The organism is Scandinavium sp. (assembly GCF_036271055.1).
GTDB lineage: Bacteria > Pseudomonadota > Gammaproteobacteria > Enterobacterales > Enterobacteriaceae > Scandinavium.
In genome coordinates, this window is the sequence record NZ_DATBBJ010000074.1 from 1 (window position 1) to 57671 (window position 57671).

Annotated in this window: 56 protein-coding genes and 1 pseudogene (1 of these 57 running past the window's edge); 28 read left to right on the plus strand and 29 right to left on the minus strand. The window is 51.9% G+C overall.

From position 1 onward, the window contains the following. The 3 genes from VH187_RS16185 to cheZ form a co-directional block, all read left to right on the plus strand. The coding region (locus tag VH187_RS16185) for a chemotaxis protein CheB (RefSeq protein ID WP_329702487.1) at window positions 1–337 on the plus strand (337 nt) is incomplete at its 5' end. Between the two features lie 15 nt (window positions 338–352). Then, window positions 353–742 carry a chemotaxis response regulator CheY gene (gene cheY, locus VH187_RS16190; protein ID WP_329702488.1) on the plus strand — a complete coding sequence of 130 codons (390 nt, stop codon included), beginning with the start codon at window positions 353–355 and terminating at the stop codon, window positions 740–742. A gap of 10 nt (window positions 743–752) precedes the next feature. Further along, a complete protein-coding gene (gene cheZ / locus VH187_RS16195) occupies window positions 753–1397 on the plus strand; it encodes a protein phosphatase CheZ (protein WP_329702489.1) in 645 nt (214 codons plus the stop codon). 60 nt (window positions 1398–1457) lie between these two features. Here cheZ and VH187_RS16200 read toward each other — a convergent pair whose 3' ends face one another. From VH187_RS16200 to VH187_RS16215, 4 genes are all read right to left on the minus strand, one after another. Continuing rightward, entirely contained in the window at window positions 1458–2609 is a 1152-nt protein-coding gene (locus VH187_RS16200; protein ID WP_329702490.1) for a fimbrial protein, read from the minus strand. Continuing rightward, window positions 2599–5070, minus strand: coding sequence for a fimbria/pilus outer membrane usher protein (locus tag VH187_RS16205; RefSeq protein ID WP_329702491.1), 2472 nt, complete (start codon window positions 5068–5070; stop codon window positions 2599–2601). Before VH187_RS16205 ends, VH187_RS16200 begins: the two co-directional genes overlap by 11 nt. Window positions 5071–5170: 100 nt before the next feature. Further along, the gene (locus tag VH187_RS16210) at window positions 5171–5863 is read right to left on the minus strand and encodes a fimbrial biogenesis chaperone (RefSeq protein ID WP_329702492.1); all 693 of its coding nucleotides are present in this window, start codon (window positions 5861–5863) and stop codon (window positions 5171–5173) included. 127 nt (window positions 5864–5990) lie between these two features. Continuing rightward, the gene (locus VH187_RS16215; protein ID WP_329702493.1) at window positions 5991–6572 is read right to left on the minus strand and encodes a fimbrial protein; all 582 of its coding nucleotides are present in this window, start codon (window positions 6570–6572) and stop codon (window positions 5991–5993) included. Between the two features lie 461 nt (window positions 6573–7033). On the opposite strand from VH187_RS16215, the gene flhB reads away from it, so the two are divergent. The 3 genes from flhB to flhE are packed head-to-tail and all read left to right on the plus strand — an operon-like array spanning window position 7034 to window position 10651. Beyond that, window positions 7034–8188, plus strand: a complete 1155-nt coding sequence (gene flhB, locus VH187_RS16220; RefSeq protein ID WP_329702494.1) for a flagellar biosynthesis protein FlhB — start codon at window positions 7034–7036, stop codon at window positions 8186–8188. Next, window positions 8181–10259, plus strand: coding sequence for a flagellar biosynthesis protein FlhA (gene flhA, locus VH187_RS16225; protein WP_329702495.1), 2079 nt, complete (start codon window positions 8181–8183; stop codon window positions 10257–10259). Before flhB ends, flhA begins: the two co-directional genes overlap by 8 nt. Then, window positions 10259–10651 (plus strand): flagellar protein FlhE, encoded by a 393-nt coding sequence (flhE, locus tag VH187_RS16230; protein WP_329702496.1) that lies wholly within the window; start codon window positions 10259–10261, stop codon window positions 10649–10651. Before flhA ends, flhE begins: the two co-directional genes overlap by 1 nt. Here flhE and VH187_RS16235 read toward each other — a convergent pair. The 5 genes and pseudogenes from VH187_RS16235 to VH187_RS16255 all read right to left on the minus strand — a co-directional run. Next, window positions 10638–11207 (minus strand): TetR/AcrR family transcriptional regulator, encoded by a 570-nt coding sequence (locus tag VH187_RS16235; RefSeq protein WP_329702497.1) that lies wholly within the window; start codon window positions 11205–11207, stop codon window positions 10638–10640. The two genes, flhE and VH187_RS16235, sit on opposite strands and share 14 nt — an antisense overlap. A gap of 102 nt (window positions 11208–11309) precedes the next feature. Then, window positions 11310–12251, minus strand: a complete 942-nt coding sequence (locus VH187_RS16240; protein WP_329702498.1) for a glycyl-radical enzyme activating protein — start codon at window positions 12249–12251, stop codon at window positions 11310–11312. A gap of 49 nt (window positions 12252–12300) precedes the next feature. Further along, window positions 12301–12546: a hypothetical protein gene (locus tag VH187_RS16245; protein ID WP_329702499.1), complete on the minus strand. Its 246-nt coding sequence runs from the start codon at window positions 12544–12546 to the stop codon at window positions 12301–12303. Continuing rightward, window positions 12547–12999, minus strand: a complete 453-nt coding sequence (locus tag VH187_RS16250; protein WP_329702551.1) for a glycine radical domain-containing protein — start codon at window positions 12997–12999, stop codon at window positions 12547–12549. Next, a pseudogene (locus tag VH187_RS16255) lies at window positions 12979–15195 on the minus strand (pyruvate formate lyase family protein); the annotation flags it as partial. The pseudogene VH187_RS16255 and the gene VH187_RS16250, both read right to left, overlap by 21 nt. Window positions 15196–15672: 477 nt before the next feature. On the opposite strand from VH187_RS16255, the gene VH187_RS16260 reads away from it, so the two are divergent. Further along, a complete protein-coding gene (locus tag VH187_RS16260) occupies window positions 15673–17256 on the plus strand; it encodes an MFS transporter (RefSeq protein WP_329702500.1) in 1584 nt (527 codons plus the stop codon). 4 nt (window positions 17257–17260) lie between these two features. Then, complete coding sequence (gene bglB / locus VH187_RS16265) at window positions 17261–18400, plus strand: beta-galactosidase BglB (protein WP_329702501.1); 1140 nt, start codon at window positions 17261–17263, stop codon at window positions 18398–18400. A gap of 88 nt (window positions 18401–18488) precedes the next feature. On the opposite strand, the gene argS is transcribed toward bglB, so the two are convergent. Next, complete coding sequence (argS, locus tag VH187_RS16270; protein ID WP_329702502.1) at window positions 18489–20222, minus strand: arginine--tRNA ligase; 1734 nt, start codon at window positions 20220–20222, stop codon at window positions 18489–18491. A gap of 189 nt (window positions 20223–20411) precedes the next feature. On the opposite strand from argS, the gene VH187_RS16275 reads away from it, so the two are divergent. Further along, entirely contained in the window at window positions 20412–20984 is a 573-nt protein-coding gene (locus VH187_RS16275) for a VOC family protein (RefSeq protein ID WP_329702503.1), read from the plus strand. A gap of 66 nt (window positions 20985–21050) precedes the next feature. Next, a complete protein-coding gene (gene cutC / locus VH187_RS16280) occupies window positions 21051–21791 on the plus strand; it encodes a copper homeostasis protein CutC (protein WP_329702504.1) in 741 nt (246 codons plus the stop codon). Window positions 21792–22079: 288 nt separating this feature from the next. On the opposite strand, the gene cmoB is transcribed toward cutC, so the two are convergent. From cmoB to VH187_RS16305, 5 genes are read right to left on the minus strand one after another with little or no spacing between them, the layout of a single operon-like run. After that, entirely contained in the window at window positions 22080–23054 is a 975-nt protein-coding gene (gene cmoB, locus VH187_RS16285) for a tRNA 5-methoxyuridine(34)/uridine 5-oxyacetic acid(34) synthase CmoB (protein WP_329702505.1), read from the minus strand. Beyond that, the gene (gene cmoA / locus VH187_RS16290; protein WP_329702506.1) at window positions 23051–23794 is read right to left on the minus strand and encodes a carboxy-S-adenosyl-L-methionine synthase CmoA; all 744 of its coding nucleotides are present in this window, start codon (window positions 23792–23794) and stop codon (window positions 23051–23053) included. Before cmoA ends, cmoB begins: the two co-directional genes overlap by 4 nt. A gap of 38 nt (window positions 23795–23832) precedes the next feature. Then, on the minus strand, window positions 23833–24228 hold the full coding sequence (locus VH187_RS16295) for an MAPEG family protein (RefSeq protein ID WP_329702507.1): 396 nt from the start codon (window positions 24226–24228) through the stop codon (window positions 23833–23835). 53 nt (window positions 24229–24281) lie between these two features. After that, a complete protein-coding gene (locus VH187_RS16300; protein ID WP_329702508.1) occupies window positions 24282–25100 on the minus strand; it encodes a DUF72 domain-containing protein in 819 nt (272 codons plus the stop codon). After that, window positions 25097–25663: a hydrolase gene (locus VH187_RS16305; RefSeq protein ID WP_329702509.1), complete on the minus strand. Its 567-nt coding sequence runs from the start codon at window positions 25661–25663 to the stop codon at window positions 25097–25099. The genes VH187_RS16300 and VH187_RS16305 overlap by 4 nt, the downstream gene beginning before the upstream one ends. 236 nt (window positions 25664–25899) lie before the next feature. On the opposite strand from VH187_RS16305, the gene aspS reads away from it, so the two are divergent. The 6 genes from aspS (at window position 25900) to ruvB (ending at window position 31161) form a co-directional block, all read left to right on the plus strand. Then, window positions 25900–27687 (plus strand): aspartate--tRNA ligase, encoded by a 1788-nt coding sequence (gene aspS / locus VH187_RS16310; protein WP_329702510.1) that lies wholly within the window; start codon window positions 25900–25902, stop codon window positions 27685–27687. Window position 27688: 1 nt separating this feature from the next. Beyond that, a complete protein-coding gene (gene nudB, locus VH187_RS16315) occupies window positions 27689–28132 on the plus strand; it encodes a dihydroneopterin triphosphate diphosphatase (protein WP_329702511.1) in 444 nt (147 codons plus the stop codon). Window positions 28133–28159: 27 nt separating this feature from the next. Continuing rightward, window positions 28160–28900 (plus strand): YebC/PmpR family DNA-binding transcriptional regulator, encoded by a 741-nt coding sequence (locus VH187_RS16320; RefSeq protein WP_329702512.1) that lies wholly within the window; start codon window positions 28160–28162, stop codon window positions 28898–28900. A 34-nt stretch (window positions 28901–28934) separates the two neighbouring features. Beyond that, window positions 28935–29456 carry a crossover junction endodeoxyribonuclease RuvC gene (gene ruvC, locus VH187_RS16325; protein WP_329702513.1) on the plus strand — a complete coding sequence of 174 codons (522 nt, stop codon included), beginning with the start codon at window positions 28935–28937 and terminating at the stop codon, window positions 29454–29456. A 74-nt stretch (window positions 29457–29530) separates the two neighbouring features. Further along, complete coding sequence (gene ruvA, locus VH187_RS16330) at window positions 29531–30142, plus strand: Holliday junction branch migration protein RuvA (protein WP_329702514.1); 612 nt, start codon at window positions 29531–29533, stop codon at window positions 30140–30142. An 8-nt stretch (window positions 30143–30150) separates the two neighbouring features. Beyond that, window positions 30151–31161, plus strand: a complete 1011-nt coding sequence (gene ruvB / locus VH187_RS16335; RefSeq protein ID WP_329702515.1) for a Holliday junction branch migration DNA helicase RuvB — start codon at window positions 30151–30153, stop codon at window positions 31159–31161. 73 nt (window positions 31162–31234) lie between these two features. On the opposite strand, the gene znuB is transcribed toward ruvB, so the two are convergent. Continuing rightward, window positions 31235–32020, minus strand: coding sequence for a zinc ABC transporter permease subunit ZnuB (gene znuB, locus VH187_RS16340; protein ID WP_329702516.1), 786 nt, complete (start codon window positions 32018–32020; stop codon window positions 31235–31237). After that, window positions 32017–32772, minus strand: coding sequence for a zinc ABC transporter ATP-binding protein ZnuC (gene znuC, locus VH187_RS16345; protein ID WP_329702517.1), 756 nt, complete (start codon window positions 32770–32772; stop codon window positions 32017–32019). The genes znuB and znuC overlap by 4 nt, the downstream gene beginning before the upstream one ends. Before the next feature lie 77 nt (window positions 32773–32849). On the opposite strand from znuC, the gene znuA reads away from it, so the two are divergent. The 3 genes from znuA (at window position 32850) to lpxM (ending at window position 36220) form a co-directional block, all read left to right on the plus strand. After that, window positions 32850–33794, plus strand: coding sequence for a zinc ABC transporter substrate-binding protein ZnuA (gene znuA, locus VH187_RS16350; protein ID WP_329702518.1), 945 nt, complete (start codon window positions 32850–32852; stop codon window positions 33792–33794). Between the two features lie 15 nt (window positions 33795–33809). After that, entirely contained in the window at window positions 33810–35129 is a 1320-nt protein-coding gene (gene mepM / locus VH187_RS16355) for a murein DD-endopeptidase MepM (protein ID WP_329702519.1), read from the plus strand. Between the two features lie 119 nt (window positions 35130–35248). Next, a complete protein-coding gene (lpxM, locus tag VH187_RS16360) occupies window positions 35249–36220 on the plus strand; it encodes a lauroyl-Kdo(2)-lipid IV(A) myristoyltransferase (protein WP_329702520.1) in 972 nt (323 codons plus the stop codon). Window positions 36221–36329: 109 nt separating this feature from the next. Here lpxM and VH187_RS16365 read toward each other — a convergent pair whose 3' ends face one another. The 6 genes from VH187_RS16365 to VH187_RS16390 all read right to left on the minus strand — a co-directional run bounded on the left by VH187_RS16365 (window position 36330) and on the right by VH187_RS16390 (window position 43073). Beyond that, window positions 36330–36962, minus strand: coding sequence for a DUF2931 family protein (locus tag VH187_RS16365; RefSeq protein ID WP_329702552.1), 633 nt, complete (start codon window positions 36960–36962; stop codon window positions 36330–36332). Window positions 36963–37026: 64 nt separating this feature from the next. Then, entirely contained in the window at window positions 37027–37686 is a 660-nt protein-coding gene (locus VH187_RS16370; RefSeq protein ID WP_329702521.1) for a DUF2931 family protein, read from the minus strand. 40 nt (window positions 37687–37726) lie between these two features. Next, window positions 37727–38392 carry a DUF2931 family protein gene (locus VH187_RS16375; protein ID WP_329702522.1) on the minus strand — a complete coding sequence of 222 codons (666 nt, stop codon included), beginning with the start codon at window positions 38390–38392 and terminating at the stop codon, window positions 37727–37729. 2 nt (window positions 38393–38394) lie between these two features. After that, window positions 38395–40386 (minus strand): type VI secretion system tube protein TssD, encoded by a 1992-nt coding sequence (tssD, locus tag VH187_RS16380; protein ID WP_329702523.1) that lies wholly within the window; start codon window positions 40384–40386, stop codon window positions 38395–38397. 248 nt (window positions 40387–40634) lie between these two features. Then, window positions 40635–42077, minus strand: a complete 1443-nt coding sequence (gene pyk, locus VH187_RS16385; RefSeq protein ID WP_329702524.1) for a pyruvate kinase — start codon at window positions 42075–42077, stop codon at window positions 40635–40637. 126 nt (window positions 42078–42203) lie between these two features. Next, on the minus strand, window positions 42204–43073 hold the full coding sequence (locus tag VH187_RS16390) for a MurR/RpiR family transcriptional regulator (RefSeq protein WP_329702525.1): 870 nt from the start codon (window positions 43071–43073) through the stop codon (window positions 42204–42206). 356 nt (window positions 43074–43429) lie between these two features. On the opposite strand from VH187_RS16390, the gene zwf reads away from it, so the two are divergent. From zwf to VH187_RS16410, 3 genes are all read left to right on the plus strand, one after another. After that, window positions 43430–44905 (plus strand): glucose-6-phosphate dehydrogenase, encoded by a 1476-nt coding sequence (zwf, locus tag VH187_RS16400; protein WP_329702526.1) that lies wholly within the window; start codon window positions 43430–43432, stop codon window positions 44903–44905. A 236-nt stretch (window positions 44906–45141) separates the two neighbouring features. Beyond that, entirely contained in the window at window positions 45142–46953 is a 1812-nt protein-coding gene (gene edd, locus VH187_RS16405) for a phosphogluconate dehydratase (RefSeq protein WP_329702527.1), read from the plus strand. 40 nt (window positions 46954–46993) lie between these two features. Further along, complete coding sequence (locus VH187_RS16410; RefSeq protein ID WP_329702528.1) at window positions 46994–47632, plus strand: bifunctional 4-hydroxy-2-oxoglutarate aldolase/2-dehydro-3-deoxy-phosphogluconate aldolase; 639 nt, start codon at window positions 46994–46996, stop codon at window positions 47630–47632. 87 nt (window positions 47633–47719) lie between these two features. Here VH187_RS16410 and purT read toward each other — a convergent pair whose 3' ends face one another. Then, window positions 47720–48898 (minus strand): formate-dependent phosphoribosylglycinamide formyltransferase, encoded by a 1179-nt coding sequence (purT, locus tag VH187_RS16415; protein ID WP_329702529.1) that lies wholly within the window; start codon window positions 48896–48898, stop codon window positions 47720–47722. A gap of 175 nt (window positions 48899–49073) precedes the next feature. On the opposite strand from purT, the gene VH187_RS16420 reads away from it, so the two are divergent. Both VH187_RS16420 and ptrB read left to right on the plus strand, forming a co-directional pair. Continuing rightward, window positions 49074–49727 carry a tellurite resistance TerB family protein gene (locus tag VH187_RS16420; protein ID WP_329702530.1) on the plus strand — a complete coding sequence of 218 codons (654 nt, stop codon included), beginning with the start codon at window positions 49074–49076 and terminating at the stop codon, window positions 49725–49727. Window positions 49728–49807: 80 nt separating this feature from the next. Then, window positions 49808–51868 carry an oligopeptidase B gene (gene ptrB / locus VH187_RS16425; RefSeq protein WP_329702553.1) on the plus strand — a complete coding sequence of 687 codons (2061 nt, stop codon included), beginning with the start codon at window positions 49808–49810 and terminating at the stop codon, window positions 51866–51868. On the opposite strand, the gene exoX is transcribed toward ptrB, so the two are convergent. The 3 genes from exoX to VH187_RS16440 form a co-directional block, all read right to left on the minus strand. Then, window positions 51869–52528: an exodeoxyribonuclease X gene (gene exoX, locus VH187_RS16430; protein ID WP_329702531.1), complete on the minus strand. Its 660-nt coding sequence runs from the start codon at window positions 52526–52528 to the stop codon at window positions 51869–51871. It abuts the gene before it with no gap. Between the two features lie 28 nt (window positions 52529–52556). Further along, window positions 52557–53249, minus strand: a complete 693-nt coding sequence (locus VH187_RS16435; RefSeq protein ID WP_329702532.1) for a carbon-nitrogen hydrolase family protein — start codon at window positions 53247–53249, stop codon at window positions 52557–52559. Between the two features lie 108 nt (window positions 53250–53357). After that, on the minus strand, window positions 53358–53588 hold the full coding sequence (locus VH187_RS16440) for a DNA polymerase III subunit theta (protein ID WP_329702533.1): 231 nt from the start codon (window positions 53586–53588) through the stop codon (window positions 53358–53360). A 139-nt stretch (window positions 53589–53727) separates the two neighbouring features. Here VH187_RS16440 and yobA point away from each other — a divergent pair, with 139 nt between their 5' ends. Genes yobA through VH187_RS16455 form a run of 3 tightly spaced genes read left to right on the plus strand, consistent with a single transcriptional unit; the run spans window position 53728 to window position 55329 of the window. Beyond that, window positions 53728–54102 carry a CopC domain-containing protein YobA gene (gene yobA / locus VH187_RS16445; protein WP_329702554.1) on the plus strand — a complete coding sequence of 125 codons (375 nt, stop codon included), beginning with the start codon at window positions 53728–53730 and terminating at the stop codon, window positions 54100–54102. Window positions 54103–54104: 2 nt separating this feature from the next. Then, window positions 54105–54974, plus strand: coding sequence for a copper homeostasis membrane protein CopD (gene copD, locus VH187_RS16450; protein ID WP_329702534.1), 870 nt, complete (start codon window positions 54105–54107; stop codon window positions 54972–54974). A gap of 16 nt (window positions 54975–54990) precedes the next feature. After that, entirely contained in the window at window positions 54991–55329 is a 339-nt protein-coding gene (locus VH187_RS16455) for a YebY family protein (RefSeq protein WP_329702535.1), read from the plus strand. Between the two features lie 736 nt (window positions 55330–56065). Here the strand turns inward: VH187_RS16455 and VH187_RS16460 are convergent. Next, window positions 56066–56209, minus strand: coding sequence for an Ecr family regulatory small membrane protein (locus tag VH187_RS16460; RefSeq protein WP_329702536.1), 144 nt, complete (start codon window positions 56207–56209; stop codon window positions 56066–56068). A 127-nt stretch (window positions 56210–56336) separates the two neighbouring features. After that, window positions 56337–57287: a VirK/YbjX family protein gene (locus tag VH187_RS16465; RefSeq protein WP_329702537.1), complete on the minus strand. Its 951-nt coding sequence runs from the start codon at window positions 57285–57287 to the stop codon at window positions 56337–56339. Between the two features lie 164 nt (window positions 57288–57451). Here VH187_RS16465 and pphA point away from each other — a divergent pair, with 164 nt between their 5' ends. Further along, on the plus strand, window positions 57452–57671 hold the 5' end (the start) of the coding sequence (gene pphA, locus VH187_RS16470) for a protein-serine/threonine phosphatase (protein WP_329702538.1). 425 nt of this gene lie beyond the right edge of the window; the window shows 220 of its 645 coding nt (coding positions 1–220); it begins with the start codon at window positions 57452–57454; its stop codon lies off the right edge, out of view.

A 57671-nucleotide genomic window follows, 5' to 3' on the forward strand; every position in this document is an offset into this window, starting at 1 on the left:
CCAGGCGCCAGCCTGGTGCATCAAGATTCATGACGGTCCGCCGGTTAACCGGCACCGTCCGTCTGTGGATGTGCTGTTTCATTCGGTGGCGAAACATGCGGGGCGCAACGCCGTTGGGGTGATCCTGACGGGGATGGGCAACGACGGTGCCGCCGGAATGCTCGCCATGCACCAGGCCGGAGCCTGGACCATTGCGCAGAATGAAGCAAGTTGTGTGGTGTTCGGCATGCCGCGTGAGGCCATCAATATGGGTGGCGTCAGCGAAGTGGTCGATCTCAGCCAGGTAAGCCAGCAAATGCTGGCGAAAATCAGTGCCGGACAGGCAATACGTATTTAAGAGGAGTGAAGGTAAATGGCGGATAAAGAGCTTAAGTTTCTGGTTGTGGATGACTTTTCCACCATGCGTCGCATTGTGCGTAACCTGTTAAAAGAGCTGGGATTCAACAACGTTGAAGAAGCGGAAGACGGCGTGGATGCGCTGAACAAGTTACAGGCGGGCGGTTATGGTTTCGTGATTTCAGACTGGAACATGCCGAACATGGATGGGCTGGACCTGCTGAAAACCATCCGTGCCGATGGCGCGATGGCGGCGATGCCCGTGCTGATGGTGACGGCGGAAGCCAAGAAAGAGAACATTATTGCCGCTGCACAGGCCGGGGCGAGTGGGTATGTCGTAAAACCATTTACGGCAGCGATCCTCGAGGAGAAGTTGAACAAAATCTTCGAAAAGCTCGGCATGTGAGGCAAATAAAATGACTCAACTCCCTGTAAAACCGACTGACGAGCACTCAGCGGGCGATATCATCGCCCGGATTGGCAGCCTGACGCGGATGCTGCGCGATAGCCTGCGTGAACTCGGCCTGGATCAAGCCATTGCCGAGGCTGCGGAAGCAATTCCGGATGCCCGTGATCGCCTTGACTATGTGGTGCAGATGACCGCGCAGGCGGCAGAACGTGCGCTGAACTGCGTCGAATTGTCACAACCGCATCAAAATCAGATGGAAAAAGAAGCGAAAGCGCTTTCTGGCCGCTGGGATGAATGGTTTGAAAATCCTATCGAACTGAGTGATGCGCGTGAACTGGTCAATGACACTCGCGGTTATCTGGCGGATGTGCCTAAACACACCAGTTTCACCAATGCCCAGTTGCTGGAAATCATGATGGCTCAGGATTTCCAGGATCTGACCGGGCAGGTGATTAAGCGGATGATGGACGTGGTTCAGGAAATCGAACGCCAACTGTTGATGGTGCTGCTGGAGAATATTCCGGATCCGTCCACGCGGCAGAAGCGTGAAACCGAAAGTCTGCTTAATGGCCCACAGATGGATACCAACAAAGCGGGTGTTGTTGCAAGCCAGGATCAGGTTGATGACCTGCTGGATAGCTTAGGTTTCTGACTTTCTCTACGATTTCTCAGGTCGCTATGCCTGAGAAATCGCTTTCCTTTCATAAGCGCATTAGCGCAAATCCATTTTGACGGTTACGTTGCCTTCAAACTTACCAGGTTCGGGCTTGCTGGTGGTGGTGCTAACAGGGGCCGCTTTCAGACGGATGCTGCCGTTGCCGTCATCGTCCAATGGCACGGAGAAGTCAGCCGTTCCATCCAATACCACACTGTTGTGATTTTCATCAAACAGCCGCACGCCAATATCGTCCCTGTCGAGCATTTTGGCGATATAACGATTGTCGGCATCGCTGATGCCCTGATCTGCGCTGAGTGATAGCCTGATTTTACTGCTGTTGGGTACGGCAGGATCGGTGCAATGGTAGCTGATATCAACGTTCTTTAGGGTATAGCCGCTTGGCGGTAAACCTTTAGCCAAAAACTGAGAACTGACGATATTTCCTAATTCGACTTCAATGGTACTTCCTGCATTTATGACGCAACTGAGTGGCGCTGTGAGGGAACCAGACAGCGAAATCGTGGAAACAGGGGAAGCATTCGTAGCGTCACAGCCAGCGCCTGACCCAAATGAAAGACAGGCAAAGTTCTGGACGACAGGGGTTAAGGGGATGATCTCTTCACCGAGAATCGGCTTTTTGATGTACATCTTCATTACGATGACGTTCCAGCGAAACTGACGTTTTGTTGAGACCCCACCGGTAGGGCGAGTGCTATCGCTACATACGCTGGTTGAGTCCTCAGTAGATTTAATAGATTCTGTCGTACTGGCTCTGTTTGAGGGGCTGGTAGGGTATTGATTAATTTTAAGTTCAGACAGGCCACTCCCATCTGGGGAATTGATGGCATCAGAATAACCGGAAACATCAATATCAATTCTGTCAGTTAAATAACCATAACCATTCACGCCCGCCGAAAGTGGGCTACCAGCGGCGGAGAGTTCAAGGATTGGCGTATTCGACTTCAGACTCTCAGGACACTGGCAGTTTGCTTCTATTGTCGTTAGCTCTCCGACCAGATGCTCATGATGATCGACGGTGCCAGCAACGATATTTTCACTAGCAGGGAGCTCATAGTTATAGTTGATGCTGTAAGGCATTGGGCCCGCAAAGCAATTTTGCAGAACCGTTGCGGCAGCCATTGCTTGTGTTCCCGATAAAAAAAGGGCAGCCGTAATAATGAGGGGGAGAACGAACTTATTTTGCATGAGCATTCACCTGTTGGCAGAGCGCATTGACTGTACGGATGCCGGTTGGATTGGCTGGATTTTGTGTGCTATCAATAGTGATCTGTGTCGCGCATTGCTGATCGGGCATTTTTCCCCACGTGACTGTGACCACGGTATTTTCACTGATGCCTGACAGGTAAAGCGTGCTGGTGTCATCGACTATCCCGCTTACACCCTGTTCGTCAGCAGAGGCAATGGCACCAAAGGGCACGGTGCGGCCTCCTGGACGGGAAAGTTTTACTAAGGCGCGATAGCCAACGTGTGCCTCAAGGCTGGCAGCAACCGCAGCGCTGCGGCTGGGAATCGTCGTGATGGTGGTGGCTGCAGTATCGACATCGTCCGGCAGGCTGGTGGTGTCGACACGGATATTGTTAATCTGATACGGACTGAGCGAGGGAATAATCGCGTTGCCGAATGTGTCAGTTGTGATACCCCTCTCATTCTGGAAACGGATACCCGAAGCATTCCCGGTACTAACGATCGCAAAGGTATCACCCAGAGGTTGCGAGAGTGTTACACCATGCGGATGAGCGACAATAGCGCCGTTTGCCCCATAGCTTAATTGTTGCGAGTTATCCGAGGAGTAGTAATAACCTGCGTTCAGATTGGCGTATTGAGAACGGTAGGTGCTGTATACGCTGCTATTACTTTCACCATCATGATTACTACGGCTTTGTTGTAATGAATAGCTGAGCCTCTGATCGTCGAGAAGGGTTCCGCTGAAGCCGACATTTTGATGCGTATCGCCTTGCTTACTGCTGCTGATATTGTAGCTGGCCCAGCTATTGGGGAGCCATCGACTCAGTGGGACGCTAAAGCCGAAGGAGAGCATCTGATCGGTGGCGCTATCATCCATTTTGTTATATGTGTACGTCAGATGAAAACTCATACCGTAAAACATTCGATTGATGCCTGCCGACAGGCTGCGTTCTTTTTGGTTTGTATCCCAGTAATCTTGCTGATAACCATTCAGGTAAAGGCTGCTGTCGAGTACGTTCTGACTGATGCTGACCTGAATGCGGTTGTGCTTGTTGTAACGGAACTGCCAGTCATTTTCTTCGGCATCATATTTTTGGTTGGCATCCGCGAAGCTGTAATACCCCTGGGTCGAATAGCGGTAGCCTGCGAGCGTAAAGTTGGTATCGGTTGTATCGATTTTACCCGTATACAGTAAGCGCAAGGATTGCCCGGTACTGCTTTCATCGTTATCGAGATGCGTCTGTGCAAGGGTAATGTCGGTGGACAGGGAGCCTAACGATCCAAGTGCTACACCAGTACCTGCATTCGCCGCAAGATAATCTTCCGAGGCTGTGATGCCACCATACAGTGTCGAGGTATTATTCAGTCCATAGATGACACTGCCCTGAGCAAACAGAGGTTCATTGGCATCTGTTCCTCCTTCAGCACGATAGCGGGCAACCGTGGCTTCGTATTTTGTGTGCCCGGGGCGCTGCATGACGGCAAGGCTAGAGTAAGGTTGGACAAACTGATGTTCAGTTCCATCGGCTTCTTTTACTGTTATCGTTAAATCGCCACTGTTAGTGGTCGAATAGAGATCTTTAATTTCAAAAGCCCCCGGCGCGACGTTGGCTTGATAAATAAGGTACCCGTTTTGTCGGACTGATACTTCGGCGTTACTTGCGGCAATACCTCGGATAACAGGAGCAAAGCCACGTTGGCTATAGGGCAGCATATCCTCGTCAGTGGCGATATCGATTCCCTTGTACTGAACGCTGTCAAAAACATCCCCCCGGGTACTGCTTTCGCCAGCCACAAACTGCGCTCGCAGGTCGTCGATGTCATGTTCAACAGAAGTATTAATGGTTTGCCAGGTATTCGTCTCTTGGGAGTGACTCCATGTTGAGTAATTACGTAAACGCCAGCCTCCCAGGTTTACGCCGCTGCGCAGGTTAAGATATTGATTATTTTGCGTACTGTCATCGCCGCCCGTTTGCTGTGAAGCGGAAAAGGAATAATCGGCGAAGGCAGTGGTAACACCATCGTCCCAACGTGAAGGATCGATATAGTCGCGACCTTCATTGCTGAGAGCCGCCTGCGGCATGCTGATGTGCAGCGTCATGCTGTTAAAATCAAAACTGGCTGAAGCGGCAGGAATAAAGTCCCCTAACGGTGCTGCTAAGGGTTTATTACCGGGCTGTTGGGACAGTTCAGGAAACGCTTCAACACGGATCCCCCATTTTCTTAACTGGTCTGGTGTCAGTTGCGGGGTTAAGGCTCCATCTTTGCTATTGATATAGGTGATGGATGTCTCTTCAAGCCGCTCCTCATTCAACATAATGACCGAAGCGTAAGCACCGGGTAGCTGTGCATTGTTTTTTGAAAACAACGACAGATCGACATCTGGCTGCGATTGGGCTTCACCTTCAAGTGAAGAAGGGGAAAAATAATAATCGCGCGCACGCGCATCGGCTGCGGTCATGAGTAATATTACGCCGACAGAATAGGCGAGAGGACAAAGTCGTTTATGCGCGCGGACCAAAAGGTAGAGGTGTGTGTACGTCGTCATACTGTTCATCACGTTAGTTCAACGCTGCGGTAAATTTATCACTAGCGTTACCGTAATCGGTGATACAGCGCCAATTCACGTTTCGTCCACTGGCAGCGGGTGGCAACACCGCATTGACACTGCTTTTTGGGGCGACCAAATCAGCCTCTTTTACTACAATACCGTCCAGTTGCAATCTATCAAAGACGCTGTAGTACTCTCCGTCATTGATAATTTTCAACGTCGGACCCTGGCGGCTAAAGCGCAGGTTTTTGCAATTCTCAATAGACGTTCCTTTCAGGCCTTTTGGGCGCCAGAAAAGCTTCATACGAGTTTTATAGATTAAGCGCAGTACATTTTTGTTATCGTCGTCTTTAGCGACAGCTGGAATAGTGCGCACGTTAATCCAGAACAGCGACTCTCTGTCGTTGGGAATTGAGGCGCCGGACCAGGTAATGCGAAGGCTTTGTTCTTTCTGCGGGTCGAGGCGAAAAAGAGGGGGCGTAACGACAAACGGTCCACGGGTTTTACCATCGCCAGTATCTGTCCACGACTGAATCAACCATGGTAGCTCTTTTTCCTTGTTGATAAGAGGGAGAGCCACTTCTTTTTTGCTGGCTTCGTATATAATGCGTGTCCTGCCTACCTGAATACCTGCAGCATGACTGGCTGAAATAAAAAGCAGCACAACAGAGAGTGTCGCTGGCATAAAAATACGCATTGTCATTTTCTCCCTTTATGAATAAATTCTGAAATATTCGTAAGCGCAATATCCCAGGTGATTTTCTGAGGTACTGCGCTTAAATAATCGCTGCCATATAGCGATAATATATACATGACAGTGATGTGAAGGGTTAGCGATAGAGGATATTCACCGTCATATCGGCATCAGCCGGGCCTGCTTTGACATCGGTGGCAAAAGACTTATATCGGGCATTGAAAGAGGTCTCAATAATATCGTCAGCGACGCTCGGGAGATCGATATGAACCTGACCATCTGCACCGTCAAAGGTCAGTAGGCTCTTGCTATCGTCCTTCGGACTCACTGCAATGCCAACGCCGGTAGCAGCAGGATCACCTTCAGTGGTTATCTGGCTGACGTCAAGAAGGGTGTTAGAACCCGTCAGCGACGTTGCCCCTGTAAAAGTCAACTGCACTTGAGCCAGACCGTCACTGGCAACCGGGCAACTGGCGAGTTTGATTGTAAAGGGAACGAGGTCAGATTCGTCACCTACTTTGGCGAAAAGGGAGGTTGGATATGTCCCCAGAGGTACGGTACTGTCAGTCCCATCATCACCTTCAATCACGCAGCTAGGCTCAATAATTTCGCCCGTAAAATGAATCACCCCGGCATTTTCTTCTGCGGCATAACTATAAATAGAGGTAACGGTTAAGAGAGTCGCTAATATTAGCGATGGTTTGAATTTTACGTTCATAGAGATTCCTTCTTCTAAGAAGATTTGAAATGGTTAACCCAGCGATAGCTGCGCCTACTATAACATTAATAATTCTGATGCCATAAGTAGGATAATATCAAAATGATATTTTAGGAATGTTTTTAGAGTATGCCTTTAGATTGGGTGTAATTGATCAAAAAAAGATCTAAATAATATCATTAACGAATGATAGTGATTTGAAGTATATATTTTACATGCGAATTTAGGGCTAAAATAGCTGGCTTATCACGTTGCAAAATAAATGTAACATCCCTTTTTATTTGGTAAGGACTGTTTTTTTAATTTCGAATTTATGACAAGTGCGGAATCGGAGCTTCTGCTGCAAGTTTCAGTCAGGCGCAAACAGCCTAAAAAGCTACATTTCACTGGGCTTTTCCACCCATTGCCACAGATAGGCTCTGGCAAAATAGTCATCATTAGAAGTGACGCGAGCATGTAACGTGGCAGACGAGAGCGAAAGCGACGACAAAACAGAAGCCCCCACACCCCAAAAACTTGAAAAAGCACGTGAAGAAGGCCAGATCCCGCGATCGCGCGAACTGACATCATTGCTGATTTTACTGGTAGGGGTTTGCGTCATTTGGCTAGGTGGTGAATCGCTGGCGCGTCGACTGGCGGGCCTGTTGTCGTCCGGATTACATTTCGACCACAGTATCGTCAACGATCCCAATCTTATTCTCGGGCAAATCATTTTACTGCTAAAGCAAGCGATGCTGGCATTGATGCCGCTGATTGTTGGCGTGGTGGTGATGGCGATCCTGGGCCCTGTGATGCTGGGCGGTCTTGTGTTTAGCCCGAAATCGCTGGCGTTCAAATTCGATAAGCTCAACCCGCTACCGGGCATTGCAAAAATGTTTTCTGCGCAATCCGCCGCGGAATTGCTGAAAGCTATCCTGAAATCGGTGCTGGTGGGGTGTGTCGCCGGATTTTTTGTCTGGATGCATTGGCCGGACATGATGCGCCTTATCAGCGAATCGCCCATGACCGCAATGGGTAACGCCCTCAATATGGTGGGGCTATGTGCTTTGCTGGTAGCGCTGGGCGTAATCCCAATGGTCGGTTTCGACGTCTTCTTCCAGATTTACAGTCATATCAAAAAATTGCGTATGTCCCGCCAGGATATCCGTGATGAGTTCAAACAGAGCGAAGGCGACCCGCACGTGAAAGGGCGCATTCGCCAAATGCAGCGTGCAGCGGCGCGTCGTCGCATGATGGGCGATGTGCCGAAAGCAGACGTCATTGTGACGAACCCGACTCACTATGCGGTCGCGCTGAAGTATGAAGAAGACAAAATGAGCGCGCCAAAAGTGGTGGCGAAAGGTGCGGGTCTGATTGCACTGAAAATCCGTGAGCTGGGTGAGGAAAACCGCATTCCTGTCTTACAGGCTCCGCCACTGGCCCGTGCGCTCTATCGCCATGCCGAAATTGGTCAACAAATCCCTGGCACGCTCTACGCCGCCGTGGCTGAAGTGTTGGCCTGGGTCTGGCAGCTTAAACGCTGGCGTCTGGCAGGCGGCACACCGCCGAAAAAACCTGATAATTTACCGGTGCCTGAAGCACTGGATTTTCTGAACGAGAATGACACTGATGGCTAATTTGGTCGCAATGCTGCGTCTGCCCACGAACTGGAAATCAACCCAATGGCAAATTCTTGCCGGGCCAGTGCTGATCCTGCTGATTTTGTCGATGATGGTGCTGCCGCTACCGGCGTTCGTCCTCGATCTGCTGTTTACCTTTAATATCGCACTGTCGATCATGGTATTGCTGGTGGCGATGTTCACTCAGCGTACGCTTGAGTTTGCGGCTTTCCCGACCATTTTGCTGTTTACCACACTCCTGCGCCTGGCGCTGAACGTGGCCTCAACGCGTATCATTCTGATGGATGGGCACACGGGCGGCGCGGCGGCGGGGAAAGTGGTTGAGGCATTCGGTCACTTCCTGGTTGGCGGTAATTTTGCCATCGGTATCGTGGTCTTCATTATCCTTGTCATTATCAACTTTATGGTTATTACCAAAGGTGCGGGGCGTATCGCCGAAGTTGGTGCGCGTTTTGTGCTGGACGGGATGCCGGGTAAACAGATGGCGATCGACGCCGACCTGAACGCCGGATTGATCGGCGAAGATGAGGCCAAACGCCGCCGTTCAGATGTGACTCAGGAAGCGGATTTTTACGGTTCGATGGATGGTGCGAGTAAGTTTGTTCGCGGGGATGCCATCGCCGGTATTTTGATTATGGTTATCAACGTGATCGGCGGCTTGCTGGTCGGCGTTCTGCAACACGATTTGTCGCTGGGTCAGGCGGCGGAATCTTACACTTTGCTGACGATCGGTGATGGTCTTGTCGCTCAGATCCCGGCGCTGGTGATTTCAACCGCAGCAGGTGTCATCGTGACCCGCGTTGCCACCGATCAGGACGTCGGCGAACAGATGGTGGGCCAACTGTTCAGTAACCCACGCGTTATGATGTTGAGTGCCGCCGTATTGGGTTTGCTGGGCATGGTGCCGGGCATGCCGAACTTTGTGTTCCTGCTTTTTACTGCCGCACTGCTGGGCCTCGCCTGGTGGTTACGTGGACGCGAGCAACAAGCGCCAGCAGAAGCGGTTCCGGTGCGTACTCAGGAAAATCCGCAGGCCATTGAAGCGACGTGGAGCGATGTCCAACTGGAAGACACATTGGGGATGGAAGTCGGTTATCGCCTCATCCCAATGGTGGATTCGCAGCAGGATGGCGAGTTGCTGGGGCGTATCCGTTCGATTCGTAAGAAATTCGCGCAGGAAATGGGCTTTCTGCCGCCAGTGGTGCACATTCGCGACAACATGGATCTTCCTCCGGCGCGTTATCGTATTCTGCTCAAAGGGGTTGATATCGGCAGCGGTGACGCCTATCCAGGCCGCTGGCTGGCGATTAACCCCGGCACGGCGGCGGGGACATTACCGGGTGAGCCGACGGTTGATCCGGCATTTGGTCTGGCAGCCATCTGGATTGAAAGCGCCCTAAAAGAACAGGCACAGATCCAGGGCTTCACCGTCGTAGAAGCCAGTACCGTGGTCGCGACACACTTGAATCACCTGATCAGTTTGCATTCCGCCGAGTTGTTTGGTCGTCAGGAAGCGCAGCAACTGCTTGACCGCGTCACCCAGGAAATGCCGAAGCTCACCGAAGATCTGGTTCCAGGCATAGTGAATCTGACCACGTTGCATAAAGTGTTGCAGAATCTGCTGGATGAAAAAGTGCCGATTCGTGACATGCGCACCATTCTGGAAACGCTAGCGGAACATGCACCAGTGCAGACCGACCCGCATGAACTTACCAACGTGGTGCGTGTGGCATTGGGCCGCGCCATCACTCAGCAATGGTTCCCGGGGAATGGCGAAGTACAAGTGATTGGTCTGGATACGCCGCTGGAACGTTTGCTGCTGCAGGCACTGCAAAACGGCGGCGGGCTGGAGCCGGGGCTTGCTGACCGACTCCTGGCTCAGACTCAGGAAGCGCTGTCACGGCAGGAAATGCTCGGCTCGCCACCGGTACTGCTGGTGAACCATGCGCTTCGTCCTTTATTGTCTCGTTTCCTGCGGCGTAATCTGCCGCAACTGGTAGTGTTGTCAAATCTGGAACTGTCGGATAACCGTCAGATCCGTATGACGGCCACTATCGGGGGCAAATAATGCGTCATTTATTCTGGCTATTACTCCTCCCGCTTTGCGTTCAAGCTGCAGGTGAGGGCGCCTGGCAGTCCAGTAGCCGAGGCATCATTCTGAGTCATCGCGGGGAGTCGATGTCATCACCGCCGTTGGTGCCTTCTCAACCGTCAAGCGGGCTGGTCACGATGATTGCCTGGCGCTACACGCTGATTGGCCCGACGCCTGCCGGGCTGCGCGTACGCTTATGTTCACCAACGCGCTGCGTTGAACTGGACGGTCAAAGCGGGAATACGTGGGGATTGCAGAACATTCCCGCTTCCGAACCGCTGCGTTTTGTCTGGGAAGTCCCTGGCGGTGGACGACTCATTCCAGCGCTCAATGTTTTGAGTAATCAGGTTATCGTTAATTATCGTTGACCTGCCGTAGCGTCACCTGAGGGAAGATAAGGTGGAAGACTCGGGTTATCTCTTCACACAAATGCGCGTCGGTTTGTGCAATGTTGGGAGAGGAGAAGTTGTAGATAAGGGAAAATGTGAGGTCAAGAAACAAGCTGATATCTTCACGTTTAGCCTCTGTTCCTAGCCACTCTTGCAGACTACGTTGCATCGCCTGATAACGCGGCAACTGATAGTTTTGCTGAAATTGTTGGGCGATAGCGTCATGTTCAAGCGTTAAACCCAGCATCGTGCGGGCAATCGCGCCGCGATGAAACTGGCGAATCTCAGTGGCTCGCAACAAAAATTGCTGGAAAAAGGTTTCTGCACCGTGATCGGCGAAGGCCAGTGTGGGCAGATGATTATCGGTCCAGTGAAAAAACGCCTCACAGAAAATGTCCTCTTTACCCGGCCACCATTTATAGATGGTCGTTTTACTGACACCCGCGTGCTTCGCCAGCCGCTCGATGGGAATATGCGCCAACCCACAACCCTCGGTAATCATTGCGGTCAGGCTATCCAAAATCGCCGTACGCACGTTGTTATCCCTTTTTCTGCCTTTCGTTGTCATCCTGGTCTCTATGAATCTACGCGGGGAAGTGATTATAGATTCCCCGTCGCCCTCACAAAAGGCCTCAATTCAAAATGGGGTATCGCTACCGCAATAGCAGGTGATCCCGTGATGGATAAAACGCCATTGAATCTGTTCTAAGGCGTCCTCGGTCAGCGATGGGGTATCCGCCCATGGCCACTGACACCCAAGTTGGCTGTATTTAGAATCTCCCAGACGATGAAAGGGCAGAAGATTGACTTCATGTAAGCCACAAGAGAGCAAGAACTGTGCGCTGGCGTCTATGTTTGATGGGTCGTCATTGATCCCCGGGATAACCGGTATACGTGGCATCAGTCGGTAGTGATTATATTCTGTGGCCATGCGCCGGATGTTTTCCAGAATCAGCCGGTTTGATACCCCGGTCGCTGCGCGATGGCACCGATCGTCCATATGCTTTAAATCAACAAAAACCCAATCCGTGTGCGGCAGAACGTCCTGATAGTGTGCCCATGAGGCGTAACCGCAGGTCTCGATTGCGGTGTGGATATAGCTTTTTTGACAGGCTTCGAGGAAACGTGCCGCAAACTTGTATTGCCCCATCATTTCGCCTCCGCCAAGAGTGACGCCGCCACCGCTGCCCCAAAAGCGACGGTCGCGTTCGATTTTGCGCATCAATTCTTGTTGGCTGATAAAGCGTCCGGCCACGCCGAGAGCTGAATGCCAGCAGTGCTCAACGCAGGATGGTGTGTCACAGTCCTTGCAGAGGCTTCTGTCAAACAGTGGTAAGGTATTCGGCGCATGTTGCGTCACCGCGGCTGAAGGACAGGCTGTAATACAGTCGGTACAGCGGATGCAGCTGTCTGAACGAAACATCACTTCGCGGCGAGGCGAAATGCCCTCGGGATTGCTACACCAGCTACAGTGCAGTGGGCAGCCTTTAAAAAAAACTAAACTTCGGCCACCCGGACCGTCGTGTACCGAAAATCCCTGAATATCAAAAATAAGGGCCAGATCTTCATTCGTTTGCATATCGGTTTGCTCATAAAGAACGGGGCCGCATAACGGCCCCGAATGTGGATCATTTACTGATGAAGCGCTCGCAGGCTTTCATATCTGGATAGACATCCCATTCACCGCAGACGCCGATGAATTCATGGCCTGGTTTGACTTGGTACTTCGCACAGAATTTGCACTTATCGTAACGAACAAACTGATGACAGGCTTCACTGTCTACCAGAACGCGGGCCTGAGTGGTTTCGCAGGTGCCTTTGAACACGTCAAATGGGGCGCAACGTTGGCAATCGTTGCAAGTCATCGTAGTCATTTAAATTTCCTCGTATTCCGTTCTGGAAATAATTTCATCCTGGATAGGTTTGGACAGTTCAACCCAGTACTGCGTGAACCCGGCAACGCGTACCATCAGGTCCCGATAGCTGGCGGGATTCTGTTGGGCGTCACGCAACATGCGAGAGTCAACGATATTGAACTGGATGTGGTATCCACCTTTATCCATATACGCGCGGATAAGTTCATGCAGCTTGCGGGAACCCTGCACACCACGAATGGCTGAAGGATGGATTTTTGTGTTGAGCTGCGTATTGAGGAAGTCTGAGTGATCGATACAGGTAGCAGAGTTAAAGACGGCGTAAGGTCCGCTGGTGTCCGTACCTGGATACGGTGATTGTGCACCGTCGGCGAGCGTCAAGCCTGCCAGTCGTCCGTCCGCAGATGCGACGCAGGCCTGACCGAGTGGACCGTGCGTGGTCACGGAGAGCATGCAAGGCACCCATGGACGACCAAATACGTCATTGACCTGTGGCACGATATCGCGGAAGTATTCGACTATCTCTTTATAGATACCATCTGCTTGTGGATTATCATTGCCGAACTTTGGCGCAGACATACACAAGGAATGAATTCTCGCCCACTTCTGGTCGATACGCTGTTGGTCAAACATTGAGTAGCTGCCGGTAACTTCGGTGCTTTGATAGCCGAAATTGCTATCCAGGGCCTCTTTCAGCTCACTTAGAGTAAATGCGCTATCCTCGTAGATATTTTTGCGAATCGACGCCAGCGAATTGGTGAGATTGACCTAGCCTGAAATCCAGGTCGTAAAGCAGCGGTTGTAACGACTGCCTCCTCGATCGATATCGGTGCCAGAATCAATGCAGTCAGCCATCAATGCTGAATAGAAAATGGGGTTATCAACATCAATAGTAGAGTCCGATTTGATGTTGAACATTTCCTGAAACAGCACGACCACTTCACGGAACCACGTTTTGAAGATACTTAGCAATTCTGGGTAGCTTTTCAGTTTACTGCCATGCGAGGCAAAGACTCGCGTACCGGTGCGTGGGTCGATACCGTCCCAAAGCACCAATTCGAGGATCTTCGGCATGTTAATAAAACCGACGCCGGTAGAACTGTAGGAGCCCGCGCCCAGCGCACCGTTTACCAGCGCACCGGGTTGGATCTCCAGGCAACCACCAATCGTCCAGCTTCGGGCATCTTCGAGAGAGATTTTTTCCTCGGCGAAGGTCTTCATCTGGTATTCGATGGAAACCCGATTGTTGACCCATGCCGGGAAGCCGGAGCCGGTTTTGTTGCACTCGACGGCCTTGAGGATAAATTTCTCACTGAGCTTATTGTCATACAGCATCGAGAGCGTTGGTTGAGGTGTGGAGCAGCGGATGGCGGCTTCCATGATCAGCTCTTCCAGTTCGTTTTCAGCCGAGGAGCCATCGGGTTTCAGGCCGCCAATGCCGACGTTATTGAACGTACTGCCAGCCAGTAAACCGATAGTTCCAACGGCCATCGCCAGATCGATACCGGTAAATTTGACACGCATACATTCGAGGATCTCAAGCGTTTCCTCGTGGGTGAGCGTGCCCGTGTCGGTTTCTTTTTTCCACCATGGATAGAGGATCTGTCCGATGCGTCCTGGCGAAATCCCGGAGCCCTGAATTTCATTCAGTACGGCGATATGGCAAGTCCACATCAGTTGGCTGGCTTCAAGGAACGTCCGCGGCGGGTGCTCAGCAATCCACGTCAGACGGTCCGCCATTTGCTCAAGTTCGCGCCGCATTTGCGGGTCTTGCTCTACAGATGCCATGCGCAGCGCTTCGCGGGCATAGTTTTGCACCCAGACCTGAACCCCTTCAATCACAAGGATCGTACCCTGCCAGAAGGCGAGTTGTTCTGTAGTGATGTTTTTGGTTTCTGCGATTTTGCGATGGCATTTTTCAATCATGCCATTCAGGCCAAGCTGCAACGGATACTGGAAATTAACAACGTTACGTCCATGACGCACTGAGGTTTCGAGATCAGAACACATCAGAACCGCTTTTTTCATGTTCATATACTGTTCGAAACGCGGGTGCATCGCCGCCCACATGAACGAGCTGTCTTCTACGGATTTATTTTTCCAGTAGCGGCACAGTTCAACGACCATTGGGTATTCTTCGCGGCGTACGCCAAAGCGTTTTGAAATCGACAGCACATTGCCCACGCTTTCGGTGACGTTACCGCCGCCATCAGCCACGATGGTGACTTCTTCGAGGCTACGGGTTGCCGCTCGCGCCGCTTCCGTTTCCATTTGCTCTTCGCTATTTAACGGATAGCGGTTAGAGGTCCAGGGCATGATGTAGGCGCCACGCACGTAGCGCGTTTTTTGCATTGCGAGCAACTCACCCCGGGTGATCATCGGGGTCAAATGTTCAAAGCCACATTTCAGCGCCATTGAACGGCGAACCATAGGGTGTTGCCCTTCGGCTTCACGCCATTTTTGCGTGTACCAATACGTAAATTCGGTGTCCAGTGACACTTTTGCTTCGTAATAATCTTCCAGTAACTTCTGTGCGCGTGCAGAGCCAGTGGCTTTGATTTCCCGGTCGGAAACTTCCACTGGCGCTTTCCCATACTGAAAACTCAGTGCGGAGACCTGCGCATTTTCATCCACGACATGCATAACCATGAATAACTCCTTTTAATTGTAAGTGTGAGTATCTGGCAGTCACTGACGGGTAGGGTTGGCTTCCCTACGGGAGCGGCACGGAGGTACTCTGCAAATGACTTTATCGCGGTATTTTTAATTCGTAAACGGTTCGTTCAGTAATTGGGGGTTTGGTTGATGCACATCAAATCCTTCGTGGCGGATAGCGTTGAACAAAGAGCCATCTGGAAGCTATTTTGACTAAATAAAGGGGAATCAAGATATGCATTCGATTTGCGGGATCACATTATGTGAATTGATATTTTGAAGTAAAAGAAACGTTGTTTTATAAATCAGTGAAGCACGCACGCTGACTCTTTGTATTTTTGCCATGCCCGCTGAAGCGGTGGCAAAAATGTAAAGGTTTCACCGCCAGCATCGCTCTACTGTAGCCGTGTAAGGACATCCTCAGCATTGATGAGGCGAGCTTTCCTGATAAATACACGGGAATTACGGCAAATGAAAACACGTAAAATCGGATTAGCAAACTATCTTGCCTACGGTTCGGGCGATTTCCTCGGCGCAGGAACGACTGCTTTGACCGCCGCATGGCTTTTATACTTCTACACCACCTTCTGTGGACTTTCCCCGATAGAGGCGACTTTTATCTTTGCTACCGCAAGGGTTCTGGATGCCGTAGTCAGCCCGTTGATGGGCTTCTTAACAGATAACTTTGGTTCAAGCTGGCTGGGCAAACGCTTCGGCCGCCGCAAATTCTTCATTATGCTCGGGATCCCTTGCGTATTCAGCTACTCCTTTATGTGGGTAGGGGATATGGGATTCTGGTATTACCTGCTGACCTATCTGCTGTTTGATATCGTCTACACCATGATTTTGGTGCCATATGAAACGCTGGTGCCGGAAATGACCGACGATTTCAAACAGAAAACCAAATTCTCAGGTGCGCGTATCGCGATGGCGCAAATGTCGGCGATTCTGGCCTCCTTCCTGCCGGGCATTCTGTTGTCGCACTTCGGCAAGGACAACGCTGTTTCATTCTTCTACGCAAGTCTGGTGTTCTCGGTGCTTTGTGCGCTGATGCTGACGTTTGTCTGGTTCTTCACCTGGGAGCGCCCACGCGAAGACTGGAGCGAAGCCGCGCTGCGTGCCGAAGAAGAGAAGAAACAACTGACGCTTGCGCAAAGCCTTAACCGTCTGATCATCGAGTTGACCTCGACATTGCGCATTAAGATTTTCCGTCAGCATTTGGGGATGTATCTCGGTGGCTATATCGCGCAGGACGTCTTCAATGCAGTTTTCACCTATTACGTAGTGTTCGTGCTGATGCAGGAGGCTTCTTTCGCCTCTAATCTGATGGGCACAATGGCGATTTTCCAGTTTATTGCCGTGATCGCGATGATGCCGCTGTGCATCCGTTTTGGCCCTGCACCGTCATACCGCATCGTGGTCGTGCTCTTTGGTCTGAGTTCGATTTCCTATGCCGTGTTGTACTACGCTGGGCTAAGCGATATCTGGTCGCTGATGCTGCTGGTTTCCGCCGTCGCTGGGCTAGGTCGAGGTGGTATCAACTATGTACCATGGAACACTTATACCTACATTGCCGATGTTGATGAAGTCATTACCGGTCAGCGCCGCGAAGGTATTTTCGCCGGGATCATGACCCTGACACGCAAGGCTTCTCAGGCTGGGGCAATTATGCTGGTCGGGATCGTCATGCAAATGTCCGGTTTTGTCTCAGGCATGAAAACGCAGCCAGCAGAAGTGGGGCACACCATTCTAATGATCCTGAGCGTCGGCACGATTGTGGTGTTGGCCTGTGGTTTCCTGGTTTCCCTGCGCTTCAAACTCAACCTGCATACCCACAGCATTCTGCGTGCCGAGACGGCAAAAATGCGCGAGTCCGGTCATGCGTTTGCCGAAGCCGCCACGCCTGAAGCGAAAGCCACGGTCGAACTGCTGGCGGGGATGCCGTTTGATTCGCTCTGGGGCAACAATAATATCGGTTATCTGAATCGCAATAAGCCTGCTGCACCGTCATTGAAGCAGGATGCATCATTGAATTCGACATATAACAGAGGTTAATGCAATGAAAGTCTGGCCTGTCAAACATAGCCCATTGATGTGTCAACCGGAGCGCTTTATCGCCCGTGACGAACTGAAGGCGTTGATCCAGAAAGTGACGCACAATCTGGTCAATATCAAGGATGAAAGTGGAGAGTTCCTGCTACGTCTTGACGACGGGCGAGTGATCGACACGAAAGGATGGTCGGGCTGGGAGTGGACGCACGGCGTCGGACTGTACGGTATCCATCAGTATTATCAGCAAACCGGTGATGAACAGATGCGTGACATCATCGACGGCTGGTTCGTCGACCGTTTCGCAGAAGGGGCGACCACCAAAAACGTTAACACCATGGCGCCTTTTCTGACACTCGCTTACCGCTACGAAGAAACGCAAAACCCGCAGTATTTTCCGTGGCTTGAAAGCTGGGCTGAATGGGCAATGCATGAGATGCCGCGCACCGAACACGGTGGCATGCAGCACATTACGCTGGCAGAAGAAAACCATCAGCAGATGTGGGATGACACATTAATGATGACGGTGATGCCGCTGGCGAAAATCGGCAAGTTACTGAATCGCCCGGAATACGTGGAAGAGGCGGTGTACCAGTTCCTGCTGCACGTGCAAAACCTGATGGATCGTCAGACCGGGCTGTGGTTCCACGGCTGGAATTACGAAGGCAATCATAATTTTGCCAATGCGCGGTGGGCTCGCGGCAACAGTTGGCTGACTATTGTGATCCCTGATTTCCTCGAACTGGTGGATTTACCAGAAAACAATGCGGTTCGTCGTTATCTGGTCCAGGTGTTGAACGCGCAGGTAGCCGCGCTGGCGAAGTGTCAGGATGACAGCGGGCTGTGGCATACGCTACTGGACGATCCGCATTCATACCTGGAAGCGTCAGCCACCGCAGGTTTTGCCTACGGCATTCTGAAAGCCGTGCGTAAGCGCTATGTATCAGCGGATTATGCCGAAGTGGCAGAGAAAGCGATCAAAGGTATTGTGGCGAATATTTCACCGGAAGGGGAGTTGCTGCAAACGTCATTTGGCACAGGAATGGGCAGCAATCTTGAGTTTTATCGCCAGATCCCGTTGACGTCGATGCCTTACGGACAGGCGATGGCGATCCTTTGTCTGACCGAATATTTGCGAAAATATTTCTGACTGTTTCCCCGGTGGCGCCACGCTTATCGGGGCTACGAAAACACAAAACCCGGCATTTGCCGGGTTTCGCGTTTAAAACACTAACGAATTACATACGTTCGACGGTTTCGATACCCAGGGTATCCAGGCCCAGTTTCAACGTTTTCGCCGTCAGCAGCGCCAGTTTCAGGCGGCTGTTACGGATCTCTTCGTTTTCGGCGCTCAGAATTGGGCAGTGCTCATAGAAGCCGGAGAACAGGCCCGCAAGATCGTACAGGTAAGCACACATCACGTGCGGCGTACCTTCGCGCGCGACAACATTCAGGGTTTCTTCGAACTGCAGCAGCCGTGCCGCCAACTGTGCTTCACGATCTTCATTAATCACCACGGCGGCGTTAACGATAGCGGTTTCATCCAGCTCGGCTTTACGGAATACTGACAGCACGCGCGTGTAGGCATACTGCATGTACGGCGCAGTGTTACCTTCAAACGCCAGCATGTTATCCCAGTCGAAGACGTAATCGGTGGTGCGGTTTTTGGAGAGATCCGCGTATTTCACCGCGCCGATACCAACAGTATTAGCCAGTTTTTCCAGCTCGTCCGCAGGCATATCCGGGTTCTTTTCTGCCACCAGACGACGGGCGCGTTCCAGCGCTTCGTCCAGCAAATCAGCCAGTTTCACGGTGCCACCCGCGCGGGTTTTGAACGGCTTGCCATCTTTACCAAGCATCATGCCGAACATATGGTGTTCCAGCGGCACGGACTCAGGCACATAACCGGCTTTACGCACGATGGTCCACGCCTGCATTAAGTGCTGGTGCTGGCGGGAATCGATGTAATACAGCACACGGTCGGCGTTCAGCGTTTCGTAGCGGTATTTTGCGCAGGCGATATCGGTAGTGGTGTAAAGGTAGCCGCCATCCTTTTTCTGGATGATGACACCCATCGGGTCGCCGTCTTTGTTTTTGTATTCGTCGAGGAATACCACCGTTGCGCCTTCGCTTTCGGTCGCCAGACCCTGGGCTTTCAGGTCAGCAACAATGCCCGGCAGCATAGGGTTGTACAGGCTTTCACCCATCACATCGTCGCGGGTCAGCGTCACGTTCAGGCGATCATAGGTTATCTGGTTCTGCGTCATGGTGATGTCGACCAGCTTGCGCCACATTTCGCGGAAGTACGGGTCGCCGCCTTGCAGTTTTACCACGTAGTTACGGGCGCGCTCGGCAAAGACTTCATCTTCGTCGTAATGTTTTTTCGCGTCACGGTAGAAACCTTCGAGATCGGCCAGCGCCATTTCACCCGCGTTTTCCTGCTGCTGCTTTTCAAGCCAGGCAATCAGCATTCCGAACTGAGTTCCCCAGTCGCCGACGTGGTTAGCACGGATCACTTTATGACCGAGGAATTCCTGAGTACGCACTGCGGCATCACCAATGATGGTGGAGCGCAGATGACCGACGTGCATCTCTTTCGCTACGTTTGGCGCGGAGTAGTCGATAACAATGGTTTGTGATTCAGGAACGGCAACGCCCAGTCGATCGGATTTCAGCGCATCGTTTACGCCCTGCGCCAGAAACGCCGGGTCGAGGAAAATATTGATAAAGCCAGGACCGGCGATTTCGACTTTATTGGCGATACCGTCAAGGCACAGATGAGACAGAACCTGCTCTGCAAGTTGTCGCGGCGCCATGCCCAGTTTTTTCGCCACGGCCATCACACCATTGGCCTGATAATCGCCAAACTGGACTTTTGCTGACTGACGAACCTGAGGTTCGCAATCGGCAGGCGCACCTGCCGCAATCAGGGCTTGACTGACTTTTTCTGAGAGAAGAGCCTGAATATTCACCGGAATACCTTACGTTAATGGCGCTGCGCACGAGCTGGGGCAACGTCGAAATGAGGACAAATTAAGCCAGCCAGTATACTGCATTTGCAACGGCCCGTCAGCCCTGGAGCGGCGCGTAAATCAGCAGTTGGTCGTCTGCGTTCAACAGGGTAAATTAGCGACCTGCAAAAACTGGTGTGAGGGCGAAAAGTGAACTGGGAAACCAACGAAGCATTACAGGACATCGCGGCGGATTTGCCGCGTTTTACACAGGCATTGTCTGACCTGGCCGATCGCCTGGGTCTGCAAATTGCCCCGTTGAGCGCCGACCATATTTCGCTGCGTTGCCATCAAAATGCCACCGCAGAGCGCTGGCGTCAGGGTCTTGAGCAGTGCGGCGAGCTGTTATCTGAAAATATGATCAACGGTCGCCCGATTTGTCTGTTCAAACTGCATGAACCGGTATGCGTTGAACATTGGCAGTTTAGCGTGGTGGAATTACCCTGGCCGGGCGAAAAGCGTTATCCACATGAAGGTTGGGAGCATATCGAAATTGTACTGCCAGGCGATCCCGACACCCTGAATGCCCGCGCGCTGGCATTGTTGTCAGACGACGGACTCAGCCAGCCGGGGATTTTTGTCAAAACCAGTTCGCCAAAAGGCGACCGCGAACGGTTGCCAAATCCAACACTTGCCGTCACCGACGGTAAAGTGACTATTAAATTTCATCCCTGGTCGATAGAAGAGATTGTGGCGAGTGAAGCAGGCGACACAACAATGTGAGCTTACGCGGGATCTGCTTTTTGAGACTGTGTCATCATGACGCACCCGAATAAAAAGGAGAAGGTAATGGCTTTGCTGGAAGTGTGCTGTTACAGCATGGAATGTGCGCGTGAGGCGCAGAAAAGAGGCGCTGACCGTATTGAATTATGCGCCGCACCGCTGGAAGGGGGCTTAACGCCGTCCGTTGGCGTCCTGAAATCGGTTCGCCAGCAGGTGACGGTACCGGTGCACCCGATTATCCGACCGCGCGGCGGCGATTTTTGCTACACCGAAGGTGAATTTGCGGCAATGCTGGAAGACGTTCAACTGGTCCGTGAACTCGGTTTCCCTGGATTCGTTATCGGGATTTTAAATGCTGACGGTCATGTCGATATGCCGCGAATGCGTGAGATTATGACTGCTGCCGGTCCGCTTGCGGTGACATTCCATCGGGCGTTTGATATGTGTGTCGATCCGCTACAAGCTTTTGATAATCTTAAACAACTCGGCGTGGCGCGTATTCTGACCTCAGGCCAACAGCAAACGGCAGAAAAAGGTCTTTCACTTCTTCGGGAACTAATTGCCCACGCCGATGCTCCAATCATTATGGCTGGTGCTGGCGTGCGGGCGAACAACATGACGTTGTTCCTCGATGCGGGTGTGAGAGAGGTTCACAGCTCAGCCGGACAGTGGGTTCCGTCAGTGATGCAATACCGAAACCCGGGGCTGTCGATGTCAACTGACCCGACGGCAGATGAATACTCACGATACGCCGTCAATGGCGAATCGGTAGCGGAAATGAAGGCGATCGTTGACCGCTACAAGTAATCGCGATTTTTACCGTGCATCATATCGCCCAATGTGATGCTTATTTGTACCAGGCCCCTGCCATTTACACAGGGGCCTTTTTTTCGCCGTCATATTTCGAGCTACAGCTGTGTTGGCAGCCTCGCTCACCCCAGTCACTTACCTGAGTAAGCTCCTGGGGATTCCCTGCGTTGCCGCCGTGCTGTAACTCGAACTATTTAGGCGAAATGTACGAATATTGGGTATACGTGTGATTCTTGAGCCAGGGCCGAGCAAACGAAGTGCCGCCGGGCATTTCATGGTTTAAAGCTAAGGCTTCTTCGCCACAATCACCGCGCGCAGCGGAGCAGGGTAACCTTCAATCGTTTTGCTGCTGTCATTCGGATCGAGGAATTCAGCCAGTGACTCGGTAGTCATCCATTCGGTGCGGCGCTGTTCTTCGGTGCTGGTGATGTTCATGTCGACAATTCGCACATCAACGAAACCGCATTTTTCCAGCCACTGTTTCAGCGCCGGAGCTGACGGAATGAAGTACACGTTACGCATCTGCGCATAACGATCGCCTGGCACCAGCACGGTATTTTCATCGCCTTCCACCACCAGCGTTTCCAGCACCAGTTCCCCTTCGCTGACCAACTGATCTTTCAACTGCCACAGATGTTCGAGCGGTGAACGGCGATGGTAAAGCACGCCCATCGAAAAAACGGTGTCGAACGCGTTTAATACCGGCATTTGTTCTATGCCCAGCGGCAGCAAATGCGCGCGTTGATCGTTGCCGAGCAGTTTACGGACTGCTTCAAACTGACAGAGGAACAGTTGTGTTGGATCGATACCGACCGCCAGCTTCGCGCCTGCGCCAATCATGCGCCACATGTGATAGCCGCTGCCGCAGCCGACGTCGAGAATAGTGCGTCCGGTCAAATCGGAAAGGTGCGGCAGAACGCGATCCCATTTCCAGTCGGAGCGCCACTCGGTGTCGATATTCACGCCATAGAGCGAAAATGGCCCTTTGCGCCATGGCATCAGATTACGCATCAGCACATCAATACGCTTCTGCTGGCCCTCGCTCAGCGGCTCTTCACATTCAGCGGTGACGCTGTGCAGCAGGTCGAGTTTCCACGGCTGGATCTCCGGCATAAACTCAACGGCGCGAGACCATTGCTTAAATAAACCATGCTGTTCTCCCCGCTGCCAGGCGGCGATTTGTGCCGGCAGGGTTTCCAGCCAGCGAGAGAGCAGGGGGTCTTTCGCGATTAATTGATAAAAATTGCCAAACTCGATCATTCGTCTGCTCCGGCTTTCAGCGCGACCAGTGAGCCGAAGTTGAAGCACTGGAACCACAGTTCGCTATGTGCAAAACCCGCAGCACGAAGGCGTGCTTTATGCGCGTCGACCGAATCCGTCAACATCACGTTTTCCAGCATGCTGCGCTTCTGGCTGATTTCCAGCTCGCTGTAACCGTTCGCCCGCTTGAAGTCGTGGTGCATGTTGAACAGCAACTCGCCGACTTTCTGATCTTCAAAACTGAATTTTTCTGACAGCACTAATGCGCCGCCCGGGTTCAGTCCCTGATGAATTTTTTCCAGCAGTGCCTGGCGTTCTGGCGGCTCAATAAACTGCAACGTAAAGTTGAGCACCACCATTGAGGCGTTCTCGATCTGAATATCGCGGATATCGCCTTCAATAATTTCAACAGGGGTCGGGGCTTTGTAGGCGTCGATATGACGACGGCAGCGCTCAACCATCGCCGGGGAATTATCCACGCCGATGATTTTGCAGCCATCATGAGCGATATTCCGACGAATCGACAAGGTCGCCGCGCCGAGCGAACAGCCGAGGTCATACACCTGAGTATCAGGTTGCACAAAGCGCTCTGCCAGCATACCAATCATCGAAATGATATTGGAGTAACCGGGCACGGAACGCTGGATCATGTCGGGGAATACTTCGGCTACCCGTTCATCGAAGGTCCAGTCGCCCAGGCTTGCTATCGGAGCAGAAAAAAGCGTGTCGCGATGAGGCATAACGTGATTCCAGAAAATAAAAAACGGCGTATTGTGCGCTAACGCAGGGAGAAAACCAACTCCCAGGGCAGATACCAGAGGTTTGCCAGCACCATTAGCACCAACGAACACCAGGTGGCGCTCATTGCGGAACGTCGCCAGCGGAAAAGACGGTGGTGAAAGCCGTAGTAGTGCATCAGGCGACCGGCAATCAGCATCAGGCCGCATACATGCACCATCCACGTTTCGGCGCCGTTCATTTCCATGAACAACAGCAGCAGCAGGCCGATAGGAATATATTCCACTGCATTGCCGTGAATACGGATAGCGCTTTGCAGTTCGTTAAACCCGCCATCGCCATAGGCCACGCGGTACTGCAATCGCATACGCACAACATCGAAAGAAAACTTAATTAACAACAACGCACCCAGCACGGCATACAGCGCGCTCACCATACAAACTTCCTTTTAGACTGGCAGATGGCAATGACTATGGCCTGAAGAATAACTCAAAAAAGAGAAGTTTGCTGCGGGATGGCGGGGGCAGGGCCTATTTCCGGCAGGGCGGCCTGAAGGCTATTCCAGAGTGTGTCTACCAGTTCCGGCGCCTGTGCGATGTCTGGCGTATGCAGGAAAAGATAAGGCGTAGTGGTCTGCGTCCATTTCGGCAGTGCTTTCAGCCAAACATCAAACAGCTCGCGGTTTTGCGCCATATTATCGCTGCCGATAAATCGCACCATCGGCTGACTTGCCGTCACAACAGCGTGAACTGGCACTTTGGGCTTTTTGCGCTGAGCGTCGATAATTGCTTCGCTGTGCGGAATGGCGCTATGTACCGGACGGCTGTCTAAAATGACGCGATTGACGCCACGTTCGTGTAACCCTCGATTAAGCTGTTTTTCCTCTTCACCTTTTGCGAAAAAGAGCGGATGACGTACTTCAACGCCGTAAGAAAACGTCTTGGGCAATGCGTCGAGGAAATGCCATAGCGCAGGAAGATCGGCGGGGGAGAAAGCGGCAGGCAACTGCAGCCAGTACTGACCCATCCGTTGCGCCAGCGGATCCATTCGCTTGAAAAACTCGGCAGTTAAATCATCACAATGGCGCAGCGCCGCCTGATGACTGATCGTTGCCGGGAATTTAAAACAGAAGCGGAATTCATCACTGGTTTGTTCATGCCAGCGCTGAACGATTTCGGCGCGAGGCAACGCGTACAGTGTGGTGTTGCCTTCCACACAGTTAAAGTGACGGGCATATTGTTCAAGGGTGGTGATGCCAAGCCGCACCCATTTAGGGTGCGACCATTGCGGCAAGCCGATAAAGATCATAAAGCGGCAAGGATTTCCTCAGTGCTGCGAATGCGGGCAATACGCGGGAAAATGTTGGTAAAGCTACCCTGATGCTGTTCAGCATCTGCGGCGCTGCACGCATCTTCGGCAATGACCAGATTGAAGCCTAATTCCCAGGCATTACGTGCTGTCGATTCCACACCAATATTGGTGGAGATACCGCACAGAATAATGGTATCTACGCCGCGACGACGCAGTTGGAGCTCCAGTTCGGTGCCGTAAAAAGCGCCCCACTGGCGTTTGGTGACTTCGATGTCGGTGTCTTTTTTACCGAGCGCGGCAGGGTAAGTCATCCAGTTTTCAGGCAGTTTATGCGCAGGTGTTTGTGCATCGACTACGGTTTTCACTGCATCGCCGCCATCCGCAGACCAGCCAACACGAACCATCACAACAGGTGAACCTTGCTCACGGCATTTGGCTGCCAGTTTCGCTGATTTTGTGACAACATCAGCGGCTGTGTGCGGGCCACCTGCAAAAGGGAGAATGCCTTCCTGAAGGTCAATCACTACCAGTGCCGTTTTTTTTGCGTTCAGTTCCAACATATTTATCCCCGTTAAATCACATAATTAGGTGGCTAACCATACGCTGAGTTAGGGCGTGCATGGATCACAAATTTTGTTAATTTTTGTGAGTACTTACCACAAGCGTACAGCAAACGTGCGCCTGCTGCGCGACGGGCTTATCGTCAGGCAGAATTTCCAGTATAATAACCCCCTTTTTTCATCCAGTTGTGAAAAGCTGCGACAAGTGTGCCGGCGGCTAAGTTAAGGGAACTCTCATGCGTACAGAATATTGCGGGCAGCTGCGTCAGTCCCACGTTGGGCAGCAAGTGACTTTGTGTGGTTGGGTCAACCGCCGCCGTGACCTCGGCAGCCTTATCTTCATCGATATGCGTGACCGCGAAGGTATCGTGCAGGTCTTTTTCGACCCAGACCGCGCTGAAGCCTTAAAACTGGCTTCCGAACTGCGTAATGAGTTTTGCATTCAAATCACCGGCACCGTGCGTGCGCGTGATGCTAAAAACGTCAATGGTGAAATGCCGACGGGCGAAATCGAAGTGCTGGCATCCGACCTGGTTATCATCAACCGTTCAGAATCTCTGCCGCTTGATTCCAACCACGTCAACACCGAAGAAGCGCGTCTGAAATACCGCTATCTGGATCTGCGTCGCCCGGAAATGGCGAACCGCCTGAAAACGCGCGCCAAAATCACCAGCTTCGTGCGTCGTTTTATGGATGACCACGGTTTCCTCGATATCGAAACCCCGATGTTGACTAAAGCCACGCCAGAAGGCGCACGTGACTATCTGGTGCCAAGCCGCGTACATAAAGGCAAATTCTACGCACTGCCGCAATCACCGCAGCTGTTCAAACAGTTGCTGATGATGTCCGGCTTTGACCGTTACTATCAGATTGTAAAATGCTTCCGCGACGAAGATTTGCGTGCTGACCGTCAGCCTGAATTTACTCAGATCGACGTAGAAACTTCCTTCATGACTGCACCGCAAGTGCGCGAAGTGATGGAAGCGCTGGTGCGTCAGTTGTGGCTGGAAATTAAAGGTGTGGATCTGGGCGATTTCCCGATCATGACCTTCGCCGAAGCTGAACGTCGTTACGGTTCCGATAAACCGGATCTGCGTAACCCGATGGAACTGGTGGACGTTGCCGACCTGCTGAAAAGCGTTGAGTTTGCCGTGTTTGCCGGTCCGGCGAACGATGCCAAAGGCCGCGTAGCTGCGCTGCGTGTTCCTGGTGGTGCAGCCCTGAGCCGTAAGCAGATCGACGACTACGGCAACTTCATTAAAATTTACGGCGCGAAAGGCCTGGCTTACATCAAAGTCACCGAGCGCGCGAAAGGCCTGGAAGGTATCACCAGCCCGGTCGCTAAATTCCTCAATGCAGAAATCATTGAAGCTATTCTGGCACGTACCGACGCGCAAGACGGCGATATGATCTTCTTCGGCGCAGACAACAAGAAAGTGGTTGCTGACGCGATGGGCGCGCTGCGTCTGAAACTCGGTAAAGACCTGAGCCTGACCGACGAAGCCAAATGGGCGCCGTTGTGGGTTGTCGACTTCCCGATGTTCGAAGACGACGGCGAAGGCGGCCTGACCGCGATGCACCATCCGTTCACCTCTGCTAAAGAGATGACAGCGGCAGAGCTGAAAGCGGCACCGGAAGATGCAGTGGCTAACGCCTATGATATGGTTATCAACGGTTACGAAGTCGGTGGCGGTTCGGTCCGTATTCACAGCGGCGAAATGCAGCAGACCGTGTTTGGTATTCTAGGCATCAACGAGCAGGAACAGCGCGAGAAATTCGGCTTCCTGTTGGACGCCCTGAAATACGGCACACCGCCGCACGCGGGTCTGGCATTTGGTCTGGATCGTCTGACCATGCTGCTGACCGGCACTGACAACATCCGTGATGTCATTGCCTTCCCGAAAACCACCGCAGCCGCGTGTCTGATGACCGAAGCGCCAAGCTTCGCCAATCCGGCGTCGCTGAGCGAGTTGGGTATTCAGGTTGTGGCGAAAGAGCCAAAAGAGTCTGCGGAGAATAAGTAATATGCTCTTCAAGCGTCCCGTTTCCGTGCTGGTTGTGATTTACGCACAGGACACGAAGCGGGTGCTGATGTTGCAGCGACGCGATGATCCGGATTTCTGGCAGTCGGTTACTGGCAGTCTGGAAGAGGGGGAAACAGCGTCGCAAGCCGCCATGCGTGAAGTAAATGAAGAGGTCGCCATTGATGTGGCCTCAGAATCGTTGACCTTAATCGACTGTCAGCGCACGGTGGAGTTTGAAATCTTTACGCATTTACGTCATCGCTATGCTCCGGGCATCGAGCGTAATACCGAATCGTGGTTCTGTATTGCGCTGCCCCATGAACGTCAGATTGAGATAAGTGAGCATCTCGCCTGGCGCTGGGTTGCCGCCGCTGAGGCGGCCGCGCTCACCAAATCGTGGAGCAACCGGCAAGCGATCGAAGAATTTGTAATTAATGCAGCCTGATAAGGCGCGATTTTTGAGGAAATAGTTATGGCAGGTCATAGTAAATGGGCCAACACCAAACACCGCAAAGCAGCACAGGATGCCAAACGCGGTAAGATCTTCACCAAAATCATTCGCGAGCTGGTCACCGCAGCCCGTCTGGGTGGCGGCGATGCGGCGTCTAACCCGCGTCTGCGTGCGGCCATCGACAAAGCGCTGTCTAACAACATGACGCGCGACACCCTGAACCGTGCTATCGCGCGTGGCGTGGGCGGCGATGACGACGCGAACATGGAAACCATCATTTATGAAGGTTACGGCCCTGGCGGCACAGCGGTCATGGTGGAATGCCTGTCCGATAACCGTAACCGTACCGTTGCAGAAGTGCGTCATGCCTTCACGAAAACCGGTGGCAACCTCGGCACTGATGGTTCCGTGGCCTATCTGTTCAGCAAAAAAGGCGTAATTTCCTTCGAAGCGGGCGATGAAGACGCGATCATGGAAGCGGCACTCGAAGCCGGTGCGGAAGACGTTGTGACCTTCGATGACGGCGCGATTGATGTTTACACCGCGTGGGAAGAGATGGGCGCAGTACGTGATGCGCTGGAAGCGGCTGGTCTGAAAGCGGACAACGCTGAAGTGTCGATGATCCCATCTACCAAAGCTGACATGGATGCGGAAACCGCACCAAAACTGCTGCGTCTGATCGACATGCTCGAAGACTGCGATGACGTGCAGGAAGTTTATCACAACGGTGAGATCTCTGATGAGGTTGCGGCTACTCTGTAATGGGGCAGCCTAACACTCCCTCTGGAGGCGCGTGATGTCCATTATTCTCGGTATTGACCCGGGCTCACGCGTCACCGGTTATGGCGTTATTCGTCAGGTCGGACGGCAGTTAACCTATCTTGGCAGCGGGTGTATTCGCACCAAAGTCGATGATTTGCCGTCACGCCTGAAGCTGATTTACGCAGGCGTGTCAGAAATTATCACCCAGTTTCAGCCTGATTTTTTTGCTATCGAACAGGTGTTCATGGCGAAAAATGCGGATTCAGCGCTCAAGCTCGGGCAGGCTCGCGGTGCGGCGATTGTTGCCGCTGTGAACCAGGATTTGCCCGTGTTTGAATATGCGGCACGCCAGGTGAAACAAACAGTCGTGGGCAACGGTGGTGCCGAGAAAACGCAGGTGCAGCACATGGTGCGAACCCTGTTAAAACTCCCGGCGAACCCGCAGGCGGATGCCGCAGATGCGTTAGCGATTGCCATTACGCATTGCCACATCAGCCAGAATGCAATACAGATGAGTGAAACGCGGCTCAATCTGGCGCGCGGCAGATTAAGATAATAGGGGCTGGATATTTATCCAGCCTTTTTTTATGATATGACATTGATACTTTTTCCCCAACGCAGGAGCGTCACGTGATCGGTAGACTCAGAGGCACTATTCTGGAAAAACAACCTCCACTGGTTTTACTGGAAGTGGGCGGCGTCGGCTATGAAGTGCATATGCCCATGACGTGTTTTTACGAATTGCCCGATCAGGGCAATGAAGCCATTGTCTTTACCCATTTTGTGGTGCGTGAAGATGCGCAGTTGCTGTTCGGCTTTAATAATAAGCAGGAACGTACGCTGTTCAAAGAGCTTATCAAAACCAACGGTGTCGGCCCGAAGCTGGCGCTGGCTATCTTATCCGGCATGTCCGCACAGCAGTTCGTGAATGCCGTGGAACGTGAAGACTCTGTGGCGTTGGTGAAACTGCCGGGTATCGGGAAGAAAACCGCCGAACGTCTGGTGGTCGAAATGAAAGACCGCTTCAAGGGGCTGCACGGCGACCTGTTTACTCCGGCCTCCGATCTGGTGCTGGCGTCTCCTGCAAGCCAGGCAACAGACGACGCCGAGCAGGAAGCGGTTGCTGCACTGGTGGCGCTGGGCTATAAACCTCAGGAAGCCAGCCGGATGGTGAGTAAAATCGCCAGTCCAAATGCCAGCAGTGAAACGCTAATCCGCGACGCGCTACGCGCCGCGATGTGAGGTAAAGGATGATTGAAGCTGACCGCCTGGTGTCTGCAGGCAGTGTGACCCCTGAAGATGTGGTCGATCGTGCGATACGCCCCAAACTGCTCGAAGAGTATATCGGCCAGCCACAGGTGCGCTCGCAGATGGAAATCTTTATTCAGGCGGCGAAACTGCGCGGCGAAGCGCTCGATCATCTGCTGATTTTCGGCCCACCGGGGTTGGGGAAAACCACGCTGGCGAATATTGTCGCCAATGAAATGGGCGTGAACTTGCGCACCACGTCTGGCCCCGTGCTGGAAAAAGCGGGTGACCTGGCGGCAATGTTGACCAACCTTGAACCGCACGACGTGCTGTTCATTGATGAAATTCATCGCCTTTCACCGGTAGTGGAAGAGGTGCTGTATCCGGCGATGGAAGATTATCAGCTGGATATCATGATCGGTGAAGGCCCGGCGGCGCGTTCAATCAAAATTGATTTGCCGCCGTTTACGCTGATTGGCGCGACCACACGAGCGGGCTCTCTGACGTCACCGCTGCGTGATCGTTTCGGTATTGTCCAGCGTCTGGAGTTTTATCAGGTGCCGGATTTACAGTATATCGTGGGGCGCAGCGCGCGTTTTATGGGGCTGGAGATGAGCGAAGAGGGCGCGCTGGAAGTGGCCCGTCGCGCTCGCGGTACACCGCGAATTGCCAACCGTCTGCTGCGTCGTGTGCGCGACTTCTCCGAAGTTCGTCACGATGGCACGATTTCAGCTGACATTGCCGCCTCGGCTTTAGACATGCTGAACGTCGATGCAGAAGGCTTTGATTATATGGACCGCAAGCTGCTGTTGGCGGTGATCGATAAGTTCTTCGGCGGTCCGGTCGGGCTGGATAACCTCGCGGCAGCGATCGGTGAAGAGCGTGAAACCATTGAAGATGTGCTGGAACCGTACCTCATCCAGCAGGGCTTTTTGCAGCGAACCCCGCGTGGGCGCATGGCGACGGTGCGAGCGTGGAACCACTTCGGGATCACGCCGCCTGCAATGCCATAAAGCTCAACATAATCAATGCATAAAAAAACGCCCAATTGGGCGTTTTTTGTTTTGTGTCTGCAATGCCAACCATCTATTGGGCGTTTTTCTTCGCCATGGTGAGGATGAACATCGCTGCGGCGCAGAGCACGACCGACGGTCCGGCTGGCGTGTCATAAAACGCGGAAAACGTCAGCCCGCCAGTGACCGCAATCATCCCGACCCCGACGGCAATTCCAGCCATCTGCTCAGGCGTTTTCGCAAAGCGGCGTGCGGTGGCTGCGGGAATAATCAGTAATGACGTGATGATCAGCGCCCCCACAAATTTCATTGCCACACCAATGGTTAATGCGGTGACCAGCATCAGCAGGAGTTTGACGCGTTGCAGTTTCACGCCGTCAACGAATGCCAGATCCGGGCTGATGGTCATCGACAGCAGGTTGCGCCATTGCCACAGCAAAATAGCCACGACGACGATCACGCCGAGTCCAATGGCGATTAAATCCTGTGGTGTAACTGCCAGCAGATCGCCAAACAGATAGGCCATCAAATCCACGCGGACGTTTGACATCAGGCTGACCACGACTAACCCGAGGGAAAGCGCACTGTGAGCCATAATCCCCAACAACGTATCAATCGCCAGATGCGGACGGCGCTCAAGCCAGACAAGCCCGGCAGCCAACAGCAGGGTAATAGCAATAACGGCATAGAAGGGATTAATGTTCAGCAGCAGACCAAATGCAACGCCTAATAAAGAAGCATGCGCGAGGGTATCGCCAAAATAGGACATTCGACGCCAGACCACGAATGAACCAAGCGGACCTGCGGCGCAGGCCAGCATCACACCGGCAAGCCAACCGGGGAGCAGTAATTCAATCATGTGCGGTCATTCCCTCTACGCAGAACAATACGTCCTTGTAAATCGTGACGGTGATTGTGCTGGTGGCGATAAATGCCCAATTGCTGCGCGCCGCGCGGACCAAACATTGAAATAAATTCCGGATGCATGGACACCACTTCCGGCGTGCCGGAACAGCAGATGTGATGGTTCAGACATAGCACTTCGTCGGTTTTGGCCATCACCAGATGCAGATCGTGGGAAACCATCAGCACAGCGCAGTTGAGTTCGCTGCGCAACTGGTCGATAAGGTCATACAACGCGACCTGACCATTCACATCCACACCCTGGGTTGGCTCATCCAGCACCAGCAATTGGGGTTGATTCAGTAACGCACGGGCCAACAGTACGCGCTGTGTTTCACCACCGGAGAGCTTTTGCATCGGGGCTTCCATCAGATGGCCTGCCTGAACGCGTTTAAGCGCCGGGAGAATATCGTCTTTGCGCGTACCAGGGCGTAGCCGTAAAAAACGACTGACGGTTAAGGGCAGGGTGGCGTCGAGGTGTAATTTTTGCGGGACGTAGCCAATCCGCAGTTTACCCTCTCGCTTGATGACACCGGCATCCGGTGCTACCAGCCCAAGCACTACGCGGACAAGTGTCGACTTTCCTGCGCCATTTGGCCCAAGAAGCGTAAGAATTTTGCCAGGCTTCAGCGCCAGCGATACATCGGACAGGACACGGCGCTGACCGAAAGAGACCGAGACATTTTCGAGCGTTACGAGATTTGTCATCACAATTTGAGGTTGCACAAGTTAGTGAATGTTATAATATCACACTTCTTTTAATTATTACGATGATAAGACGCATTATGTTACATAAAAAGACGCTTCTTTTCGCAGCATTATCCACCGCGCTTTGGGGTACTGTTGCAACGCAAACCCATGCCGCCGTTGTTGCCTCCTTAAAACCCCTCGGATTTATTGCCGCAGCCATTGCAGACGGTGTAACACCAACGCAAGTTCTGTTACCTGACGGGGCCTCAGAGCACGATTACGCCTTGCGTCCAAGCGATGCAAAACGCTTACAAAACGCCGACTTAGTGGTGTGGATTGGTTCTGAGATGGAAGCATTTATGGACAAGACAGCCACCGCGTTTCCTGAAGCCAAAAAGGTGACAATTTCAACGCTGCCGGGTGTGAAACCGTTGCTCATGAAAGGCACGGACGATGATGACCATGACCACCATCATGACCACGCTACGGCAGAAAAAGGTGATGAAGATCACCATCATGGCGAGTACAACATGCATCTGTGGCTGTCGCCCGAGATAGCGCGCCTGTCGGCAGTTGCAATCCACGATAAATTAGTGGAACTTATGCCGCAAAGTCGAACCAAACTAGACGCCAACCTGAAAGATTTCGAGGCTCAATTAGCCGCGACCGATCAGCAGGTGGGTAACGAGCTGGCACCGTTGAAAGGAAAAGGGTATTTCGTTTTTCATGACGCCTACGGCTACTTTGAAAAACATTACGGCATGACCTCACTGGGGCATTTTACCGTCAACCCTGAGATCCAACCCGGTGCGCAGCGTTTACATGAAATAAGAACACAGTTGGTTGAGCAAAAAGCGACCTGCGTTTTTGCTGAGCCACAATTCAGGCCGGCAGTGGTGGAAGCGGTATCCCGCGGAACCACCGTTCGAATGGGGACTCTGGATCCGCTTGGCACCAACATTCCGTTGGGCAAAGCGAGTTATCCGGCATTTCTGACCCAACTGGCGAACCAGTATTCGAGCTGCCTGAAAGGAGATTAATGAGGAAGTGTATACGTGCAGCAGATAGCCCGCTCTGTCGCCCTGGCATTTAACAATTTGCCGCGGCCCCACCGCGTTATGTTGGGGTCGTTGACCGTTCTGACCTTAGCGGTCGCCGTATGGCGACCGTATGTCTACCATCCCGATTCAGCCCCAATTGTCAGAACCATCGAACTAGAAAAGAGCGAAATACGTTCTTTACTGCCTGAAGCCAGCGAACCCATCGATCAGGCCCCACAGGAAGATGAAGCCATCCCGCAGGATGAGTTAGACGATAAAGCAGACAGCGATGCCGGCGTACACGAATACGTCGTGTCTACAGGCGATACCCTCAGTAGCATACTTAACCAGTACGGCATCGATATGGGAAATATCAGCCAACTGGCCGCTTCAGATAAAGACCTGCGTAACCTAAAAATCGGTCAACAGCTTTCATGGACGCTCACCGACGACGGTGATTTGCAGCGTATGACATGGGAAGTGTCTCGCCGTGAAACCCGCACCTATGACAAAGTTGCAAACGGTTTCAAAATGAGCAGTGAAACGCAGCAGGGTGATTGGGTTAACAGCGTCGTGAAAGGCACCGTGGGTGGCAGTTTTGTCACTAGCGCGCGTAACGCCGGCTTAACCAGCAACGAAGTCAGTGCGGTTATCAAAGCCATGCAGTGGCAAATGGACTTCCGTAAGCTGAAAAAAGGCGATGAATTCTCTGTCTTGATGTCGCGTGAAATGCTCGACGGCAAACGCGAACAGAGCCAATTGCAGGGCGTGCGTTTACGCTCAAGCGGCAAAGACTATTACGCCATCCGTGCAGAAGACGGCAAGTTTTATGACAAGAGCGGTACGGGTCTGGCAAAAGGCTTTATGCGTTTCCCGACTTCACGCCAGTTCCGCGTCTCGTCAAATTTCAATCCGCGTCGTCTGAATCCTGTCACCGGGCGTGTGGCACCGCATAAAGGTGTCGATTTCGCTATGCCGCAAGGCACGCCTGTGCTGGCTGTGGGTGACGGTGAAGTGGTCGTCGCGAAACGTAGCGGTGCGGCGGGTTATTACGTCGCGTTGCGTCACGGACGCACGTATACCACGCGTTATATGCACTTGCGTAAGCTGCTGGTGAAACCAGGACAGAAAGTGAAACGTGGCGATCGCATTGCGCTCTCAGGTAATACCGGTCGCTCGACGGGCCCGCATCTGCATTATGAAGTGTGGATCAACCAGCAGGCGGTGAACCCGTTAACCGCCAAACTGCCGCGTACCGAAGGGTTGTCAGGTTCCGATCGTCGTGATTTCCTGGCACAGGTCAAAGAGGTTGCACCGCAGCTGCAAATTGACTAAAAACCGTTCTCTTAAAGCCGATGCCTGATCAGGTGTCGGCTTTTTCTTTTGTGCGAAGCCGGGCTCATCGCTAAACTATCAGCATCTTTCTCTTTTTCCGGCACGACTCTGGAACAGGCATGGACACGAAAAAAAATAACATTGAGTTTATTCCTCAGTTCGAAAAATCCTTTGTACATCCGCGCTATTGGGGCTCATGGCTGGGCGTACTGGCATTTGCTGGTATCGCACTGACACCGCCATCTTTTCGCGATCCGATTCTTGGTGCGTTAGGCAGAAAAGTAGGGCGTCTGGCAAAAAGCTCGCGGCGCCGTGCGCAGATAAATCTGCTTTATTGTTTTCCGGAAAAAAGCGAAGCCGAGCGCGAAGCCATCATCGATGAAATGTATGCCACTGCGCCACAGGCAATGGTGATGATGGCGGAGCTTGGCCTGCGTGACCCAAAGAAAATCCTCAAGCGCGTTGACTGGCAGGGCCTGGAAATCATCGAAGAGTTGCAGCGCAACGATGAAAAGGTGATTTTCCTCGTGCCGCACGGTTGGGGAGTGGATATTCCAGCAATGCTGATGGCGTCAAAAGGCCAGAAAATGGCGGCGATGTTCCATAATCAGGGCAATCCGGTATTCGACTACATCTGGAACACCGTGCGTCGCCGTTTTGGCGGTCGTATGCACGCGCGTAACGATGGCATCAAACCGTTTATCAAATCTGTTCGTGAAGGGTATTGGGGCTACTATCTGCCCGACCAGGATCACGGAGAAGAGCACAGTGAGTTTGTGGATTTCTTCGCGACCTATAAAGCGACACTGCCTGCTATCGGTCGTCTGATGAAGGTGTGTCGTGCTCGAGTTGTACCGCTGTTCCCGGTTTACGATGGCAAAACGCACCGTCTGACCGTCGAGATCCGTCCTCCTATGGATGACCTGATCACTGCGGATGACAACACTATTGCACGACGTATGAACGAAGAAGTGGAAGTGTTCGTCACACCGCATATGGAACAGTACACCTGGATCCTCAAGCTGCTCAAAACCCGTAAGCCCGGTGATATCGAGCCTTATAAGCGCAAAGAGTTATTTCCCAGAAAATAAGGGAAATTGTCGACGGATGCTGTTTGATTTTCCACCATGATGGTAAACGGGTTGTGGATTAAGAATTCACAACCCGCTGCCGTCGTAACGCCAATAAACATTGTCAGCCTTACCAGTCACCGTAGGGGTAGGTTTTTCCTTTGATGGCATCTATAGTTTCTTGTGAATAGCCATCTGGGATATCGTAATCAAAATTTGCCAATGTAATCCCTTTACAGCCATCCAGTTTATCGCCTGACAGCGTGGTTATTAGTGTGGGCTCTACGGGCAGGTTATCGCCACCACCGCTATTTTGTAGCCAGATTCTGATCTTGCCCTCTGGGGCTAAGCCAAAAACTATTGTGCTATACCAAGCTTTTTCTCCAAACATGTCTATTCCTGTGGATAAGTTCATTTTTCTTCTCATTGATTCAGGGAAGGTAATACGTGTCTCATAGGTTTTTCTATCAATTATCGAATCCCAGCAAAACATCATCACAACCGGTGGATGCAGGGCTTTGTTAAATTGTGTAAATCGCATATAGCGGTTATTCCAATGATCAATAGTTGAATAATCATCATTTGTGCTGTCAAGATTCCTGAAAGAATAAAGAATCTTTTTAGCATCAATGATTCCAACATACGTCACTCTGGCTGGAAGTGCTTTCGGAGTAAAAAATGCGAAGCCCCACTTTCCGTACGGCATTTCACCTGTTTCTTCTGGTGTTGTTGGTAGGCCCGAATGACAACCAGAGAGTGTCAGGAATTAAGTGGCCAAAATTACGCTTGTTCTTATCATTTCATGCTTCCAGCCATTGCATCCAGCCTCACCAATCGCCGTACGGATAAGTTTTTCCTTTTACAAAATCGGGTGTTTCGCCAAAATAGGTATATCCATTTGGATGTTGGGTGATCCCCTTACATCCCTCTAACTTATCACCAGACAGTGTTGTGATTTTTTTCGGCTCTACGGGCAGGTTTTCACCTCCGCCCCTATTTTTTTGCAGCCAAACTTTAACCGTTCCTTCCGGAGCCAAACCAAACAACAAAGTGCTGTACCAAATCTTTGTTCCCTGCGGAGTCATGCCAATAGATATATTCATTTTCTCAATCATCGATTCTGGAAAGGTGATCCGCGTTTCATATGTTTTTTTATCTATAATCGAATCCCAGCAAAAAAGCATCTCCACTGGTGCATGGAGAGCTTTATTAAATTGCGCAAAGCGTGTGTAACGTTTATTCCAGTGACCAGTGCTTAAATAATCATCCTCTACGCTATCAAGCATCCTGAATGAGTAAAGGACCTTTTTCTCATCAATGATGCCTACATAGGTAACATCTGCCAGCAAGGCCTTAGGAGTAAAAAATGCAAACCCCCACTTTCCGTAAGGCATTTCGCCTGTTTCTTCTGGTGTTGTTGGTACGCCCGAATGACAACCAGAGAGCGTCAGTAATAAAATTGCAAAAATTACTCGTGTTCTTTTCATTTTTGATTTCGATCCATGTTTTCAATCATTGCATCCAGCCTCACCAGTCGCCGTACGGGTAGGTTTTTCCTTTGATAAAATCTTTTATACTCTGATCATATCCATCAGGGATTTTGTAAGAGGGATTAAGACGGCTTATTCCTTTACAGCCCTCCAATTTAGAGCCAGACAGCGTAGTGATTTTTTGGGGCTTTACGTACAGGTTTTCACCTCCACCTCTATTTTTTTGCAGCCAGACTCTGACTTTACCTCCTGGTGCCAGACCAAAAAGCATGGTGCTGTACCATATTTGTTCTCCCTGTATGGTGATCCCTAAAGATAGGCTCATCCTTTCTCTTATCGATTCAGGAATTGTTACCCGCGTTTCATATGTTTTTTTATCAATAATGGAATCCCAGCAAAACAACATTACAACTGGGGGATGTAAGGCTTGGTTGAATTGTGCAAAGCGCGTATATCGTTTATTCCATTGTTCGACACTACCATAATCATCATCTACACTATCAAGATTCATAAAAGAATAAAGAATCTTCTTTTCATCAATAATACCAACGTAATTGACAAAAGCAGGAAGTTCCTTTGGAGTAAAAAAAACAAAACCCCATTTCCCATAGGGCATCTCACCGGTATCCTCAGGAGTTACATAATTACCTGAATGGCAGCCAGAGAGCGTCAGAAATAAACAAGATAAAAGAAGCGCTTTCATTATCACTTTTTATGCCCGTCCATGTTGAATGTTGTACGCTGCCAGTTTTCGTCGGGCCGATTGATAAACCCTAAGAGTTCTGACATTGAAGTTCCGCCGGTAACCTTCCCTTTATTATCGACGGCAAGACTGTTCCAATGTGCAGAACAGTGTATGAAATTTTTTGCCAAGAGATTCATCTCAGTAAAAGTAAACGGGATTCTCTCCATTCCTGAAGACTTAGCCTTTACTGAGTCTATAGCTTTGTCGTGTAAGGGCAAAAGAGCCGAAGAAAAACCTAGATCTTTGTCTCCGCTTTTTATTGGCTTAAACACCACACCCGCTTCCTCTGCCGCCGCAATCATCACCCGCAGTACCACCTTCGACCAGTCGTTTTTCACGATCCGCTCTTTCATTGTCAACGCCGCAAATACTCGCTTTTGCATGCCCTTTACGGGATCTGTTGGCATTCTCTCATCAGCCCAGACGTCTGCGCTGATGTCATTGGTACGTATGATTGGTGCCAATGCTGTGGCAGCCCCAAGTATCGGTAACTGCTCTATTGTGTGATGGTAAGCCCGCGTTTTCTCAGGCGGAGTTGCCAGGGGCACAGTTTCCGCTTCCGGACGAGTCAGATAGACATTTTCACGCACCGCAGGCAGATAACCGCCGCCGATGTCCGAGTGAACACCAGGCAACGCGAGTTCAGGCCATGCAGGTTGCACACTGTTGAGCGCGAAGTTAAAACGACACTCATGCTGTGCGGTGATATGAAACACTTTTTCTGCCACACCTGGCCGCAGCACGATGTTCACATTACCGGTATCTGCGGTATGCGGATTCAGACCGTTCTGTGGGGTGCCGATGGCAGCAACAGTATCAAAAATGCCGATAAAGCGGGTTTTCCCGGCTGGTGCGCCTTTATATAAGATATGGCCCATGCCCTGGCGAATAGCGTTGATTATCACCAATTCTTCTGTTTGCACCCGATTTGCAAAATGACGGGCCGCTGCCGCCCCGCGGCTAAAACCGAAGATATCAAATTGAAAAGCGGTGACAGTGAAAATGCATCCGGGTTTTTTTTGCCCTAATTGATACAACGCATTATCAATAGCCCCCGCAATCTGCTTCACCGCAATATCCGTCTTCGCAATCACCCCGGTATCTGCCACGCCAAAACTGAGGCCGATCATGCTGTCCGGTTTTCCCGCTTCGGTGCCGATGCCTTCGATGTAAATCGCCGCCTGCGCCTGTCCGGAATCGAGCGGCAGGTCCGTTTTGTATAATTGATTCAACCAGTGAATATTTGTATAGCCCCCGGTGTAGCTCGTCGCGCCGGTTCCCGATACACCCATTTTCTCTTGCGCGGTGCGGGCGAGAATACTGGCGGCATCGGGGTCAGAAAGGTCGAAATGTGCAGCTGTGCAGGCCGTGAGCATGTTGAGTGTATTCACCGCGTTATTACCGGTTCCGTCAAAAAAGACACCCAAGGTTAAAACGATATTACGTTTCTCGGGCTGACGTTTTTCATCAGGCGGAAATAGCTTAGGATAATTATCAGGGAGGATAAGGTTGCTGAATTCAGTGTTGGCAATAAGATGTTTGCTGCGAATATATTCATAATTGACAGTAATACTTTCTTCATCAAGCTTATCAATAACAAATGAAGTCGAAATGGCCTGAACCGCCGCGCCACGGAGTTCGATATGATAATATTTTTCCAGGTGTCCGGTTCGACTCATGCGATAAAAGTCGAAGCTAAGCTTGAGCTTCTCGTTGTTGTTTATCGCATTTGCCAGCAAAGGCGAGCTTTTATCTATTGGTTTGATAAAGCGTAGCCGCTTATCGTTTACGCCGTACCCGGAACTTCGGGAGCCGGCATCCAGTTTATTAACCTTGATCTCATTTTCATGTCGATATTGAAAGCGGTTACCAAGTGATTTTTCGGTTCCACAACCTGCTGATATTTCCCCTTGCTGTTCACCCGTCAGCCTGAGATAGATAATGTCACTCATTTAATGACGTCCTTTTCATTGTGTTTAAAAATATAATGAACGGATTGCTTTAATCGAAGGAGAGTGTAGAAGTTTAATCAATGGCTATTACCTTGCTGGATCATTTTTTTGATGAAAAAGTAAAATAAAATCAAGAAGTATTTATTTGGGAAATACAATGTGTGAATATATTGATGTAGACGAAAAAAAGCTGCTGGGGGATCCCAACAGCTTTTTTATTTATTGCAGTTTAACTGGATAAGGCGGGATTACTCTACAGTCAGAATACGTGTGGTGTTAGTCGTGCCCACGGTACTCATTACGTCGCCCTGAGTGACGATAACCAGATCACCTGAAACCAGATAACCTTTGTCACGCAGCAGATTTACCGCATCGCTGGCGGCGGCAACGCCGTCTGTCGCGCTGTCGAAGTGAACCGGTGTTACGCCACGGTACAGTGAGGTCAGGTTCAGGGTGCGTTCATGACGGGAAAGGGCGAAAATCGGCAGGCCGGAGCTGATACGGGACGTCATCAGCGCGGTACGTCCGGATTCGGTCATGGTGATGATCGCCGACACGCCTTTCAGGTGGTTCGCGGCGTACATTGCCGACATGGCAATGGCTTCTTCCACGTTATCGAACTGAATGTCGAGACGGTGTTTGGAGACGTTGATGCTTGGAATCTTTTCTGCGCCCAGGCAGACGCGCGCCATTGCAGCCACGGTTTCAGACGGATATTGACCCGCTGCGGTTTCTGCAGACAACATCACCGCATCGGTTCCATCCAGCACGGCGTTTGCCACGTCCATGACTTCCGCACGGGTTGGCATTGGGTTGGTGATCATCGATTCCATCATTTGGGTCGCAGTGATCACTGAGCGATTCAACTGACGCGCACGACGGATCAACGCTTTCTGGATACCCACCAGTTCCGGGTCACCGATTTCAACCCCGAGGTCACCACGGGCGACCATCACCACGTCAGAGGCGAGAATGATGTCATCCATCGCATCCTGGCTGCAGACGGCTTCAGCACGTTCAACTTTCGCGACGATTTTCGCATCACAACCTGCGTCACGCGCCAGACGGCGAGCATAGTTAAGGTCTTCACCACAACGTGGGAAGGAGACGGCCAGATAATCAACGCCAATCAGCGCGGCGGTCAGGATGTCTGCTTTATCTTTTTCGGTCAGCGCTTCAGCCGAGAGGCCGCCGCCGAGTTTGTTAATGCCTTTGTTGTTGGACAGTGGGCCGCCAACGGTTACTTCCGTGAACACTTTCAGGCCCTGAACTTCCAGCACTTTCAGCTGTACGCGACCATCGTCGAGCAGCAGGATGTCGCCAGGCACAACGTCAGCAGGCAGACCTTTGTAGTCGATACCCACTTTATCTTTGTCGCCTTCGCCTTTACCGAGGTCGGCGTCGAGCAGGAATTTGTCGCCGATATTAAGGAAGACTTTACCTTCTTTGAAGGTAGATACACGGATTTTTGGTCCTTGCAGATCGCCGAGGATAGCGACGTGACGACCTAGTTTAGCCGCGATTTCACGGACTTTATCGGCGCGAATCTTGTGGTCTTCGGCACTGCCGTGGGAGAAGTTCATGCGGACAACGTTCGCACCCGCTGCAATCACCTTTTCAAGGTTATTATCGCGGTCGGTAGCCGGGCCTAACGTGGTCACGATTTTGGTTCTGCGAAGCCTTCTGGACATGTAATACTCCATTGCTGAAACAATTTTGGTGTTGCGTGAACAGGCATTCGGGCGTTCCACCTGTGCGTAGTCTAATGCTGGAACTTAACCGAATGTACAAATAAGTTACAAGCTTGTTATGAACTTTTAATGGTTATCACTGCTAATCTGCCGTTCCTTATCAAACCGCGATTCCTTCAATGCTTCTTTGACCCGCTTCAAGTTATCCCTGAATTTCGCCCCACGGCGCAGGGTAAAGCCAGTAGCAAGCACGTCGATAACCGTCAGTTGCGCTAGCCGGGAGACCATGGGCATATAAATGTCAGTATCTTCCGGTACGTCGAGCGTGATGGCTAATGATGCTTCGCGCGCCAACGGCGTGTCCGCAGAGGTAATCGCAATCACCATCGCATCGTTTTCACGCGCCAGCTGTGCCAGCTCAACCAGACTTTTCGTACGTCCGGTGTGGGAAATTAGCACCACAACGTCATCATCGCTGCAGTTCATACAGCTCATGCGTTGCAAAACGATGTCATCGGAGTACACCACCGGCACATTGAAGCGAAAGAATTTGTTCATCGCATCATGCGCTACGGCGGCGGAAGATCCTAAGCCGAAGAAGGCGATTTTCTTCGCCTGGGTGAGCAGGTCCACCGCGCGGTTGACGGCAGACATATCCAGCGAATGGCGAACATGATCGAGACTTGCCATCGCGGATTCAAAAATTTTGCCGGTATACGCTTCCACACTGTCGTCTTCATCGACATTTCGGTTCACATAAGGTGTGCCGTTCGCGAGACTTTGCGCCAGTTGCAGCTTAAAATCAGGAAAGCCTTTGGTGTCCATGCTCCGGCAAAAACGGTTCACTGTGGGTTCGCTGACCGTGGCCTCTACTGCCAGCGTGGCGATGCTCGAGTGAATGGCTTGAGAAGGGGAGGCGAGGATCACCTCCGCCACTTTTCGCTCGGATTTGCTAAGGTTTTCCAGATGGGACTGGATTTTTTCCAGCATGTTCATGGTTAACAGACGCTCATCGGTGAAAGCGATTCCATTAATGGGTGAAATCGCCAGGCAATTTAGTGAGAATATACCCCTGTGAATTCGGCAATGCAGAGGAAAGAGGGCAATTTACGTTGTTTTTTTTCATTACATGATCACAGTCGACTTTTACCAGGACATAACTGGCGAAATGACGAACAAAATTAAGCTGTTGCCCTACGCCGCAGAGGGTTTTTAATCCAGAAATGCCTTTATCGGGCATTGGCGACGGGTTCAGGGTTTCGACATTCACGTAAACACAGTACAGTGCAGCGTAAGAAAATTACAAATAGCGCCTGGCAGAAGCACCGGGCAATCCAACTGAGGAGAATGACATGGCGGTAACGCAAACGGCCCAGGCATGTGATCTGGTCATTTTCGGCGCAAAGGGTGACCTGGCGCGTCGTAAATTGCTGCCTTCCCTGTATCAACTGGAGAAAGCAGGCCAGATCCATCCGGACACGCGTATCCTTGGGGTAGGACGTGCCGATTGGGATAAAGATGCATACACCAAAGTGGTGCGCGAGGCGCTGGAAACCTTCATGAAGGAGAAGATTGATGAAAGTCTGTGGGACACCCTGAGTGGTCGCCTGGACTTCTGCAATCTGGATGTCAACGACACCAAATCCTTTACTCGCCTCGGCAAAATGCTCGACCAGAAAGAACGCGTCACCATTAACTATTTCGCGATGCCGCCAAGCACCTTTGGCGCTATCTGCAAAGGGCTTGGCGAAGCCAAACTGAATGCAAAACCTGCTCGCGTCGTTATGGAAAAACCGCTCGGTACGTCGCTTGCTACCTCGCGTGAAATCAATGACCAGGTGGGCGAATATTTCGAAGAGTGCCAGGTTTATCGCATTGACCACTATCTCGGCAAAGAGACCGTGCTCAACCTGCTGGCGCTGCGTTTTGCCAACTCCCTGTTCGTTAACAACTGGGATTCCCGCACTATCGATCACGTGGAAATTACCGTGGCGGAAGAAGTGGGTATCGAAGGCCGCTGGGGTTATTTCGATCAAGCCGGGCAGATGCGCGACATGATCCAAAACCACTTGCTGCAGATTCTGTGCATGATTGCCATGTCTCCGCCGTCCGATCTGAGCGCTGACAGCATTCGTGATGCCAAAGTGAAAGTGCTGAAATCGCTGCGCCGTATCGACCGCTCAAACGTGCGAGATAAAACCGTACGCGGTCAGTACACCGCTGGTTTTGCTCAGGGCAAAAAAGTGCCGGGTTACCTCGAAGAAGAGGGCGCGAACAAGAGCAGTAACACCGAAACCTTCGTGGCTATCCGTGTGGATATCGACGACTGGCGCTGGGCTGGCGTGCCATTCTACCTGCGCACCGGTAAACGTCTGCCGACCAAATGTTCCGAAGTGGTGGTCTATTTCAAAACACCTGAACTGAACCTGTTCAAAGAGTCCTGGCAAGAGCTGCCGCAGAACAAGCTGACTATTCGTCTGCAACCAGACGAAGGCGTGGATATCCAGATCCTCAATAAAGTCCCGGGGCTTGATCACAAGCACAACCTGCAAACCACGAAGCTTGATCTGAGCTATTCCGAAACCTTTAACGAAACGCACCTGGCCGACGCTTACGAGCGTTTACTGCTGGAAACGATGCGCGGCATTCAGGCGCTGTTCGTGCGTCGTGACGAAGTGGAAGAGGCGTGGAAATGGGTCGACTCCATCACCGAAGCCTGGGCTGCCGATCAGGATGCGCCAAAACCGTATCAGGCGGGCACCTGGGGGCCAGTCTCTTCCGTAGCGATGATCACCCGTGATGGCCGCTCGTGGAACGAGTTTGAGTAAAAAATAAATGTTACTCCGTTCAGGGTATTTTACCGGTAACATGATCTGACACAGCATCACGCATAATATTTGCACTTTTAAGCCCCGGGAGGTTCACCCCCGGGGCTTTTTTCATTACAATTATGGCAGATGAATTTGCCCCTGAGCTACAGCACAAGCGCGTTTCAGCATTGTTAAAAACTCCTGAATTTCGTGTTAATGCCACAGCCCAGACACTCAGAATTTGAGGAGCTTTTATGAATCCTGCATTGTTACGCGTAACAAATCGTATTATCGAGCGTTCGAAAGAGACCCGCAGCGCCTACCTCGCACGCATTAACCAGGCTAAGTCTGAAACCGTTCAGCGCTCTCGTTTGGCCTGTGGCAACCTGGCGCATGGCTTTGCGGCCTGCCAGCCAGAGGACAAAGCCTCGCTGAAAAGCATGCTGCGTAACAACATCGCCATTATCACTTCCTATAACGATATGCTTTCTGCGCACCAGCCGTACGAATTCTACCCAGACGTTATCCGTAAAGCGTTGCACGGTGTGAACGCAGTGGCGCAAGTGGCCGGTGGCGTACCTGCGATGTGCGACGGCGTCACTCAGGGGCAGGACGGTATGGAGTTGTCGCTGCTGAGCCGTGAAGTGATTGCGATGTCTGCAGCGGTAGGGCTTTCACACAATATGTTTGATGGCGCGCTGTACCTCGGCGTGTGCGACAAAATCGTCCCGGGTCTGGTGATGGCGGCACTGTCGTTTGGTCATCTGCCGTCAATTTTCATCCCATCAGGTCCGATGTCGAGCGGTCTGCCAAACAAAGAAAAAGTCCGCATTCGTCAGCTGTATGCCGAAGGAAAAGTAGATCGCATGGCGCTGCTGGAGTCGGAAGCCGCGTCTTATCACGCGCCGGGCACCTGCACGTTTTACGGCACAGCCAACACCAATCAGATGGTTATCGAGTTCATGGGCATGCAGTTGCCGGGCTCCTCGTTTATTCACCCGGATGCGCCAATGCGCGAAATGTTGACCGCAGCTGCTGCGCGCCAGGTGACCCGCATGACCGGCAATGGCAATGAGTGGATGCCACTGGGCAAAATGTTCGACGAAAAAGTGGTGGTCAACGGAATTGTGGCTCTGCTGGCAACCGGCGGCTCGACCAACCACACCATGCATTTGGTGGCGATGGCACGCGCGGCTGGCATCATTATCAACTGGGATGATTTCTCTGAGCTTTCCGATATTGTGCCGCTGATGGCACGCCTGTACCCGAACGGCCCGGCAGATATTAACCACTTCCAGGCGGCGGGTGGCGTACCAGTGCTGATGCGTGAACTGCTGAAGGGCGGCCTGCTGCATGAAGACGTTGAAACCGTTGCGGGACATGGTCTGTCACGTTACACGATGGAGCCTTGGCTGAATAACGGTGAGCTGGATTGGCGCGAAGGCGCACAGGGTTCACTGGATGAAGCCGTTATCGCCACTATCGAAAAACCGTTCTCCCATCACGGCGGCACTAAAGTGCTGAGTGGCAATCTGGGCCGTGCGGTCATGAAAACCTCTGCCGTGCCGGTTGAAAACCAGATTATCGAAGCCCCAGCCGTGGTGTTTGAGAGCCAGCACGACGTATTGCCTGCCTTTGAGGCGGGTCTGCTGGACAAAGATTGCGTGGTCGTGGTGCGTCTGCAAGGACCAAAAGCTAACGGCATGCCAGAATTGCATAAACTTATGCCGCCATTAGGTGTATTATTGGACCGTTGTTTCAAAATTGCGTTAGTCACCGATGGACGACTCTCAGGCGCATCCGGTAAAGTGCCATCAGCAATCCACGTCACCCCCGAAGCGTATGATGGCGGGCTGCTGGCGAAAGTGCATGATGGCGATATGATCCGCGTGAATGGGCAAACTGGCGAACTGACGTTGCTGGTCGATGAAGCAGAGCTTGCCGCGCGCAAACCGCATTTACCTGACCTGAGCGCATCACGGGTAGGGACCGGGCGCGAACTGTTCAGCGCACTGCGTGAGAATCTCTCCGGTGCGGAACAGGGCGCGACCTGCATCACTTTTTAATACGACAAGACTTATCATTCTGGCGAAGAGAAAAACTCTGATGAAAAACTGGAAAACAAGTGCAGAAGCTATCCTGACCAACGGCCCGGTTGTCCCGGTTATCGTGGTGAATAAACTGGAACACGCAGTGCCAATGGCGAAAGCGCTGGTTGCTGGTGGTGTACGCGTGCTGGAAGTGACCTTGCGTACTGCTTGCGCGATGGACGCGATTCGCGCTATTGCAAAAGAAGTCCCGGACGCGATCGTGGGTGCCGGCACCGTGACCAACGTGCAACAGCTGAAAGAAGTGACAGAAGCGGGCGCACAGTTTGCGATAAGCCCAGGTCTGACCGAGCCACTGCTGAAAGCGGCAACCGAAGGCACTATTCCATTGATCCCGGGTATCAGCACCGTGTCTGAACTGATGCTGGGCATGGACTACGGTCTGAAAGAATTCAAATTCTTCCCGGCAGAAGCCAACGGCGGCACCAAGGCGTTGCAGGCGATTGCTGGCCCGTTCGCGCATATTCGTTTCTGCCCAACTGGCGGCATCTCCCCGGCTAACTACCGTGATTACCTGGCGCTGAAAAGCGTGCTGTGTATCGGGGGTTCCTGGCTGGTTCCGGCGGATGCGCTGGAATCTGGTGATTACGACCATATCACCAAAATTGCTCGCGAAGCGGTAGAAGGCGCGAAGTAATTGACGTAGGTGCCTGATGGCGGCTTCGCCTTATCAGGCCAACAAACTGCGTAAGCCCGGTAAGTGTCAGCACCACCGGGCATTTTTTTATGCTTTAACCACGACGTTCTCTGCCGCCGTTTTCGCGCGCTTTACCGCTGTTTCAACCGTTTCAGCCACCGCCAGCGCCACACCAAGACGACGCGTTCCAGCGATATCCGGTTTGCCAAACAGGCGCAACTGGACGCCTGCACCCACCGCCCTTTCTACATTGCTAAAGCTAATGTTATTACTGGTTAACTGCGGCAGGATCACTGCCGAAGCCGAAGGGCCATACTGGCGAATCGCGCCAATCGGCAAACCGAGGAAAGCGCGCACGTGCAGCGCGAACTCAGAGAGATCCTGTGAGATAAGCGTTACCATGCCGGTGTCATGTGGACGCGGCGACACTTCGCTGAACACCACTTCGTCGCCGCAAATAAACAGTTCCACACCAAACAGGCCGTAGCCGCCAAGTGCCAATACCACTTTGCGGGCGATCTCTTCCGCGCGTTCAAGCGCGAGGGGACTCATCTGCTGCGGTTGCCAGGATTCACGATAGTCGCCATCTTCCTGACGATGACCGACCGGTGCGCAGAAATGTACGCCGTCAACGGCACTGACGGTCAGCAGGGTAATTTCAAAATCAAAGTTCACCACGCTTTCAACGATCACCCGCCCAGCGCCTGCGCGACCGCCTTGTTGCGCGTATTGCCAGGCGGCGGCCAGTTGCTCTTCATCGCGGATAAAACTCTGGCCTTTGCCGGAAGAACTCATGACCGGTTTTACAATGCACGGGAAGCCGATTTCCACCACCGCATTACGGAAACTTTGTTCGCTGTCGGCAAAACGGTAGGTCGAGGTGGGCAGGGAAAGTTCTTCTGCGGCCAGACGACGAATACCTTCGCGGTTCATGGTGAGTTTTGTCGCGCGAGCACAGGGAACCACATGTTGACCGGCTTGCTCTAATTCAATCAGCATATCGGTGGCGATGGCCTCAATTTCCGGCACGATAAAGTCGGGCTTTTCTTGTTCGACGAGTGCTTTCAGTGCCTGACCGTCGAGCATATTGATAACGTGGCTACGATGAGCAACGTGCATCGCCGGAGCATCAGCATAACGGTCGACGGCAACGACCTCGATACCCAGACGCTGGCATTCAATCGCCACTTCTTTACCCAGCTCGCCAGAGCCCAATAACATCACGCGAGTTGCCGCCGGACGCAGCGCGGTGCCTAGTACAGTCATAACCAAATCCCACAGTAAAAAAATTGACGGCAGTATATACGAAAACGTTTGCGTCTGTCTCGTGAGGCTCACAGGGCGTATCAGACGTCGTACTTTGCACATCTTTAGTCAGGCCAGACATTTCCTGACAGCGGCTCGCTTAGTCTGGGGTTTCACCACAGACAGTGAGGTCAACATGGCAAACTGGTTAAATCAACTTCAATCACTAATGGGACAAGCCTCCTCATCGACCAGGTCGTCGGGCGAGCAGGGGCTCAGTAAACTATTGGTGCCAGGTGCGCTTGGCGGGCTGGCAGGGCTTCTGGTCTCAAGTAAATCCTCGCGTAAGTTGCTGACAAAATATGGAACCGGTGCGTTGCTGGTCGGCGGTGGCGCGGTTGCCGGTACGGTTCTGTGGAACAAGTACAAAGACAAAATTCGTACCGCGCATCAGAACGAACCGCAGTATGGGGAGATAGCCAGCCCGATAGATGTGCGAACAGAACGCCTTATCCTGGCCCTCGTATTTGCGGCGAAAAGTGATGGGCATATTGATGACAAAGAGCGGGCAGCTATCGAGCAGCAACTGCAAGAGGCGGGGGTTGAAGCGCAGGGGCGGCAGCTGGTAGAGAAAGCCATCGCCCAACCGCTCGATCCCCAGTTGCTGGCGAAAGACGTACATAACGAGGAAGAAGCGCTGGAACTCTATTTCCTGAGCTGTGCCGCCATAGACATCGATCATTTCATGGAGCGTAGCTATCTGAAAGCATTGGGTGACGCGCTGAAGATCCCACAGGAAGTGCGCGAGGGCATCGAAGCGGATTTAAAGACGCAAAAACAGGCACTTTAACCACAATCTGGCATGTTTCGCTTGCATCGCTGTGTACATTTGCCACCCTTAGGGGAGGTAACTTGCAGAAGAACAACGACATGCCACCAAAAGCAAAACGTATTCCCCACGCCATGACGCTTCATGGCGATACCCGCATCGACAACTATGCCTGGCTGCGCGACGATGATCGTGCGCGGCCGGACGTGCTCGAGTACCTGAAACAGGAAAATGACTACGGCCACGACGTCATGTCCACGCAGCGTAGCCTGCAAGATAAAGTGCTGAAAGAGATTGTCGACCGCATCCCGCAGCGCGAAGTGTCTGCGCCGTACAGCAAGAATGGCTATCGCTATCGACAGGTTTACGAACCAGGCTGCGAATACGCCGTCTATCAGCGCCAGTCGGTGCAGAAAGACGAATGGAACGAGTGGGAATTGCTGCTCGATGGCAATCAGCGTGCCGCGCGTAGCGAGTTTTATACGCTCGGTGGCCTGGGGGTATCGCCCGATAATACGCTGATGGCGCTGACGGAGGATTATCTGTCACGTCGTCAGTATGGCCTTCGTATCCGCAATCTTGAAAACGATAACTGGTATCCTGAGACGCTGGAAAACGTTGAGCCGGGGTTTGTCTGGGGTAACGATTCACAAACGCTGTATTACGTGCGTAAACATCCCACTACGCTGCTGCCTTATCAGGTCTGGCGTCATACCGTCGGGATGTCTGTCACCGCCGATGAACTGGTGTATGAAGAGAAAGACGACACCTTTTACGTAGGACTGCACAAAACCAGTTCAAAACATTACGTGATTATTCATGTCGCCAGCGCCACCACCAGTGAAGTGTATCTGCTGGATGCTGAGCTGCCGGACGCACAGCCGCTCTGTTTCTTGCCTAGACGTAAAGATCACGAATATAGCCTCGATCACTTCCAGCATAATTTCTATTTGCGCTCTAATCGCGAGGGTAAAAACTTCGGGCTGTACCGTTCGCCTGTGCGCGATGAAAGCCGCTGGGAAACGCTGATCCCGCCGCGTAATGAAGTGATGCTCGAAGGCTTTACGCTGTTCACCGACTGGCTGGTGGTGGAAGAGCGCCAACATGGCCTGACAAGTTTGCGGCAAATCAACCGTAAAACGCGGGAGTCCATCGGCATCGCTTTTGATGATCCTGCGTATGTGACCTGGCTTGCCTACAACCCTGAACCCGACACATCGCGCCTGCGTTACGGCTATTCGTCGATGACCACTCCGGACACTCTGTTCGAGCTGAATATGGATACCGGCGAACGCACCGTGCTCAAACAGCAGGAGGTGAAGGGGTTTGATGCCAGTCTGTATCGCAGCGAACATTTGTGGGTCAAAGCGCGTGATGGCGTAGAGGTTCCGGTATCGTTGGTCTATCACCGTGAACATTTCCGCAAAGGCAATAACCCACTGCTGGTTTACGGCTACGGCTCCTACGGCGCAAGTATGGATGCGGATTTCAGCAGCAGTCGCCTGAGCCTGCTCGACCGCGGTTTCGTCTTTGCTATTGCCCATGTGCGCGGCGGCGGAGAACTTGGTCAGCAGTGGTATGAGGACGGAAAATTCCTGTTCAAAAACAATACCTTCAATGACTATCTCGATGTTTGCGATGCGCTACTGGCACAGGGTTACGGTAGTCCGTCACTCTGTTATGGTATGGGCGGCAGCGCGGGCGGGATGCTTATGGGGGCGGTTATTAATCTGCGCCCGGAGCTGTTCCACGGTGTAATTGCCCAAGTGCCGTTTGTCGATGTTGTGACGACGATGCTGGATGAGTCGATTCCGCTGACCACAGGTGAGTTTGAAGAGTGGGGCAATCCGCAAGATCCCGAGTATTACCACTATATCAAAGGCTACAGCCCGTATGACAACGTGGAGAAAAAAGCCTATCCGCATCTGTTGGTGACGACCGGTTTGCATGATTCACAAGTGCAATATTGGGAACCGGCAAAGTGGGTAGCGAAACTGCGGGAGTTAAAAACAGACGATAACCTGCTGCTGCTTTGCACCGATATGGATTCCGGTCATGGCGGTAAATCTGGACGCTTTAAAAGTTACGAAGGTGTGGCGCTGGAATACACATTCCTGATTGCGCTGGCCCAGAACACATTGCCGGGCCAGGCACCTCGATAACTATTCTCCGAGCCAGTGCTTGAGTGTTAAGCGCAGTTCCGGGCTCATTGAATTGAGGTTATTGAACAGCCAGCGGAGGTAGCCGGGATCTTTCTCGGCCACTTCTGAGACCGGTTTACCGCGGTATTTACCAAAGGTGAAGGTCGTCATCAACGCCGGGCGGCCAGTAATGTCAGCCATTTGATCGGCGGTCCAGCCCGACACATCCATAATATCAATCAACAACGCAGCCGTGATATAGCAGTCATACAGCGCACGGTGATGATGCAGGCCCGGCGGGGTGGTGACATTGAGTTTTCGGGAGTTATACAGCGCCATATTGCTGTATTTGATACCAGGCCACAGACGTCGGGCGAGCTTCATGGTGCAAATCCACTCCCCGTTCATTTCAGGTAGCACGCGGCGATCAAAACTGGCGTTATGCGCGACATACCAGGTGCTGCCCTGATAATACGGCACCACCTCTTCAATCCACGGTTTGTCGGCGACCATCTCTTCGGTAATACGATGGATGGCCATCGCATGCGGGCTTATCGGTCTGTCCGGGCGAACGAGATGGCTCATGGGATTGGTTATCTTGCCGTCAACAATGTCTACCGAGGCGATTTCCACCACGCCTCCCTGTAAATCGCAAGTTTCCGTATCGATAACGCGTAACATGATGCTCTCCCGGCTAAAAAGAGGCAGGTTATGCGCCGCAGCGGCTTTCGTCAATGGTGCAAAGACTTTCTCGCAGCGGAATAATGTCGCCTTCCCAGCCGTTTGCGTATTTGCGCCCGGTTAACAGCAGGTCTCCATTGTCGGCGCGAACGATCAGTTGCCCGTTTTCATCCCACAGTGCGCTGCCGCCCGCATAATTGGATTTCAACACCGCGATAGCATATCTATGTGCCAGGCGCTGGAGCTGCTGCACGGATTGTTGTTGCTGAAATTCGCAGGTGCTGGTGCCGGTTGCCAAAAGAGAGGCAAAAGGATCGAGTTCGCTACCTGATGCATCGGGTGCCAGAACGCTGACATGCCGGGCCAGAGGTGACAGACAGATTCCCTGGCCTTGATGCAGGGTGAGTGGTGCCGCGACGCCAGGGATAAAAATAGCGACGCCTTTACTGCGTTCGCTGTCCATTTCTACGGGTAATCCGGCAACGATAGTCATGCCATGACGCGCGGCCGCATAGCTCAGAGGATGCAGCAATTCTTCATCAGGCGGTGGAGGGAGTGGGGCGCTGGTCTCGGGACCGGTCAATGACATTTCCGGGAATACGAGGAGCTGACAGGCCAATTTTGAGGCCGCTTCGATAAAACGTAAATGGTGGGCAATATTTTCCGCAACGCTCCTGTTGCGGGCTGTGTACTGTGCAGCAGCGATCGTCCATGCAGGCATAGTGGCTTCCTTTACACTTTTCCAGACTCAGCATCCCTGAGTCAGTCGTCAGAATAGTCTCAGGATTGTAGCAGGGCTAATGTAAGGAAGTGTAACAGCCGGTAATTCTTACTTCGGTTTTGGTTCGTAAGGCAGACGGGATAAATTGACTGAGGCCAGACGGTGCGCAATTAATCGCTCGCGAAACCAATCGCGCAGATGTGCAGGCTGCTCGCGTTCCACCACTTCTGCCACGATCGGCATATTGTAGCGCTCTTTAAATGCGACGCCAGCGGCGGCTAAATCGACATTAACTTTGTCCATCTCATCCTGGGGGAGAGTGGCCAGATTGATGTTCATCTTGGGCTCCTTCTGTTGACGGGGCAGAAAGTACTAAGAGCGCCGCGAAATAGCAAGACTAACCCGCGGTGAATCTCGACGTAAACATGATACAGAGTTATTCTCTCCCTCAGATATATAACGAAAGGGAATGAAGAAAATGAACCGTATCGCCTCACGCGCGCTGCGCACCGGAGTTTTCCTGACCTGTGTTTTAACCACCTCCGCGGCGTTTGCTCATGCGCACCTGAAACATCAATACCCCGCCGCTGATGCGCAGGTAACGGCAGCTCCGCAGGCGCTCACGCTGAATTTCTCCGAAGGTATTGAAGTGAAATTCAGTGGCGTAACGCTGACGGGCCCTCAGGAGGCAAACATTCCTGTCGGCGCGGTGAAACTCAATGAGAAAGATAACACCCAACTGATTGCCCCCATTGAACAGTCGCTCAAACCTGGCGATTACACCGTTGACTGGCACGTGGTGTCGGTAGACGGACACAAAACCAAAGGCCAGTACCACTTCAGCGTGAAATAATCGTGCTGACATCACTATACGTTGGGGTCAGATGCTTGCATTTTATTGCGGTGATGCTGGCCTTCGGTCTGGTACTGTACGGCGCGTGGTGGGCAACTCCTCAGCTTCGTCGCCTGATGATGCAGCGCTTTTTGCCCGTACTGCGTGTGGCACTGCTGGTTAATGCGGTTTCAGCCACGTTGATTTTAATGTTGCAGGGTGGCCTGATGGGCAACGGCTGGCATGACGTTTTCCAGCCTGATGTCTGGCTTGCCGTCGTAGGTACGCGCTTTGGCAGTGTCTGGCTGTGGCAGATTCTGCTGACGTGGATTGCGCTGGTGGTCGCTTGCATCAAGCCACATCGGCTCGCTTCGCTGGTCCTCATTCTTTGTATCGCGCAATTTCTGCTCATGGCGGGTGTCGGTCATGCGGCGATGCGTGAGGGCATCATCGGTGTCTTACAGCGGATGAATCACGCCGTTCACCTGTTATGTGCCGGTGCCTGGTTTGGCGGACTCCTGCCATTTTTGTATTGTCTGCGGCTGGCGAAGGGGCAATGGCGCACTTCGGCCATCAATACCATGATGCGCTATTCACGTTACGGGCATCTTGCCGTGGCAGGCGTGGTGCTGAGTGGCATCGCCAATGCATGGCTGATTCAGGGGCAACTGGTGACCGCATCAGCATATGGCACTTTGTTATTAGTGAAATGTGCGCTCGTGGCGCTGATGGTGGTAATCGCGTTGGTGAACAGGTATGTTCTGGTGCCGAGGATGGCGACAGACCGGCAGCGCACTCAGACGCTGTTTCTGCGAACCACTCAGGCAGAAATGATTTTAGGGGTTCTGGTCATCGCGGCAGTCAGTCTGTTCGCGACCTGGGAACCGTTCTGAATAAAGTGGCTAAAAGATGAAAAAATTCGTTTTATCAATGTTGTTATTGGCAACATCTGGAACTGCTCTGGCAGCACCGCAAATTATTACCGTCAGCCGATTTGAAGTTGGCAAAGCGCAGTGGGCATTTAACCGCGAAGAAGTGATGCTCACTTGCCGTCCGGGTCATGCGTTGTACGCGATAAACCCCAGCACTCTGGTGCAGTATCCACTGAATGCGGTGGCTGAACAGGAAGTGAAAGAGGGTAAAACCAACGCCCAACCGATCTCCGTTATTCAGGTCGACGATCCGGCTCATGCAGGTCAAAAAATGAGTCTGGAACCGTTTATCACGCGCGCAGAGAAACTGTGCTGAGCGAAGCGATAACCTCTTGACCGACAATAAAAAACCGCAAGATTTTCTGACGAAAGCTTGCGGTTTTTGTTTTTTGTGACACGTTGCTCACGGTTTTTTTCTGACCACTTTTGTCGCGGACTGGAAAACCTGGCACGGTCATCTATTCTTAAAGGGCAAGGCGACTTTAGCCTGCATTAATGCCAACTTTTAGCGCACGGCTCTCTCCCAAGAGCCATTTCCCTGGACCGAATACAGGAATCGTATTCGGTCTCTTTTTATCTGTAATTCACATCAATGACTTACAGCGCCATTCCCGAAAATTCCCCACACTTTCGTGACTGACCTGAGTTCTTTTATATCACATCAAAGTCACTCTTAACATTTTTTTTACACTAAAGTGTGCCGCGATTTAGGCGAAATTTTGACGCCTTTATTGACACTCTGAATGGGGAAAAAAGCAGAAAAAAGGCAAAAAAAATCCCCTTCACTTCGCAGGGTAAAGGGGAAAAGCTTGCAATGAATATTATATTTCGGACTTACTTTTTGCGGCTTTACAGGGATATGCAGCGCCGCGAGGTTTGGTCTGAAAGTTGCGCGTCCAGGAATGGAGTCAATCAGACCTGAAACGTAGGTCAATGAGTGCTCACGCAGAATCACTCGTTGTCATAAGTTTCATGAATAATGGTATTGATCCACGCGCTTGGGTTCAAATGACAACTTGTTTATTTTTGAATACACGGCGTGAGAAAGGGCGTTATTGGGGCGTGACAATATCCGGGTAGAGCAGGGTTTCAAGATAGCTGACGAAGATCCAGATTTGGTTGCTGAAGATAAACCAGAAGCCAATAATCAGCACCAAAACAACAAGGATTATCAGCGTAATTTCAGTTTTGCTCATAGCAACAGGATACCGCAAGCGAGGCATGACAGGAGTATTATGATGATAGCGAAACATCATGGCCTCGTGCAACGGCTATGCGCGATGGCCTCTGCCAGATGACCAGCAGATGCCAAAACCGATTGGATCAAATGGAGGGGAATAGCGTGTTGAATTGTGCCGCCATGTCATCCAGCAGCGCGAAACGACGGCGGTACTCTGCACGTTTTTTACTGGCAATATCTTCCAGCGATTTGCGTTCCTGTTGCAGGGGCAACTGCCAGCGGAATTCGTTTATTTTGACGCCTTCAATGGATGCCCAAAATTCATCATAACTGGCATGGAAATGGCGGCCTTTGCTGAAACGGTAGCGCAGCGCGCGGAAGACATGTCCGTTATCACTGACGCCAGACAATGTGGTTATGCCACATTGCATTGCCATTAATCCAAAGCATTCAATCAGGATCCGCTTAGGGAATAATCCGTAGCAGGCGCGAGTGGCGTGCTTAATGGCGTCACGGGATACCTCACGACGAGGACCTTGCAAACCGCCAATGATAAGTTCCCAACCCTCTTTGCCACGGGCAATGCTGAAAGTCGTACTGGCAAGCACTGTGTTGTCTGCGTTGCAGAACCAGAGCGTGCTTTCCCCTTCGCGCTCAGCTTTGTGCGCGCAGGAGGCGTAAAGCGTAAATTGCGCACCGTCTTTACCTTCGAAAGCCAGAAGTTCTGTGGCTTTTGTTGCTGTCAGGGCGCTGGCAAGCCGGGGGTTTTTAAGTGAATCAATAAACTGATAATGGCTAACGATAGCGCTGGCGCGTTGAGTCGATGAAAGCCCACGCGCAAGATATTGTCGATGCGTTTTGCTTGGCAATGTTGTCTGAGCATTCAGCAGTTTTTTAAAATCAGCCCGCTGGCTCAGCGTGTCCAGCATCAGACGAGTTGAACGATAAAAAAGTATCGTGCGCAGCAAAAACTTCAACCGATAGTCCGCCTTTTTCCAGATCGGTGCCGGGGATAATCGTCCGCTGACCAGATCGGAAATAATATGGGTTTGTGGGGGAAGTGTTTGCTCAGAATACAGGGTGTTGTCCGACACGATAATAACCTCATCATTTCTATGAGACTATTTTAACGGTCGCCGTGGATAAAATTAACGCATCGGGCGGCTTTATTCCCTGTCTGTTTAGCCTTGATTGAAGTTGTGGGAAAATACCAGCCAGAGCCATGCATCTTCTATACTCAATATACGAGGATGAAATTATGTATCAGAGAATCGATGGTAATCAATGGCGACATATATGGCTCATCGGCGATCTGCATGGTTGCTTTAATGCATTGATGTCTGAGCTAAAAAAACAAAAATTTAATCCCTATCAGGATCTCCTTATCTCAGTTGGCGACCTGATTGACCGTGGACCTGACAGCCTGAAATGCCTCGAACTTATCCATCAACCCTGGTTTTTGGCTATTCGCGGTAACC

What these genes read in the sequence shown, in the direction of transcription:
- VH187_RS16305 (WP_329702509.1), bottom strand. Translation starts at nt 25,663, where the DNA reads ATGTTGGAACTGAACGCAAAAAAAACGGCACTGGTAGTGATTGACCTT.
- bglB (WP_329702501.1), top strand. Translation starts at nt 17,261, where the DNA reads ATGAAAGTCTGGCCTGTCAAACATAGCCCATTGATGTGTCAACCGGAG.
- VH187_RS16200 (WP_329702490.1), bottom strand. Translation starts at nt 2,609, where the DNA reads ATGCAAAATAAGTTCGTTCTCCCCCTCATTATTACGGCTGCCCTTTTT.
- edd (WP_329702527.1), top strand. Translation starts at nt 45,142, where the DNA reads ATGAATCCTGCATTGTTACGCGTAACAAATCGTATTATCGAGCGTTCG.
- VH187_RS16295 (WP_329702507.1), bottom strand. Translation starts at nt 24,228, where the DNA reads ATGGTGAGCGCGCTGTATGCCGTGCTGGGTGCGTTGTTGTTAATTAAG.
- VH187_RS16410 (WP_329702528.1), top strand. Translation starts at nt 46,994, where the DNA reads ATGAAAAACTGGAAAACAAGTGCAGAAGCTATCCTGACCAACGGCCCG.
- znuA (WP_329702518.1), top strand. Translation starts at nt 32,850, where the DNA reads ATGTTACATAAAAAGACGCTTCTTTTCGCAGCATTATCCACCGCGCTT.
- purT (WP_329702529.1), bottom strand. Translation starts at nt 48,898, where the DNA reads ATGACTGTACTAGGCACCGCGCTGCGTCCGGCGGCAACTCGCGTGATG.
- VH187_RS16215 (WP_329702493.1), bottom strand. Translation starts at nt 6,572, where the DNA reads ATGAACGTAAAATTCAAACCATCGCTAATATTAGCGACTCTCTTAACC.
- zwf (WP_329702526.1), top strand. Translation starts at nt 43,430, where the DNA reads ATGGCGGTAACGCAAACGGCCCAGGCATGTGATCTGGTCATTTTCGGC.
- ptrB (WP_329702553.1), top strand. Translation starts at nt 49,808, where the DNA reads ATGCCACCAAAAGCAAAACGTATTCCCCACGCCATGACGCTTCATGGC.
- nudB (WP_329702511.1), top strand. Translation starts at nt 27,689, where the DNA reads ATGCTCTTCAAGCGTCCCGTTTCCGTGCTGGTTGTGATTTACGCACAG.
- pyk (WP_329702524.1), bottom strand. Translation starts at nt 42,077, where the DNA reads ATGTCCAGAAGGCTTCGCAGAACCAAAATCGTGACCACGTTAGGCCCG.
- VH187_RS16370 (WP_329702521.1), bottom strand. Translation starts at nt 37,686, where the DNA reads ATGAAAAGAACACGAGTAATTTTTGCAATTTTATTACTGACGCTCTCT.
- VH187_RS16300 (WP_329702508.1), bottom strand. Translation starts at nt 25,100, where the DNA reads ATGATCTTTATCGGCTTGCCGCAATGGTCGCACCCTAAATGGGTGCGG.
- exoX (WP_329702531.1), bottom strand. Translation starts at nt 52,528, where the DNA reads ATGTTACGCGTTATCGATACGGAAACTTGCGATTTACAGGGAGGCGTG.
- tssD (WP_329702523.1), bottom strand. Translation starts at nt 40,386, where the DNA reads ATGAGTGACATTATCTATCTCAGGCTGACGGGTGAACAGCAAGGGGAA.
- ruvB (WP_329702515.1), top strand. Translation starts at nt 30,151, where the DNA reads ATGATTGAAGCTGACCGCCTGGTGTCTGCAGGCAGTGTGACCCCTGAA.
- VH187_RS16435 (WP_329702532.1), bottom strand. Translation starts at nt 53,249, where the DNA reads ATGCCTGCATGGACGATCGCTGCTGCACAGTACACAGCCCGCAACAGG.
- VH187_RS16210 (WP_329702492.1), bottom strand. Translation starts at nt 5,863, where the DNA reads ATGACAATGCGTATTTTTATGCCAGCGACACTCTCTGTTGTGCTGCTT.
- cutC (WP_329702504.1), top strand. Translation starts at nt 21,051, where the DNA reads ATGGCTTTGCTGGAAGTGTGCTGTTACAGCATGGAATGTGCGCGTGAG.
- VH187_RS16440 (WP_329702533.1), bottom strand. Translation starts at nt 53,588, where the DNA reads ATGAACATCAATCTGGCCACTCTCCCCCAGGATGAGATGGACAAAGTT.
- znuC (WP_329702517.1), bottom strand. Translation starts at nt 32,772, where the DNA reads ATGACAAATCTCGTAACGCTCGAAAATGTCTCGGTCTCTTTCGGTCAG.
- ruvC (WP_329702513.1), top strand. Translation starts at nt 28,935, where the DNA reads ATGTCCATTATTCTCGGTATTGACCCGGGCTCACGCGTCACCGGTTAT.
- cheZ (WP_329702489.1), top strand. Translation starts at nt 753, where the DNA reads ATGACTCAACTCCCTGTAAAACCGACTGACGAGCACTCAGCGGGCGAT.
- cmoB (WP_329702505.1), bottom strand. Translation starts at nt 23,054, where the DNA reads ATGATCGAGTTTGGCAATTTTTATCAATTAATCGCGAAAGACCCCCTG.
- aspS (WP_329702510.1), top strand. Translation starts at nt 25,900, where the DNA reads ATGCGTACAGAATATTGCGGGCAGCTGCGTCAGTCCCACGTTGGGCAG.
- yobA (WP_329702554.1), top strand. Translation starts at nt 53,728, where the DNA reads ATGAACCGTATCGCCTCACGCGCGCTGCGCACCGGAGTTTTCCTGACC.
- VH187_RS16460 (WP_329702536.1), bottom strand. Translation starts at nt 56,209, where the DNA reads ATGAGCAAAACTGAAATTACGCTGATAATCCTTGTTGTTTTGGTGCTG.
- VH187_RS16420 (WP_329702530.1), top strand. Translation starts at nt 49,074, where the DNA reads ATGGCAAACTGGTTAAATCAACTTCAATCACTAATGGGACAAGCCTCC.
- lpxM (WP_329702520.1), top strand. Translation starts at nt 35,249, where the DNA reads ATGGACACGAAAAAAAATAACATTGAGTTTATTCCTCAGTTCGAAAAA.
- VH187_RS16320 (WP_329702512.1), top strand. Translation starts at nt 28,160, where the DNA reads ATGGCAGGTCATAGTAAATGGGCCAACACCAAACACCGCAAAGCAGCA.
- VH187_RS16240 (WP_329702498.1), bottom strand. Translation starts at nt 12,251, where the DNA reads ATGCAAACGAATGAAGATCTGGCCCTTATTTTTGATATTCAGGGATTT.
- cheY (WP_329702488.1), top strand. Translation starts at nt 353, where the DNA reads ATGGCGGATAAAGAGCTTAAGTTTCTGGTTGTGGATGACTTTTCCACC.
- VH187_RS16250 (WP_329702551.1), bottom strand. Translation starts at nt 12,999, where the DNA reads ATGCTCTCCGTGACCACGCACGGTCCACTCGGTCAGGCCTGCGTCGCA.
- VH187_RS16245 (WP_329702499.1), bottom strand. Translation starts at nt 12,546, where the DNA reads ATGACTACGATGACTTGCAACGATTGCCAACGTTGCGCCCCATTTGAC.
- cmoA (WP_329702506.1), bottom strand. Translation starts at nt 23,794, where the DNA reads ATGCCTCATCGCGACACGCTTTTTTCTGCTCCGATAGCAAGCCTGGGC.
- flhE (WP_329702496.1), top strand. Translation starts at nt 10,259, where the DNA reads ATGCGTCATTTATTCTGGCTATTACTCCTCCCGCTTTGCGTTCAAGCT.
- flhA (WP_329702495.1), top strand. Translation starts at nt 8,181, where the DNA reads ATGGCTAATTTGGTCGCAATGCTGCGTCTGCCCACGAACTGGAAATCA.
- VH187_RS16260 (WP_329702500.1), top strand. Translation starts at nt 15,673, where the DNA reads ATGAAAACACGTAAAATCGGATTAGCAAACTATCTTGCCTACGGTTCG.
- znuB (WP_329702516.1), bottom strand. Translation starts at nt 32,020, where the DNA reads ATGATTGAATTACTGCTCCCCGGTTGGCTTGCCGGTGTGATGCTGGCC.
- VH187_RS16390 (WP_329702525.1), bottom strand. Translation starts at nt 43,073, where the DNA reads ATGAACATGCTGGAAAAAATCCAGTCCCATCTGGAAAACCTTAGCAAA.
- VH187_RS16455 (WP_329702535.1), top strand. Translation starts at nt 54,991, where the DNA reads ATGAAAAAATTCGTTTTATCAATGTTGTTATTGGCAACATCTGGAACT.
- VH187_RS16205 (WP_329702491.1), bottom strand. Translation starts at nt 5,070, where the DNA reads ATGACCGCAGCCGATGCGCGTGCGCGCGATTATTATTTTTCCCCTTCT.
- VH187_RS16375 (WP_329702522.1), bottom strand. Translation starts at nt 38,392, where the DNA reads ATGAAAGCGCTTCTTTTATCTTGTTTATTTCTGACGCTCTCTGGCTGC.